The following is a 56,350-nucleotide window of genomic DNA, read 5'->3' on the forward strand; positions in this document are numbered from 1 at the left end:
ATACAAGAGGGAAATCACGATGGAAAAGAAACATATCTACCTGTTCTGCTCAGCGGGCATGTCAACCTCGCTTCTGGTTTCAAAGATGCGTGCGCAGGCTGAAAAGTATGAAGTCCCTGTGGTGATCGAAGCGTTCCCCGAGACGCTGGCGGGCGAAAAAGGTCAGACAGCCGATGTCGTTTTACTGGGACCGCAAATTGCCTATATGTTGCCCGAAATTCAACGACTGTTACCGAATAAACCGGTCGAAGTGATCGACTCGGGGCTGTACGGCAAAATTGATGGTTTAGGTGTTCTTAAAGCTGCTGTGGCAGCCATTAAAAAAGCTGCTAATTAATTTTTATTTTTCCCGTCAAAGAGTTATTTCACACACAATACGCCGTAACATGCGTTACGGCATTTAAGGGTATTTTCCTATGAGTAAAGTCATCGCTTCACTTGAAAAGGTACTCCTTCCTTTTGCTGTTAAAATAGGAAAGCAGCCTCACGTTAATGCCATCAAAAACGGCTTTATTAAATTAATGCCGTTGACGCTGGCCGGGGCCATGTTCGTTTTAATTAACAACGTTTTTCTGAGCTTTGGTGAAGGTTCCTTCTTTTATTCATTAGGAATTCGGTTAGACGCTTCTACTATTGAAACCCTTAATGGTTTTAAAGCCATCGGCGGCAACGTCTATAACGGTACGTTGGGGATTATGTCGCTGATGGCGCCTTTCTTTATTGGGATGGCACTGGCAGAAGAGCGTAAGGTGGATCCGCTGGCCGCCGGGTTATTATCCGTCGCCGCCTTTATGACCGTAACGCCATACAGCGTGGGTGAAGCCTATGCCGTCGGTGCCAACTGGCTGGGCGGGGCCAACATCATCTCCGGTATTGTTATCGGTCTGGTGGTGGCAGAGATGTTCACCTTTATTATCCGCCGCAACTGGGTTATCCGCTTGCCGGATAGCGTACCGGCTTCTGTTTCTCGTTCATTTTCCGCGTTGATTCCGGGCTTCATTATTCTCTCCATCATGGGGATTATCGCCTGGGCGCTCTCCCACTGGGGCACAAACTTCCACCAGATCATCATGGACTCTATCTCTACGCCGCTGGCGTCGATGGGTGGCGTGGTCGGTTGGGCGTATGTGATTTTCACCTCTCTGCTGTGGTTCTTTGGCGTGCATGGTTCACTGGCACTGGCCGCGCTGGACAGCGGAATTATGACCCCATGGGCACTGGAAAACGTTGCGCTTTACCAACAGTACGGCTCCGTTGACGCGGCGCTGGCAGCGGGTAAAACCTTCCATGTGTGGGCGAAGCCGATGCTTGACTCCTATATCTTCCTGGGCGGTACCGGGGCGACCTTGGGTCTGATCATCGCGGTCTTTATTGTCTCTCGCCGTGCTGACTACCGTCAGGTCGCGAAGCTGGCGCTGCCATCAGGCATCTTCCAGATTAACGAACCGATTCTGTTCGGTCTGCCAATCATCATGAACCCGGTAATGTTCATTCCGTTCATCCTGATTCAGCCGCTGCTGGCCGCTATCACCCTGACGGCGTATTACATGGGCATCATACCACCGGTCACCAACATTGCGCCGTGGACCATGCCGGCGGGTCTGGGCGCCTTCTTCAACACCAACGGCAGCGTCGCGGCCTTCCTGCTGGCGATATTCAACCTCGGAGTTGCCACCCTGCTGTACATGCCGTTCGTGGCGATTGCCAACAAAGCCGCCACCATCATTGATGAAGAAGAGAGCGAAGAGGATATTGCCCTCTCACTGAAATTTTAAGATTGACCGGCGCGGGGAAACCCGCGCCAGCCACAAGGAGCTTAAACATGTTAGGTTTGGATAGTATCGTCGCAGACGAAGCCGCCGAGAACGATCTGGAAGAAGTGGTGATGGGGCTTATCATCAACTCCGGGCAGGCCCGCAGCCTGGCCTATGGCGCACTGAAGCAGGCCAAGCAGGGGGATTTCGCCGCCGCGAAAACCATGATGGAACAGTCCCGCACGGCGCTTAACGAAGCGCATCTGGTGCAAACAAAGCTGATTGAAAGCGATCAGGGCGAAGGAAAGATGAAGGTCAGCCTGGTGCTGGTCCACGCGCAGGATCACCTGATGACCTCGATGCTGGCGCGCGAGCTGGTGGCGGAGCTCATTGAGCTTCACGAGAAGATGCAGTAAGTCAGACTGAGTAGCAGGAGGTCAGCACGATGGAAATCAAAACCGCGCTTGAACAGCAGCTGTTTAACGGCAAAAATTTTCACGTGGTTATCTACAACAAAACGGAGAGCGCCAGCGGTCTGCACCAGCATGACTACTACGAGTTCACGATTGTTCTGACCGGTCGCTACTATCAGGAGATCAACGGTAAGCGCGTCCTGCTTGAACGAGGGGATTTCGTCTTCCTGCCGATGGGGTCTTACCACCAGAGCTTTTACGAATTTGGTGCCACCCGCATTCTGAACGTGGGCGTCAGCAGACGTTTCTTCGAGAAGCACTATCTGCCGCTGGTGCCGTTCTGCTTTGTGGCCTCCCAGGTCTATCGGGTCAAAAACGAGTTCATGACCTGGATTGAAACGGTTATCGCCTCGCTTAACTTCCGCGACAATGAATTTGATGAGTTTATTGAAACGGTGACCTTCTACGTGATGAACCGGCTGCGCCACCATCGGGAAGAGCAGCAGGTAACGGATGATATTCCACAGTGGCTGCGCAGCACCGTTGAGCTGATGCACGATAAAGGCCAGTTCAGCGAAAATGCGCTGGAAAATATGGTCTCCCTGTCGGGGAAATCCCAGGAATATCTGACCCGTGCAACGCAGCGCTATTATCGTAAAACGCCCGTGCAAATTATTAATGAAATCCGCATTAATTTTGCTAAAAAACAGCTGGAAATCACCAACTATTCTGTCACCGATATTGCATACGAGTCAGGATACAGCAGTCCCAGCCTGTTTATTAAAACCTTTAAGAAATTGACGTCATTTACCCCGAACAGTTACCGGAAAAATTTAACGGTAATTAATTAACTGTCGGCGGATTACCCGCCACGAATATTGCTTTAATGGCTTGCCCAAATAGCGGGAAGAGCACGCTATACCTTGCAGGCGATTAACCTGATATGCTAAGGGAGATATTATGCAGAAGAAATTAAAAGTCGTAACCATTGGTGGCGGCAGCAGCTATACCCCGGAATTACTGGAAGGCTTTCTGAAACGTTATCATGAATTACCGGTCAGCGAATTATGGCTGGTGGACGTTGAGGAAGGTCAGGAAAAGCTGAATATTATTTTCGACCTGTGCAAGCGCATGGTGGAAAAAGCCGGCGTGCCTTTGACCGTGCATAAAACCCTGGACCGTCGTCTGGCGCTGAAAGATGCGGATTTCGTGACCACCCAGCTGCGCGTCGGCCAGCTGAAAGCGCGTGAGCTGGACGAACGTATTCCCCTGAGCCACGGCTATCTCGGGCAGGAGACCAACGGCGCGGGCGGCCTTTTTAAAGGCCTGCGTACCATCCCGGTCATTTTCGACATCGTCAATGACGTGCAGGAGATCTGCCCGAACGCGTGGGTGATTAACTTCACCAACCCGGCCGGGATGGTGACCGAGGCGGTCTATCGGCATACGAACTTCAAACGTTTTATCGGCGTCTGTAATATTCCGATCGGCATGAAGATGTTCATCCGCGACGTGCTGGAGCTGACCGACAGCGACGACCTCTCCATCGACCTGTTCGGCCTGAATCACATGGTGTTCATTAAAGACGTTATCGTGAACGGTAAATCGCGGTTTGCCGAACTGCTGGACGGCGTGGCTTCCGGTCGCCTGACGGCGGCATCGGTGAAAAACATCTTTGACCTGCCGTTCAGCGAAGGGTTGATCCGCTCGCTGAATCTGCTGCCTTGCTCGTATTTGCTTTACTACTTCAAGCAGAAAGAGATGCTGGCCATCGAAATGGGAGAGTACTATAAGGGCGGCGCGCGTGCGCAGATCGTTCAGAAGGTCGAGAAGCAGCTGTTCGATTTGTATAAAGATCCGAACCTGAACGTCAAACCGAAAGAGCTGGAGCAGCGCGGCGGGGCCTACTACTCCGATGCGGCGTGCGAAGTGATCAACGCCATCTACAACGACAAGCAGGCGGAGCACTATGTCAATGTGCCGCATCATGGCCATATCGACAATATTCCGGCTGACTGGGCCGTTGAAATGACCTGCATCCTGGGGCGCGAGGGGGCTAAACCGCATCCCCGTATCACCCACTTCGATGACAAGGTCATGGGCCTGATTCATACCATCAAAGGCTTTGAAGTGGCGGCAAGCAATGCGGCGCTAAGCGGCGAACTCAATGACGTGCTGCTGGCGTTGAACCTTAGCCCGCTGGTGCATTCCGACCGCGACGCGGAGCAGCTGGCCAGCGAGATGATCCTGGCGCATGAGAAATGGTTGCCAAACTTTGCCGCTACGATCGAGAAGCTGAAGTTCAAACAGCAATAAGAGGACGCACAATGGAAAACCTGCTGATCGTTAATGCTGATGATTTTGGCCTCTCGAAAGGCCAGAACTACGGCATTATTGAAGCCTGTCGCCGGGGTGTGGTGACCTCTACCACGGCGCTGGTTAATGGTGAGGCGGTTGAACACGCGGCGCAGCTGAGCCGCGAGGTGCCTGAGCTGGGCGTCGGCATGCATTTTGTACTGACGCTCGGGATGCCGCTTTCTCCAATGCCGGGCCTGACGCGCGACGGCCAGCTGGGCAAATGGATTTGGGAACTGGCAGAGCAGGGGGCTCTGCCGCTCGAAGAGATTGCCCGCGAGCTGGAGAGTCAGCTCAACCGCTTTGTTGATGTGTTTGGTAGGGCGCCGACGCACATCGATAGCCATCACCACGTGCATATGATCCCGGCGATTTTCCCGATTGTCGCTGATTTCGCAAAGCGCAACGGCGTCGCGATGCGCGTGGATCGGGAGGTGCGCGGATTGCCGGACTGCGCTGTCACCACCACTGAGGGGTTCAGCAGCGCGTTTTACGGAGAAGAGATCAGCGACGCGCTGTTCCTGACGGTGCTGGATGATTCCGCCGCGCGAGGGGAACGGTCGCTGGAGGTCATGGCGCATCCTGCCTTTGTCGATAACACCGTGCATAAAAGCGCCTACTGCTGGCCGCGCCTGGCGGAGCTGGATGTCCTGACGTCGCCGTCGTTGAAATACGCGATTGCCGAGCGAGGGTATCGTTTGGGGACGTTCGGGGATCTTTGAAATAAAGCCCGGTGGCGGCTTTGCCTTACCGGGCCTACAAAACCAATCGAATGTAGGCCGGGTAAGCGCAAGCGCCACCCGGCTTTTTTTACGCCGGTATCTGGTCAATCTTGCTGCTTCGCGACCAGACGCGGTGCGCGGCGAGCAAATCAAACAGCTTCGTCATAAAGGCATCGTCAACGTTATCGCCCTCGACAATGCCGTCCTCACCCTGATCGGCAACCTTCAGCTGCGCCTTAAACTGTCGCGCGTCGCCGGACAGCGCGATCGGCTTCAGGTGCTTATAGGCTTCCAGCAGATAATAGACGGCGTCGCCGTTGGTCAGCAGGCTGGCAAGATCTCCGCCCGGCACAATTACCGCATCGACTGTGAGCGATGGCGCACCGGCAAAGGTCGCCGCGACCGGCAGCACAGAACCATCGTCGGCCGTCACTTCACCCATGCGGGAATAGAGCAGTTTGGCATGCACGCCCTGGGTTTTAAGCGCCTGCATAATTCCCAGCACGTCGCTGGCGCGGGTTCTGTCGTTCAGCAGAATGGCGACCACGCGGCCTTTTATCGAGCCGCCCGGCACCGCATACAGGCTCAGAGACGGATCTTTCTTCACCCCGTTAACCTCTTTCGGCGGGGCAAGATTGCGCTGCTCGTCGGTCAGCGTAATGCCCAGGTTGTCCGCAACGCTCTGGGCTAGCTGAATATCAATATGCGCCAGCTGATCGACTACCCGCTCGCGGATGTAGCTGCGCACCACTTTGCTCAGCTCAAAGCTGAAGCCGCCGATGATGTGCTGTTGCTCAATCGGCGTCTGGCTGTTCCAGAACAGGCGAGGGTGGGCGTAATATTCGCCGAACGAGGGGCTACGCTCGCGAATTTTGTTGCCATCGATACGCTCCTGGTACGATTCGAAGCCACCGCGTTTCGGCCCGGGAGGGGTTTCACGCGGCCAGTTATCGTTGATGGAGTTCGGCTCATAGTTAGCCGGGTTGGTATCAATATCCTGACGGTGCATCCCGTCGCGCTGGAAGTTGTGGTACGGGCAGGTTGGGCGGTTAATCGGAATTTCGTGGAAGTTCGGCCCGCCGAGTCGGCTGATCTGCGTATCGGTATAGGAGAACAGGCGTCCCTGCAGGAGCGGATCGTTGGTGAAGTCCAGCCCCGGCACGATATGCCCCGGGTGGAACGCGGCCTGCTCGTTTTCGGCAAAGAAATTATCCGGGTTGCGGTTGAGCACCATTTTACCTACCAGCTGCACCGGTACCAGCTCTTCCGGGATCAGCTTCGTCGGGTCCAGAAGATCGAAATCGAACTTAAATTCGTCCTCTTCCGGGATGAGCTGCAGACCCAGCTCGTACTCCGGGAAGTCGCCCGCTTCAATGGACTCCCACAGCTCGCGGCGATGGAAGTCCGGATCGCGCCCGGTTAGCTTCTGCGCCTCGTCCCACACCAGCGAGGCTTTACCCGCCACCGGCTTCCAGTGGAAACGGACAAACGTGGCTTTCCCCTCGGCGTTGATCATCCGGAAGGTGTGGATGCCAAACCCTTCCATAGTGCGGTAGCTGCGGGGGATGCCGCGATCAGACATCGCCCACATCACGTTGTGTAAGGTTTCAGGCTGCAGGGAAACATAATCCCAGAAGGTGTCGTGCGCGCTTTGTCCCTGCGGTATGGCCCAGTGGGGCTCCGGTTTTACCGCATGGACAAAGTCAGGAAATTTATGCGCATCCTGAATGAAGAACACCGGGGTGTTGTTGCCGACCAGATCGAAAATCCCCTCTTCGGTATAAAACTTGGTGGCAAAGCCGCGGATATCCCGGACGGTATCTGCCGACCCCGCACCGCCCTGCACGGTGGAGAAACGCACAAACACCGGGGTGATTTTATCCGGGTCGGAGAGGAAATCCGCTTTGGTGATCGCTTTCAGGCTCTTGTAGGGCTGGAAGTAGCCGTGCGCAGCGGAACCGCGCGCGTGGACGATACGTTCCGGTATCCGCTCGTGGTCGAAGTGGGTAATTTTTTCCCGCAGGATAAAGTCTTCCAGCAGGGTAGGCCCGCGCGCGCCTGCGCGAAGGGAGTTCTGATCGTCAGCAATGCGTACGCCCTGATTGGTGGTGAGCGCAAAACCTTCGCCGCCTTTGCGGTGTGGCTCAAGAGATTTCAGCTTCTCGTTTCCCGTATCCGGCGATTTCATGCTTCCCGGTGCGGTAGGCTGTTCTCCCGGCGCGGAAGGGCCAGGGGAGGGGCGGTGAGAGCCGTCAGCAGGGGCGAGAGAGTCCATACCCGGTTGAGATTCTTCAGTGCCATGAATCGGTGATTGATGTGTTTTATCTTTGTTCGACATTGCGCGCTTCTCCTTTATCCATTGCTAAAAACCCTATTAAGGATAGAACAATGTCGCGACATGGTTCGCGAACTAAGAGTTTTCATATGACGTGATTAACGAAAGGAGCCCTCTCACCCACTCGGGGCGCGACGGAAGGCAGCAGGATCGGCTATCATAGAGTTTTCCTGCTTCAAGAATTTGCTTTAGTGAACCAGTCGCTTATGAAACCTCTTCGTCAACAAAACCGCCAGGTTATTAGCTATGTGCCCCGCGTTGAGCCCGCGCCGCCTGACCATGCCCTGAAAGTGGAGGGTTTTCGCGATGTCTGGCTGCTGCGGGGGAAATACGTGGCCTTTGTGCTGATCGGCGAACATTTCCGTCGCTCACCCACCTTTACGGTGCCGGAGTCAGCGCAGCGGTGGGCGATGCAGATCCGCCAGGATGAAGAGGTTGAGGAATAACAGCCATAAAAAAACCGCCATCAGGCGGTTTTTTATTTCAGACGGTGATTAACGGTGCGCCAGCTCGGCGTCGTCTTCACTTTCCAGAATCGTTTTGTCGGTCTGCTTCAGCCACTGGCTGGTCAGCGTGCCGGCGGTCATGGAGCCGCTCACGTTCAGCGCGGTACGACCCATGTCGATCAGCGGTTCAACGGAGATCAGCAGGGCGACCAGCGTCACGGGCAGACCCAGCGCAGGCAGCACAATCAGCGCGGCGAAGGTTGCGCCACCGCCAACACCCGCAACGCCTGCGGAGCTTACGGTAACAATCCCGACCAGCGTGGCGATCCAGACCGGATCAAGTGGGTTGATGCCGACTGTAGGAGCAACCATCACCGCCAGCATCGCCGGGTAAAGACCCGCACAGCCGTTCTGACCAATGGTAGCACCAAAGGAGGCAGAGAAGCTGGCGATGGATTCAGGCACGCCCAGACGACGGGTCTGCGCTTCCACGTTCAGCGGGATAGACGCGGCGCTGGAGCGGCTGGTGAAGGCAAAGGTCAGTACCGGCCAGACTTTACGGAAGTACTTCAGCGGGCTGACGCCGTTCACGCCCAGCAGGATGCCGTGCACCACGAACATAATGCCCAGGCCCAGATAAGAGGCGACAACGAAGCTGCCCAGCTTGATGATGTCCTGCAGGTTAGAGCCGGCAACCACTTTGGTCATCAGCGCCAGCACGCCGTACGGGGTCAGCTGCATCACCAGACGTACCAGCTTCATCACCCAGCTTTGCAGGGTATCAATCGCGGTCAGCACGCGTTCGCCTTTAGGCGCGTCGTCTTTCAGCAGCTTCAGCGCCGCTACGCCCAGGAACGCGGCGAAAATAACCACGCTGATGATCGAGGTTGGGCTCGCACCGGTCAGGTCAGCAAACGGGTTCTTCGGAATGAAGGAGAGCACCATCTGCGGCACGGTCAGATCAGCCACTTTACCAACGTAGTTGGTTTGAATCGCGGTCAGACGCGCCGTTTCAGCGGTACCCTGAACCAGGCCTTCTGCGGTCAGGCCAAACAGGTTGGTGACCAGCACACCCACCAGCGCGGCAATCAGCGTGGTGAACAGCAGCGTACCTATGGTCAGGAAGCTGATTTTTCCCAGCTGAGTCGCGTTATGCAGGCGGGCAACGGCGCTCAGAATAGAGGCGAACACCAGCGGCATAACGATCATCTGCAGCAGCTGGACATAGCCGTTACCGACGATGTTGAACCACTGAATGGAATCTTTAAGAACTGGATTATCGGAGCCATAAATTGCCTGTAATGCCAGACCAAATACGACACCCATGGCCAGACCAACCAGCACCTTTTTCGCCAGGCTCCACTGTTTGTGGCGCGCCTGCGCGAGAAGCAATAGCAATACAGCGAACACAACGACGTTCGCGATGAGTGGAAAATTCATCCCCGTTCTCCTGATTTATTATCGGGTCGGTTTTTACCGATCCTGTTGGCGGAAGGTTAGCAGAAGTGTGATGTAGCGCTTATATCCAAATGGAATGGGTTATGACAAATGGGATAATTTTGTTGGTTTACTGTTCAATCTGGTGATGAATAAAGCGATTAAACTGAAATTGCAGCGAATTAATCATCTGGGAAGACCAGCGGACTGCACTGTTTTCGGGCAACGTTTGCGGCATCCAGACGGCGTAAGCAAACAGCGCCATGCACAATACCCGCTCAAGCTGGTTACCTTTTTGCGGCACCAGGATGGGAAAACGGAAACGCCAGCGGCAGGGCCAAAGTAGCGGCACGCCCGCAGGCGTCAGCATATCGGCAAGGATATGGCTTAAATAGCCCAGCACCATCCCCTGGATAGCGTCAGCGGGGACGATCCAGCTTTCGGGCACTTTTAAATAGAACAGCGTCAGCAGGCCAAACACGGCCAGCAGGCTGTGCGTAAACCCCCGGTGGCCGAACGCGCGGGCGATGGGTTTAGACACCCACTTCAGGCGCTGTCCGAGGAAGGACTTGGGGTGGTCGATGTCGGGCAGCAGACAGGTCAATACGGCGGAAGGAACAATATGCCACCAGTCCCCCTGTGCCAGCACGGGGGTAAGTTCAGCGTTTTTGGCAAATACTGCGCACGCGATTGAAAAAAGCAGGTGGCCTTCCGCCGTCATGATAAAACCCACAAAGCTGTCAATTCATACAGTATAGGGTTTTTATACAGTAGGCGGAAGAGGTGACGGTGTAACTGTTTGTCACAAACCGGAGGAGGGCGTTAACCGCCCTGCAGATGATGCGCCGTGAGTTCTGCCAGTGAATTTAGCTTCACATCGGCGAGGGCAAACCGGGGATCGTGGCGGCCTTCTTCCGCAGGCACCACAATGGAGCGCATCCGCGCGGCTTTAGAGGCGACCATGCCGTTAACGGAGTCTTCCAGCGCAACGCAGTTGAGGGGATCCAGGCCGAGCTTAGCGGCGCAGTCCAGATAGACCTGCGGGTGCGGCTTGCTGTAAGGCAATTTTTCAGCGGACGCCAGCGCGTCGAAACTGTCGCGCAGTTCAAACATGACGAGCACTTTTTCCAGCATATGCAGCGGTGAAGCCGAGGCCAGTCCGACCTTCAGCCCCTGGGCTTTACACAGCGTGACGGCCTCACGTACGCCGGGCAGCAGCGGCTTGTTCTCTTCCACCAGCGAAATGGCACGGCTGATAATGCGCGCGGTTACCTCGTCTCGACCGGGACCCACCCACGGCTGTTGGGCAAACCACAGGTCAACCACCATGTCGATGCGTAGGCCCAGCGTATCGGGTAGTTCATTACGGCGGCTGATATCCACGCCCAGGCTGGCCATAACGTCCAGTTCGGCGCGATCCCACAGCGGTTCGGAATCGATCAGTAATCCATCCATGTCAAAAATTGCGGCAAGTATTTGGCGCGGTGTCGACATCACAACGTCTCCTTATCCAGGGTGTACGACAGACGATAAGTGCTAAGCACAATCTGCAATTTAGCATATTGCTTTTAAAGAGCGGGCGAAATTGATGACCAGCAGGTAGACTTAGGCACAAATAACGCGTCTTTATGAAGAGGAACTGATGACGTATCAACAAGCTGGACGCATTGCGGTCTTAAAACGTATTGCAGGCTGGGTGATTTTTATTCCTGCCGTCATTTCTACGCTGATTTCTGTACTCAAATTTATGTACGACCACAGCGAAAAACAGCCGGGTATCAATGCGGTAATGCTTGATTTTGCGCATGTTATGATTGAGATGATGCGTTTCAATACGCCATTTTTGAATGTCTTCTGGTTTAACTCACCCACCCCGGATTTTCATCAACAGCTGAATATCGGCTTTTGGGTGATATACGCCCTGATCTTTGTCGCGCTGGCACTGCAGGCCTCTGGGGCGCGAATGAGTCGTCAGACGCGCTTTTTACGCGAAGGCGTTGAGGATCAGTTGATTCTGGAGCAGGCCAAAGGCCCGGAAGGCATGAGTCGGGAGCAGATTGAATCCCGCATTGTTGTGCCGCGTCACACCATTTTCCTGCAAATTTTCCCGCTCTATATTCTTCCCGTGATTATCATTGTGGCGGGATATTTCTTCTTCTCACTGCTCGGTTTTCTGTAAGCGACACGGGTGGCTGCATAGCCACCCGTTCGCGTCTCAGGCGGCAAGCATACGCTCAAGTGCCCGCTGCGCGTTAACAAGGTGTTCTCCGCCAAAAAGAATGGCTCGGTTCATCAGGGTATAAAGCTGATACACCGGCTGGCGGTCGAGGAAACCGGGCGGCAGGGGGGAAACAGACTGGTATCCGTCATATATTTGCGGCGGCTGCTCCGGATGAAGCGGCAGCATGGCAAGATCGCACTCTCTGTCACCCCAGTAGCAGGCCGGGTCGAAGATGTAGGGACCGTTTGGACCCAGCGCGCAGTTATCGGACCATAAGTCGCCGTGAAGCAGAGACGCCTGAGGCTGGTGGGATGCCAGACGCTGCTGAACATGCTCGACGATGGCATCTATATTGCCAAACTCCAGCCCTTTCTCGGCGGCAAGTTCTAGCTGCCAGCCAATGCGCTGCTCGGCAAAAAAAGTCGACCAGCGACGCTGCCAGGCATTGGGTTGTGGCGTGGTGGAGAGGTCATTGTCAAAATCGAGCCCAAACTGCGGCTGGTCGCTCCACTGATGGAGGCGCGCTAGCTGCTGGCCAAGAATGAATGCATTATGCGCGTCCAGCGGACGGGCGGGGAGGTACTCCATCACCAGGAAACTGTAATCGCGGTCGCTACCTACGGCCAGAACCTGTGGGACCGTCACCGTTTTACTGCGCGACAACAGCTCCAGCTGATCGGCTTCGGCGGTAAATATCGGAAGCAGCTCTCGTTCATCGCATTTAACGAAAAGATCGCGCCCTGCGTAGCGTAAATGCCACGCGGCGTGGATCTCACCGCCTGGCAGTTCGTTACGCAGTTCAATTTCACCTTCACCCTGTTGCTCACGTAAAAGATGACTGATAGCCTGCCACATGTTCACTCTCCCATGTTGTCTGCCAGATCATAAAGTTAGCGCATAATTGCGGTAAAAAAATACGAACTAACGCACACCTGAGCGGTTTAAATTCATGCAGCGCACTTATTGTTCTTTTTTTCGCCAGTTTTCCCAGGTATCCACGTTAATTTCGCCAGGCTTGTCGGTCACGCTCTCCACCAGACTGGCGGCCAGCGCTTGAACCTCTTCCTGACTCAGGGCGCCGATCAGACCAAATGTCAGGGTGCCTAAATCATGAATATTGCCTTCGTCATCCGTCAGCGTGAGGAGAAAATTAGCCCGGGTAAACGCATTGTTGAGCTCATTCAGCTCGGTCAGCGATGCCTCATGAAGGTTGATGGTCACGACGTAGCGTGTGATGTCACCACTGCTCATAATTCACCTCATTGTTATCATGGAAGTTTTCTTAGCATAGTCGATAGTTTGCGTTTGGCGACTCGGTGATGACATTCCCCTCCGTAAAGACGAAGGGGAACAGGCGTTAATTTCGGGACAGGTAATCGACGATTTTTTGCGTATCGGCAAGTGAACAGAGACGCGTGCCCTGGTTGATGGTGGCGGCGCTACCCGCTGCTACGCCGTAGCGTGTCATTTCGAGCAGAGACGCGCCCTGCGCCAGTTTGAGCGTCATCGCGCCCACCATGCTGTCACCCGCGCCAACCGTGCTCTGACTCTTCATCGGCGGCGGAACAACCTGAACGGATGACGATTCATCAACTGCAAGCGCCCCCTGAGGGCCAAGGGAAACCACCACGCGCCGCGCTTTGCCGCTGCGCACCAGCTCCTGCGCGGCGGTGCGAACATCGTCAGGCTGCGTCAGTTCGCGGTTGACCAGCGCGCTTAACTCTTTCTGGTTGGGTTTGACCAGTTCAAGATTGCCCGGCACCAGTGCCGCCTGCAGGGCCTCACCGCTGCTGTCAACGATGCAGCGGATACCGCGTTGCTGTGCAGCCTGAATCAGCGCCGTCAATTTTTCCGTGCTGACGCCAGGCGGCAGGCTGCCGCTTACCACCAGCAGCGCGCCGCTTTCTATCGTCAGCACTTTCTCTTCAAGCTGACGAAACTCGTCATCGGTAAGTTTCGCGCCCGGCATGACAAAACGGTACTGTTCGCCGCTGGATCCCACGTGGACATGCAGGTTTTGCCGCGTCCAGTCTTTCACCTCGACGGTGTCTACGGCCACCTGTTCATCGGCCAGCAGTGAGACCAGGTGTTCACCGGTAGCACCACCTGCGGGAAAAATGGCCGTGGCTTTGCCGCCGAGGTGGGTAATAGCGCGCGCCACGTTGATCCCGCCGCCGCCAGGCTCAAAGACCGGGGCGCTACAGCGCAATTTACCTTCCGGGTAAATCTGCGGCGTCAGGGTAGCGGAATCAAGGGAAGGGGAGAGCGTCAGGGTGTAGATAGAAACCATCATTACCTCCTTTTAGCATGGGTTCCTTTTAGTCTGGCACCATTTGTCAGGAAGGCAATGTAAATAACAGTATGATTTTAAATATGAATACTCAATAAAAGTCAGGCCGGAGATATATAAAATAAAAAGCTTTTTGAGATCGTTCTTATTCAAAAAATGAAATAAGAAAACATTGCTATGTTATTTGCGGCTTTTTATAATTTGTTACCTTTCTCTGGACGCCTTGTCATTGATCCTCAAGAAAGATTCCGGGACCGTGTGGTCTCTTTTTTTGTTGTACGGACTCCTTAATAAAATGAAGCTTTTAAAGACAGTGCCCGCTGCACTGATGCTGGCGGGTGGCGTGTTTGCGGCTATGAACGCGACCGCCGATGATTCCGTTTTTACTGTCATGGACGATCCATCCACCGCGAAAAAACCGTTTGAAGGTAACCTGAATGCTGGGTACCTGGCACAATCCGGTAACACGAAAAGCTCTTCTCTGACGGCGGACAGTACGCTCACATGGTACGGTAATACTACCGCCTGGTCTCTGTGGGGTAATGCCAGCAACACTTCCGCTAACGACGAACGTTCTTCCGAGAAATATGCGGTAGGCGGACGTAGCCGTTACAACATGACCGACTATGACTATCTGTTTGGTCAGGGGAGCTGGTTAACCGACCGTTACAACGGTTATCGCCAGCGCGATGTCTTCACCGCCGGTTATGGTCGTCAGTTCCTGAACGGACCGGTACACAGCTTCCGTTTTGAATTCGGTCCGGGTGTGCGTTATGACGAATACACCAATGGCGATACCAAAACTCAACCGCTCGGTTACGCTTCCGGTACCTATGCCTGGCAGATGACTGACAACACCAAATTTACCCAGGGTGTTTCTGTATTTGGTGCCGACGATACGACGTTGAACTCTGAGACGGCGCTTAACGTGGCTATCAACGAACACTTTGGTCTGAAACTCGCCTACAACGTGACCTGGAACTCTTCACCACCAGAATCTGCACCGGATCATACCGACCGCAGAACCACGGTTTCACTGGGTTATAGAATGTAATAAAAGCGGGCCGATGATGATGTCGGCCCGTTTATTGTCTGTGACTTTTTGATGTCCCTTCTGATGACCTGCATTCGCCCCTAGCCCCAAATCATTGCCGCCCAACGGAGTAGCAGCATTGCGCCGCAGATGGCAATCAGAACCAGCACCATTTTCCAGTGTTTTACGGCAAATCGTTTTGTTGGCATAACCTAATCCTTGTTCGTTAATATCCACAGTCTACCAAACAGGGCCGAAATATGCCCCTTTTCAGGATCGATTGGGTTATGCCAGCGTAGGGTTTGGCTCAGAACCAGTGGAATCGTTCGGCGAGAATCAACAATAAACCTGTGGCGGAAAGGATGTTCAATATCACAACCGTTCTACTGGATACGTTCATGGTATGCACCTTTGGGTTTAAGGACCTGTTCAAGAGTAGCCCAGCATCATCGAAATGCGAGCGCAGGGGAGAAGCAACCTGCAAATTCGTGCGAAAGTGCCAGCCCATCAATCTGGCCGCAGAGGGTGCAATCTCCTTTCCGTTAGTGTTAACATTACGTCGCTTGCCGTAAATCCGAATTAATCTGAATTCGGCAGGTGAATGATGACGAACCAATTTGACGATTGTTGGTCAGATGGTGTCGTAATCTATTGTCAAATCACGATTATTTTCTTTGTATATGCTCTTATGTGTGGGGCATCACTGCAAATAAGGATATAAAATGCCTGTAATTACTCTTCCTGATGGCAGCCAACGCCATTTCGACCGTGCTGTTAGCCCAATGGATGTTGCCCTGGACATTGGTCCTGGTCTCGCGAAAGCGACTATTGCTGGCCGTGTTAACGGTGAGCTGGTGGATGCCTCCGACCTGATTGAAAACGATGCGACGCTTGCCATCATCACCGCGAAAGACGAAGAAGGTCTGGAGATCATTCGTCACTCCTGCGCGCACCTGTTAGGTCATGCCATCAAACAGCTGTGGCCAAACACCAAAATGGCGATCGGTCCGGTTATCGACAATGGTTTCTACTACGACGTTGACCTTGACCATACTCTGACTCAGGAAGATATCGACGCGCTCGAAAAACGTATGCACGAGCTCGCCGAAACGAACTATGACGTCATCAAGAAGAAAGTCAGCTGGCACGAAGCGCGTGAAACCTTCGTGAAGCGCGGCGAGAGCTATAAAGTCTCTATTCTTGACGAAAATATTTCCCATGATGACAAGCCTGGCTTGTACCATCACGAAGAATACGTCGACATGTGCCGTGGACCGCACGTGCCGAACATGCGCTTCTGTCATCACTTTAAGCTGATGAAGATCGCGGGCGCCTACTGGCGCGGTGACAGCAACAACAAGATGTTGCAGCGTATCTATGGTACCGCGTGGGCCGATAAAAAAGCCCTGAACGCGTACCTGCTGCGCCTGGAAGAGGCGGCGAAGCGTGACCATCGTAAAATCGGCAAGCAGCTTGACCTCTACCACATGCAGGAAGAAGCGCCGGGTATGGTGTTCTGGCATAACGACGGCTGGACCATCTTCCGTGAACTGGAAACGTTCGTACGCTCCAAGCTGAAAGAGTACCAGTATCAGGAAGTAAAAGGCCCGTTCATGATGGACCGTGTGCTGTGGGAAAAAACCGGCCACTGGGACAACTACAAAGATGCGATGTTCACCACCTCGTCTGAGAACCGTGAATACTGCATCAAGCCAATGAACTGCCCGGGTCACGTTCAGATCTTTAACCAGGGTCTGAAATCCTACCGCGACCTGCCGCTGCGTATGGCGGAGTTCGGTAGCTGCCACCGTAACGAACCATCAGGTGCGCTGCACGGCCTGATGCGTGTTCGTGGCTTTACTCAGGATGATGCGCATATCTTCTGTACTGAAGATCAGGTCCGTGACGAAGTTAACGCCTGTATTCGTATGGTCTACGATATGTACAGCACCTTTGGCTTCGAGAAGATCGTGGTCAAACTCTCAACGCGTCCGGAAAAACGTATCGGCAGCGATGAGACCTGGGATCGCGCAGAAGCGGATCTCGCCGTGGCGCTGGAAGAGAACGGCATTCCGTTCGAATACCAGCTGGGTGAGGGCGCATTCTACGGTCCGAAAATTGAATTTACCCTGTATGACTGCCTCGATCGCGCATGGCAGTGCGGTACTGTACAGCTGGACTTCTCCCTGCCGCAGCGTTTAAGCGCCTCTTATGTTGGCGAAGACAACGAACGTCAGGTACCAGTAATGATTCACCGTGCTATTCTCGGTTCTCTGGAGCGCTTCATCGGCATCCTGACCGAAGAGTTCGCTGGCTTCTTCCCAACCTGGCTTGCGCCAGTGCAGGTCGTGGTGATGAACATTACCGATTCTCAGGCGGATTACGTTAAAGAATTGACGCAGAAACTACAAAATGCGGGCATTCGCGTAAAAGCAGACTTGAGAAATGAGAAGATTGGCTTTAAAATCCGCGAGCACACTTTACGTCGTGTCCCGTATATGTTGGTCTGTGGTGATAAAGAGGTGGAAGCAGGCAAAGTTGCCGTTCGCACCCGCCGTGGTAAAGACCTGGGCAGCCTGGACGTAAGTGAAGTGATTGAGAAGCTGCAACAAGAGATTCGCAGCCGCAGTCTTCAACAACTGGAGGAATAAGGTATTAAAGGCGGAAAACGAGTTCAAACGGCACGTCCGAATCGTATCAATGGCGAGATTCGCGCCCAGGAAGTTCGCTTAACAGATCTTGAAGGTGAACCACTGGGGATTGTGAGTCTGAGAGAAGCGATCGAAAAAGCTGAAGAAGCTGGAGTAGATTTAGTTGAAATCAGCCCTAACGCCGAACCGCCAGTTTGTCGTATCATGGACTACGGCAAGTTCCTTTATGAAAAGAGTAAGTCTTCTAAGGAACAGAAGAAGAAGCAAAAAGTTATCCAGGTTAAGGAAATCAAATTCCGTCCTGGTACCGACGATGGCGATTATCAGGTAAAACTCCGCAGCCTGATTCGCTTTCTGGAAGATGGCGATAAGGCCAAGATCACACTGCGTTTCCGTGGTCGTGAGATGGCCCACCAACAGATTGGTATGGAAGTGCTTAACCGCGTCCGTGACGATCTGAGTGAACTGGCAGTAGTCGAATCCTTCCCTACGAAGATCGAAGGCCGCCAGATGATCATGGTGCTCGCTCCTAAGAAGAAACAGTAAGGCCTTCAAGCAGCAAAATCTGTGGAGCCTTCGGGTTTCATAGGTTTTGTTCGCCTATGTTTCGTTTATTTAACAATGCGAAGTGGAAGTTATTAAGATGCCAAAAATTAAGACCGTACGCGGTGCTGCTAAGCGCTTCAAAAAAACCGGTGGTGGTGGATTTAAGCGTAAGCACGCAAACCTGCGTCATATTCTGACCAAAAAATCTACTAAGCGTAAACGTCACCTGCGTCCAAAAGGCCTCGTTTCTAAAGGCGATCTGGGTCTGGTTATCGCGTGCCTGCCGTACGCATAAGCCGTTAACGTTTAATTTTTTACTAAGAATATAGATACAGGAGAGCACATATGGCTCGCGTAAAACGTGGTGTAATTGCACGTGCACGTCACAAGAAAATTTTGAAACAAGCTAAAGGCTACTACGGTGCGCGTTCACGCGTTTACCGCGTTGCCTTCCAGGCTGTTATCAAAGCAGGTCAGTACGCTTACCGTGACCGTCGTCAGCGTAAGCGTCAGTTCCGTCAACTGTGGATTGCGCGTATCAACGCAGCAGCACGTCAGAACGGTATTTCTTACAGCAAATTCATCAACGGCCTGAAAAAAGCCTCTGTTGAAATCGACCGTAAGATCCTGGCTGACATCGCAGTATTCGACAAAGTAGCGTTCACCGCTCTGGTCGAAAAAGCGAAAGCAGCACTGGCATAAGCCAGTTGAGAGAGGGGGCCTGGCTCCCTCTTTTCATATAACCCTGTAAGAAGATTGACATTTACCCGTGCAGGCTTTTCAATAAGGTCTTAACAGTTTTTACCAGACAAGGTAACGCAAGCATGAATGCTGCTATTTTCCGCTTCTTCTTTTACTTTAGCACCTGACTTCAGGAGGCTAGCGCGTGAAAGATGAAACGAAAAACAGCGCCAGATAAGCCTCCCGATGGAGGCTTTTTTTGTGCCTGAATTTGAGAGAATAACTCCACCAAATCGGTGTCTGCACCGACATAATGAGGAAAATCATGTCACATCTCGCAGAGCTGGTTGCCAGTGCAACAGCCGCCATTAATCAGGCCTCAGATGTTGCCGCGTTAGACAATGTCCGCGTCGAATATCTTGGGAAGAAAGGGCACCTGACCCTTCAGATGACAACCCTGCGTGAGCTGCCGCCAGAAGAACGTCCGGCAGCGGGAGCGGTGATTAACGAAGCCAAGGAGCAGGTACAGCAGGCGCTTAACGCACGTAAAGCCGAGCTGGAAAGCGCTGTGCTGAATGCGCGTCTGGCCGCAGAGACGATCGACGTCTCTCTGCCGGGGCGCCGCATCGAGAACGGCGGTCTGCACCCGGTTACCCGCACCATCGATCGCATTGAAAGTTTCTTCGGTGAGCTCGGCTTTACCGTGGCGACTGGCCCGGAAATCGAAGATGATTACCACAACTTCGACGCCCTGAACATTCCTGGCCATCATCCGGCACGCGCTGACCACGACACTTTCTGGTTCGACGCTACGCGTCTGCTGCGTACTCAGACCTCCGGCGTTCAGATCCGTACCATGAAGGAGCAGAAGCCGCCGATCCGTATTATCGCGCCGGGCCGCGTCTATCGTAACGACTACGATCAGACCCACACCCCAATGTTCCACCAGATGGAAGGCCTGATTGTTGATAAAAACATCAGCTTCACCAACCTGAAGGGCACGCTGCACGATTTCCTGAACAACTTCTTTGAGGAAGATCTGCAGGTTCGTTTCCGTCCGTCCTACTTCCCGTTCACCGAACCGTCTGCGGAAGTTGACGTGATGGGTAAAAACGGCAAATGGCTGGAAGTGCTGGGCTGCGGCATGGTGCATCCAAACGTGCTGCGCAACGTAGGTATCGATCCGGAAGTTTACTCCGGCTTTGCCTTCGGTATGGGCATGGAGCGTCTGACCATGCTGCGCTACGGCGTGACCGATTTACGTGCATTCTTCGAAAACGATCTGCGTTTCCTCAAACAGTTTAAATAAGGGCAGGACAGAACAATGAAATTCAGTGAACTGTGGTTACGCGAGTGGGTGAACACTACGCTGGACAGCGATGCGCTTTCTAACCAGATCACCATGGCGGGCCTGGAAGTGGACGGCGTTGAGCCGGTTTCCGGTGCCTTCAACGGCGTGGTCGTCGGCGAAGTGGTAGAGTGCGGCCAGCACCCTAACGCGGACAAACTGCGCGTGACAAAAGTGAACGTGGGCGGAGATCGTCTGCTGGATATCGTCTGCGGTGCGCCAAACTGCCGTCAGGGCCTGAAGGTGGCCGTGGCGACCGTCGGTGCGGTACTGCCGGGCGATTTCAAAATTAAAGCGGCTAAGCTACGCGGCGAGCCGTCTGAAGGCATGCTGTGCTCCTTCTCCGAGCTGGGTATCTCCGACGACCACAACGGCATCATTGAGCTGCCGCTGGATGCGCCAGTCGGCACCGATATCCGTGAATACCTGAAGCTTGACGACAACACTATTGAAATCAGCGTCACGCCAAACCGTGCCGACTGCTTAGGTATCATCGGCGTGGCGCGCGACGTGGCCGTGCTTAACCAGACTGAACTGAACGCGCCGGAGATCGCGCCGGTTCAAGCGACCATCAGTGACGTGCTGCCTATTCAGGTTGACGCTGCGGATGCCTGCCCGCGCTACCTCGGTCGCGTGGTGAAAGGCATCAACGTGAAAGCGCCAACTCCGCTGTGGATGAAAGAGAAGCTGCGCCGCTGCGGTATTCGCTCTATCGACGCCGTGGTCGACGTGACCAACTACGTCCTGCTGGAGCTGGGCCAGCCAATGCACGCGTTCGATAAAGATCGTATCGACGGCGGCATCGTTGTGCGCATGGCGAAAGAGGGCGAAACCCTGGTTCTGCTGGACGGCAGCGAAGCGAAACTTAACGCCGACACTTTGGTGATTGCTGACCACAGCAAAGCGCTGGCAATGGGCGGTATTTTCGGAGGCGAGCATTCAGGCGTCAACGACGAGACGCAAAACGTGCTGCTGGAATGTGCGTTCTTCAGCCCGCTCTCCATCACCGGTCGCGCACGCCGTCACGGCCTGCATACCGATGCCTCTCACCGCTACGAGCGCGGCGTTGACCCGGCGCTGCAGTATAAAGCGATGGAACGTGCGACCCGCCTGCTGATCGACATCTGCGGCGGTGAAGCGGGCCCGGTTATCGACGTCACCAACGAAGCGACGCTGCCGAAGCGTGCGACCATCACCCTGCGCCGCAGCAAGCTGGATCGTCTTATTGGTCACCACGTTGCCGATGCGCAGGTGACCGATATCCTGAAGCGTCTGGGCTGTGAAGTAACCGAAGGCCAGGACGAATGGAAAGCCGTTGCGCCGTCATGGCGTTTCGATATGGAAATTGAAGAAGATCTGGTGGAAGAAGTGGCCCGTGTTTATGGCTACAACAACATCCCAGACGAGCCTGTGCAGGCAGGTCTGGTGATGGGCACTCACCGTGAAGCCGACCTGTCCCTGAAGCGTGTGAAAACCATGCTGAACGACAAAGGCTACCAGGAAGTGATCACCTACAGCTTTGTTGATCCAAAACTGCAGCAGCTGATCCATCCGGGCCAGGAAGCGCTGATCCTGCCAAGCCCAATCTCCAGCGAAATGTCCGCGATGCGTCTGTCCCTGTGGACGGGTCTGCTGGGTACTATCGTTTATAACCAGAATCGTCAGCAAAACCGCGTGCGCATTTTCGAAAGCGGTTTGCGCTTTGTACCGGATAATCAGGCAAATTTAGGCATCCGTCAGGATCTCATGCTGGCTGGCGCCATCAGCGGTAACCGCTATGAAGAGCACTGGGACCTGGCAAAAGGGACGGTTGATTTCTACGATATGAAGGGCGATCTGGAAGCGATTCTGGATCTGACCGGTAAATTATCTGAAATTGAATTCCGCGCAGAAGCCATCCCGGCCCTGCATCCGGGCCAGAGCGCTGCCATCTATTTAGACGGCAAACGCGTTGGTTTTATTGGGGTTGTTCACCCTGAGCTGGAGCGTAAACTGGACCTGAACGGCCGTACCATCGTGTTCGAGCTGGAATGGAACCCGGTGGCTGACCGCGTGATTCCTCAGGCTCAGGACGTCTCCCGCTTCCCGGCAAACCGCCGTGATATCGCGGTTGTGGTCGCGGAAAATGTGCCCGCAGCAGATATTTTGGCCGAATGTAAGAAAGTTGGCGTAAATCAGGTAGTTGGCGTAAACTTATTTGACGTGTACCGCGGCAAGGGCGTAGCAGAAGGTTTCAAGAGCCTCGCTATTAGCCTTATCCTTCAGGATACCAGCCGTACACTCGAAGAAGAGGAGATTGCCGCTACCGTCGCCAAATGTGTAGAGGCATTAAAAGAGCGATTCCAGGCATCATTGAGGGATTGAACCTATGGCGCTTACAAAAGCTGAAATGTCAGAATATCTGTTTGATAAGCTTGGGCTTAGCAAACGGGATGCCAAAGAGCTGGTAGAGCTGTTTTTCGAAGAGATCCGTCGTGCTCTGGAAAATGGTGAGCAGGTAAAACTCTCCGGTTTTGGCAATTTTGATTTGCGAGACAAAAACCAACGTCCGGGCCGCAACCCGAAGACGGGGGAAGATATTCCCATTACAGCCCGCCGCGTGGTGACCTTCAGACCCGGCCAGAAGTTAAAAAGCCGTGTCGAAAACGCAACGCCTAAAGCAGAGTAATATGAACTAACTAAAAAGGCCGCCCACGCGGCCTTTTTTCTTTGCGCTCTTCGGCAAACCCGCCGTAAAATCAATTACATCTCACGCTACTAAAACCGTACACATGCTTGATTATGCCCATTACCAGCACCGTTCCGATCGGCGTCACCTGCTTTTGCTGGTGCTGTTGCTCATTGCCTCCGTGGGCGTGAGCCTCTGCGCGGGCGACAGATGGATTGGGCCTGAAAGCTGGTGGGGGCCTGACGGGCAGCTCTTCGTCTGGCAAATTCGCCTGCCGCGCACCGTCGCGGTGGTTCTGGTCGGTGCCGCGCTGGCGCTATGCGGCACCATAATGCAGGCGTTGTTTGATAACCCTCTGGCGGAGCCGGGGCTGCTCGGCGTGTCGAACGGAGCGGGCGTAGGCCTGATTGCGGCGGTAATGCTGGGCGGAGGAGAACTCTCGGGATGGCGTATTAGCCTGAGCGCTATTCTCGGCGCACTGCTGATCACAGCGATCCTTCTTCGTTTCGCCAGACGGCACTTATCGACCAGCCGTCTGCTGCTTGCCGGCGTGGCGCTGGGGATCATCTGTAGCGCGTTGATGACCTGGGCGGTCTACTTCTCAACATCCTTTGACCTGCGACAGCTCATGTACTGGATGATGGGCGGTTTTGGCGGCGTTGACTGGCACCAGGGCTGGCTGATGGCGCTGCTGGTACCGGTCATCGTGTGGGCTGCCCTGCAGGCGCAGCCGCTGAATATGCTCGCGCTGGGTGAAACCTCTGCCCGCCAGCTCGGTATGCCGATTGGATTCTGGCGCAATGTGCTGGTAATAGCTATTGGCTGGCTGGTCGGCGTCAGCGTGGCTCTGGCGGGCGCGATCGGTTTTATCGGGCTGGTGATCCCACACATGCTGCGTCTGTGTGGCCTCACGGACCACAGAACCCTGCTTCCAGCCTCGGCGGTTGCCGGGGCCGTCACGCTGCTGGTGGCCGACGTCATCGCCCGGCTTGCCCTGACGGCCGCAGAGCTGCCCATTGGCGTGGTGACCGCCACGCTGGGCGCGCCGGTATTTATCTGGCTACTATTAAAAGCTGGACGTTAAATCGACAACCTGAGGAAATGCTATGCAGTCAGATATCCTGAATACTGAAGTGACCACCATTGATGGCGATAAAACCACGCTGGAACGCTACAAAGGCAACGTGCTGCTTATCGTCAACGTGGCATCCAAATGTGGCCTGACGCCGCAGTACGAGCAGCTGGAAAATATTCAGAAGGCCTGGGAGAAAGACGGTTTTACCGTGCTGGGCTTCCCGTGCAACCAGTTCCTGGGCCAGGAGCCGGGCAGCGAAGAAGAGATTAAAACCTTCTGCAGCACCACCTATGGCGTGACGTTCCCGATGTTCAGCAAAATCGATGTCAATGGCGAAGACCGCCATCCGCTGTATGCGAAGCTGATCGCTGCCGCGCCGAAGGCCGTTGCGCCTGAAGGGAGCGGTTTTTATGAACGCATGGCCAGCAAAGGCCGCGCGCCGCTTTACCCGGACGATATCCTGTGGAATTTTGAAAAATTCCTGATTGGTCGCGGTGGCCAGGTCGTTCAGCGTTTTTCGCCCGATATGACCCCAGAAGATCCGATCGTCATGGAATCGATCAAGCTGGCGCTGGCGAAATAATGTCTTTGCTGATGCAGCTCATGGACGTTGCCGAGAGGGGACGTCTTGAGCCGATGACCGGCGCCGTCAATGCGGGAGAAATCCTGCATCTTGTCGGGCCGAACGGCGCAGGAAAGAGCACGCTGCTGGCCCGGATGGCAGGCATGACTGACGGAGAAGGGCAGATAACGCTGCTTGAGCATACGCTCGCCGACTGGTCACCGGTCTCGCTGGCGCATAGGCGCAGTTACCTCGTGCAGCAGCAGGTGCCGCCCTTTGCGATGCCGGTCTGGCATTATCTGATGCTGCATTTGCACGACAAACAACATACGGCACTGCTGACTGACGTGGCCGCGGCCCTCGGGCTGGAAGATAAACTGTCCCGGCACGCCAGCCAGCTTTCCGGCGGAGAGTGGCAGCGGGTGCGACTGGCGGCTGTCATCCTTCAGATCCACCCGGCAGGCAATCCTCACGGGCGGATGCTGCTTCTCGATGAACCCATGAGCGGTCTGGATGTGGCACAGCAGGCAGCACTGGATACGCTTTTAAGCGCCCTGAGCCGACAAGGCATCGCCGTGGTGATGAGCAGTCATGACCTCAATCACACGCTGCGTCATGCCCACCGGGTGTGGCTACTGTCGCAGGGAAAGATGGTCGCCAGCGGTACGCGGGATCAGGTGCTTACGCCGCCCCATCTTGCCCGCGCATACAACATGTCGTTCCGCAGGCTGGATATAGAGGGACATAAGATGCTGATTTCTACCGGGCAAACGTAACCGTTTCTTGCCTCTTAGCACAATTGCACGCTAAATTACGAAAAGAATAAAAAAAGCAGAGGATTCGTCTGAAAATGCGATTCTGGTTTATCCTGATGGCCGCACTCTTTCTTGCGGGATGCAGTAGCCATCGTGCGCCGCCGCCTAACCCACGGCTTTCAGATTCGATCACCGTCATTGCCAGCCTCAACGACCAGCTGAGCAACTGGCGCGGTACGCCTTATCGCTACGGTGGCATGAGCCGCGGCGGCGTAGATTGCTCCGGCTTCGTTCTGATGACGTTTCGCGACAAGTTTGATTTACAGCTTCCTCGCGAAACGCGCAAGCAGGCCGAAATTGGTACTGAAATTGATAAAGACGATCTACTGCCCGGGGACCTGGTTTTCTTCAAAACCGGCTCGGGTGAAAGTGGTCTGCACGTGGGCATTTATGATACAGACAATCAGTTCATTCACGCCTCGACCAGCCGCGGCGTGATGCGTTCTTCTCTTGATAATGTTTACTGGCGTAAAAATTTCTGGCAGGCACGACGTATATAGTCTTTGTCAGAAACTTCTCTTATGGCGGCATGGTAACTAATAAATCATGCCGTTTTTTCTCAAATAAGATGCTTAAAGTTAAATTTATCTAAAATTATCGAATCCTGCATGTGTCTGTTTTATCTAAAACTGGCTATTATTTTGCAACCAGGATAAAATTATTTTAGATTCAGGGATAAATCTGAAAATAAATACGGAACTAATGAAATTAATCTTATTAAAATCAAGACAGTGGAATTGTGTCGGCAATTGCTCCAGGATGTCCTCTCTCATCTGTAATGCGGAGCGAGTGCAATGATTATTACGCTAGATAATGCTTACCAGTCTGAACTGCTGCTTCTGCCCGCCCGTAATAGCGCAGGGGAGCTTAAAGGTTTAGAGGTTCTGGTTAACTTTACTGGCGTCGGCAGCGATGTGAGGATCCCCACTGAACTCGTTATCCCTCGGCTTTCAGCAGCTGAAGAGTTAGTGCTTTTTAACGAAAAACTGCAATTGCTTGATACTTGTAAACTGTTTTTTATTCAGCATCAGTTAATTGCATGGATCAATATTACACCTGCAATAGTTGAATTTTTATTAAGTAATGGAAACGCTGTTTCAATTCTTGAGCGTTATCCGTTTCTTGAGTTTACTGTTAATGAGAATTATCCAGGTTTAAATAACGGCAAGGACGATCTGCAGCTGGCGAGAATGGCAATCCATTTCCCGTTGGTGCTGGCAAACTTTGGCGCAGGCGCCGCCTCGCTCAAAGCTGTCTATGATGGATTATTTAAACGGGTTTTTCTCGATAAAGGATTCATCCAGCAGCGCGCACCGGAGCTCTCTTTTGAGCCTTTTATGCGCGCCATCCTCTGGCAAATCACACCGCATTGCCAGTCAGTGATCGTCTCGGGCATTGACGATCACAGCCTGTTGCAACGCGTGTTGTCCTTCAATTTTGGCGCCATGCAGGGCGCACTTTGGCCAGCCGTCTCTGCCGAGCACGTTACAACGCTGGTTCAGCAGCGATAACCCTTGCTTTCGCCCGTGTTTAACTCCGGGTAAACCCTCTACACTAAAAGCAGGAGGACCTATGACCCTGTCTTTTACTGCTCAATGGCATGACGAGTTGCCCGGCTTTTACACCGCACTCAAACCAACACCGTTACAAAAGTCACGCCTTATCTGGCATAACGATTTGCTGGCAGAAGAACTGGCCATTCCGCCTGAGCTGTTTCAGCGTTCAGAGGGCGCTGGCGTCTGGGGAGGCGAAACGTTACTCGCCGGAATGCAACCACTGGCCCAGGTTTATAGCGGACATCAGTTTGGCGTCTGGGCGGGTCAACTGGGCGACGGCAGGGGGATCCTGCTCGGTGAACAACGGCTTCCCAACGGGGAGACGGTTGACTGGCACCTGAAAGGCGCGGGCCTGACGCCCTATTCGCGAATGGGCGACGGGCGTGCGGTTCTGCGTTCAACGATCCGCGAATGCCTGGGCTCCGAAGCGATGCATGCCCTGGGGATCCCCACCACCCGCGCGCTGTCGATCGTTACCAGCGATACGCCGGTTGTGCGCGAAACCGTGGAAAAGGGCGCAATGCTGATGCGTATCGCGCAAAGCCATCTGCGCTTCGGTCATTTTGAGCACTTTTACTATCGTCGCGAGCCGGAAAAGGTGCGCCAGCTGGCAGACTTTGCCATTCGCCACCACTGGGCGCATCTGATGGACGAGGCGGATAAATACGTGCTCTGGTTCAGGGATGTGGTGGCCCGTACCGCAACCCTGATTGCCCGCTGGCAAACGGTAGGCTTTGCCCATGGCGTGATGAATACGGACAACATGTCGCTTCTCGGGTTGACCTTCGACTACGGCCCGTTTGGTTTCCTGGATGATTATCAGCCGGGGTATATCTGCAACCACTCCGACTATCAGGGGCGCTACAGCTTTGACAATCAGCCCGCGGTGGGCCTGTGGAACCTGCAGCGGCTTGCGCAAACCCTGTCGCCGTTTATCGACGTTGATGCCCTGAATGATGCGCTCGACAGCTATCAGGACATATTACTGCGGGAATATGGCACGCTGATGCGCAACAAGCTGGGGCTGGTGACGCAGGAGAGGGGCGATAACGACATCCTCAATGGCCTGTTTGCCCTGATGGCGCGCGAGGGCAGCGATTATACGCGTACCTTCCGGATGCTGGGGCAGACGGAGCAGCACAGCGCCACCTCGCCGCTGCGCGATGAGTTTATTGACAGACAGGCGTTTGACGACTGGTTTGCATCGTACCGCGCGCGGCTGCAGCAGGAAGAGGTAGATGATGCGACTCGCCAGACGCAGATGAACGCCACGAACCCCGCAATGGTGTTGCGCAACTGGCTGGCGCAGCGGGCGATTGAGCAGGCGGAGCAGGGCGAGTACGACGAGTTACACCGTCTGCACGTGGCGCTGCGCACGCCGTTTGCCGATCGGGATGATGATTACGTCAGCCGCCCGCCTGACTGGGGCAAGCGGCTGGAGGTCAGTTGCTCAAGCTAGAGATTTTTTGCCGGGAGGCGGCTTTGCCTTACCCGGCCTGAACATCACTGCGCGACCCAGCCGCCATCCATATTCCACGCTGCGCCGCGAACGTTAACGGCGCTGTCGCTGCACAAAAACAGCGCCAGTTCGCCCAGCTGCTCCGGGGTAACAAACTCGCCCGAAGGCTGTTTCTCCGCCAGAAGCTGTTCCCGAGCCTGCTCCGGCGGAATGCCGTCGGCGATACGCTCGTCGATTTGCTGTTGCACCAGCGGCGTCAGTACCCAGCCGGGACAGATCGTATTGGCGGTAATGCCGGTGCGGGCGGTTTCCAGCGCCAGCGATTTCGTAAAGCCCACCACGCCGTGCTTGGCGGCCACGTAGGCCGACTTCTCTTTTGACGCGACCAGCCCGTGAACGGAGGCGATATTAATGATGCGCCCCCAGTTTTTCTCGCGCATGGCAGGGAGCGCCAGCCGGCTGGTGTGAAACACCGACGAGAGGTTAATGGCGATAATGTCGTTCCATTTTTCTACCGGAAACGCGTCAACCGGCGCCACGTGCTGTATGCCCGCGTTGTTAACAAGAATGTCCACGCCGCCAAACTGCGATTCGGCATAGCGCATCATGGCTTCAATTTGCAGCACGTCACGCAGGTCCGCATCGTGATAGCCCGGCTTTTTGCCCAGGTGCGCAATAGCTTCTCTTGCTGATTCGCTATCGCCGAAACCGTTGAGGATAAGCTGCGCCCCGGCCTTCGCCAGTACGCGGGCGATCCCAAGGCCAATACCGCTGGTCGAGCCGGTGACCAGGGCGGTTTTACCGTTCAGATTCATCTTTCTCTCCTTATACAATGCCGGTCAGATAGAACACGGCAATGACAAAAAGCACTGCCAGACTTTTAATGATGGTGATAGCGAAAATGCCGCCGTAGGCCTGGCGATGGCTCAGGCCAGTGATAGCCAGCAGGGTAATCACCGCGCCGTTATGGGGCAGCGTATCCATACCGCCGCTCGCCATTGAAGCCACGCGGTGCAGCACCTCAAGCGGGATATTGGCGGCGTGGGCGGCGGCGACAAACGTGTCGGACATAGCGGCGAGCGCAATACTCATCCCCCCGGACGCCGAGCCGGTGATCCCCGCAAGCACCGTCACGCTGATGGCCTCATTCAGCAGCGGATTCGGAATAGCCGCCAGCGCGTGGGATAACACCAGAAAACCGGGCAGGGCGGCGATAACCGCGCCGAAACCATACTCCGAGGCGGTATTCATCGCCGCAAGAATGGCGCCGCTTACCGCGGTCCGGCTGCCTTCAGCCAGACGCCCCCGGATGTTGCGAAAGCCAAAAATCAGCACCAGCAAGATACCGGAGATCAGTGCCACTTCCACGGCCCAGATGGCGGTGATCTTGCCCACCTCGGTCACGATCGGTTTCGCCAGACCGGGCAGGGTCAGCTCGTGAGTCGTGCCGTACCAGCCGGGGATCCAGCGGGTAAACAGCAGGTTCAGTATGCCCACCACCAGCAGCGGGGCGATGGCAATCAGCGGGTGAGGGAGGTTAATGTTGTCCGGCGTTTCCGGTTCATTTTTCAGATCCGTGCCGTAACCTTCTTTGTTATTGAACGCCTTACGCCGCTGGCGCTCCAGCCAGAGCAGGCCAAAGACGATAATAAACAGAGATCCGATAAGCCCCAGCCACGGCGCGGCCCAGGCGTTGGTACCAAAGAAGCTGGTGGGGATAATGTTCTGGATCTGCGGCGTGCCCGGCAGGGCATCCATGGTAAACGAGAAGGCCCCGAGCGCCACGGTGGCCGGGATCAGCCGTTTAGGGATGCCGCTCTGGCGGAACAGTTCCGCGGCAAACGGGTAAACCGCAAACGCCACCACGAACAGCGACACGCCGCCGTAGGTTAACAGCGCGCACACCAGAACAATCACCGGGATGGCGTGGCGACGGCCCAGGATCTGAATCGCGGCGGCGACGATGGAGCGCGAGAAGCCGGAAAGCTCAATCAGTTTGCCAAACACCGCCCCCAGCAGGAACACCGGGAAGTAGAGCTTGACGAAGCCCACCATCTTTTCCATGAACAGGCCGGTAAAGGTCGGGCCGACGGCGCCCGGGTCGGTCAGCAGTACGGCACCGAGCGCCGCAATCGGCGCAAACAAAATCACGCTATATCCGCGATAGGCCGCCAGCATCAGCAGCCCCAGCGCCGCCAGGGCAATTAACACGCTCATTACGACTCCTCACTTTAATTATTATTCGGGTACTAACGAGATGCTTAACGTTCAACGGTGAGGGCGATGCCTTGCCCGCCGCCTACGCACAGGGTGACGAGTCCTTTTTTAACGTCACGGCGCTGCATTTCGTGCAGCAGCGTCACGAGGATGCGGCAGCCGGAGGCGCCAATCGGATGGCCCAGGGCGATAGCGCCACCGTTAACGTTCACCTTTCGCTCATCCCAGCCAAGCTGCTTACCCACCGCCAGCGCCTGCGCGGCAAAGGCTTCATTGGCTTCAATGAGGTCCACGTCATCGAGCGTCCAGCCCGCTCGTGCCAGCGCGGTCTGGCAGGCGCTGACCGGACCGATGCCCATCACCGACGGATCAACGCCCGTCACGGCGTAACTCACGATGCGGCCCAGGATCGGCAGTCCGCTCGCCCGTGCGTTTTCGCCGCTCATCAGCAGCACCGCAGCTGCACCGTCGTTGAGCGTGGAGGCATTTCCGGCCGTGACCGTGCCTTCCTCCTGCAAAAAGGCGGGGCGCAGCTGCGCAAGCTGCTCGGCGGTGGTGCCTGGCCGGGGCTGCTCGTCACGGCTGACAATAAGCGGAGGCTTTTTACCCTGTTTCACCGTCACCGGCGCAATCTCCGGGTCAAAACGACCCGCTTCGGCGGCGGAAGCCGCCTTCTGCTGCGACCGGGCAGCGAAGGCGTCCTGCTCTTCGCGGGAAACGCCAAACTGCCGGGCGACGTTTTCAGCGGTGATCCCCATGTGGTAATCGTTGAACGCATCCCACAGGCCGTCCGTAATCATGCTGTCCTGCAGGCCCGTATGGCCAAAACGCAGCCCTGAACGCGCGCCGTCCAGTAGATAGGGGGCGTTGCTCATGCTCTCCTGACCGCCTGCGATAATCGCGTCCGCATCGCCGCATCGGATCGCCTGCGCGGCGAGCTGCACCGTTTTCAAGCCCGCGCCGCACACCAGGTTGACCGTAGTCGCCGGCGTGCTGAAGGGCAATCCGGCGGCGATGGCCGTCTGGCGCGCAGGGTTTTGCCCGCATCCCGCCGTCAGCACCTGGCCGAAAATCACCTCGTCTATCGTCTCTGCTGGAAGACCGCTGCTTTCAAGCAGACGACGCACCGCGACGGCTCCCAGCTCGGCCGCAGAGAGGGGCGCGAGCGATCCGCGAAAACTGCCAATGGGGGTTCGCGTTGCCCCGACAATCATGACCTCTTTCATGGTGAGTCCTCAGCTAAAGCGCATCTCGCGAACGTCGTCCGCCACAATCATTTTCCCGGCCGTTTTCGCCGCGATTTCATCGATACTGACGCCGGGGGCGTATTCCCGCAGGATGAACGCGCCGTCCGCGATCTCGAGCAGCGCGAGGTCGGTTAAGACCCGGCGGATACAGCCCGCCCCCGTGAGCGGCAGCGTGCAGCGCGACAGCAGCTTTGACTCACCGCTTTTCGACGCGTGGGTCATCACCACAATGATGTTCTGCGCTCCGGCGACGAGATCCATCGCGCCGCCCATACCCTTCACCATCTTTCCGGGGATCATCCACGAGGCGATATTGCCTTCGACATCCACCTCAAACGCGCCCAGCACCGTCAGGTCAACATGGCCGCCGCGGATCATGGCAAACGACTGGGCCGAGTCGAAAATGGCCGCGCCCATCCGTGCGGTCACGGTCTGTTTACCGGCGTTGATCATGTCCGCATCAAGGCTCTGTTCGTCAGGAAACGCGCCCATCCCCAGCAGTCCGTTTTCCGACTGAAGCATCACGTCCATTCCTTCCGGAATGTAGTTCGCCACCAGGGTAGGAATACCGATCCCCAGGTTGACGTAATATCCGTCCCGCAGCTCGCGGGCGACGCGCATGGCCATCTGTTCACGGGTTAACATCGTCACACTCCTTCCGCGCGCAGGGTGCGCTGTTCAATGCGTTTTTCAAACTGGCCGACAATCAGCCTGTCGACGTAAATGCCCGGGGTATGAATGGCCGACGGGGGCAGCTCGCCCGGGGGAACAATCTCTTCCACCTCGACGACCGTTATCCGGCCCGCCGTTGCCATCAGCGGATTAAAATTTTGCGCAGTATGCCGGTAGACGACGTTGCCGTACCAGTCCGCTTTCCAGCCCTTGATCAGCGCGAAATCCCCGGTAATGGCCTCTTCGAGGATGTAGTGCTTACCGGCAAACTGGCGCACGTCTTTGCCGGTAGCCACGGGCGTGCCGTAGCCGGTGGCCGTGTAAAATGCCGGGATACCCGCACCGCCCGCGCGCACCTTTTCCGCCAGCGTGCCCTGAGGCGTGAGTTCAATCTCCAGTTCGCCGCTCAGCACCTGCTGCTCGAACAGCGCGTTTTCGCCGACGTAAGAAGCCACCACCTTACGCACCTGCCGCGTCTCAAGCAGAAGCCCAAGACCGAAGCCGTCCACGCCGCAGTTGTTTGATACCACCGTCAGATCTTTCACCTGACGGCGTCTGACCTCTGCTATCAGGTTCTCCGGAATACCGCACAGGCCGAAGCCGCCCGCCAGCAAAGTCATTCCGTCCGTCAGCCCATCCAGCGCCTGCGCATAGCTGTCGACGCGCTTATCCAGTCCCGCCATCGTCATTCCTCCTCTTAACCGTGGCGGTATCATTAGGGGCGGCAACTCATTTGTTAATTTTGAATTTGTGACCCACTCATTTGGTTTTTTTATTAATTTCCTGTTAACTAAATTTTTTCAATTAGTTAACAAGGTGAAAAATGAGAATGAGTGTCAAACAGTTACGCGCATTTTTAGCGGTAGCTCACACTCTCAATTTCGCGCACGCCAGCGAACGGCTGAATCTTTCCCAGCCGGCCCTGAGCCTGACGATTAAAGCGCTGGAGGACGCGCTCGGCGGACCGCTGCTGCAGCGGAGCACGCGCAAGGTCGCGCTGACGCAGGAGGGCGAGACGTTTTTGCCGATGGCGCGCCAGCTGCTTGCCGACTGGGATAACGTCGAAGAGGCGATGCACCAGTGCTTTACCCTGCAGCGCGGTAAAATTTCGGTTGCGGCCATGCCGTCGTTTGCCGCGAATGTCCTGCCCGAGGTGCTAAAAGCGTTTCGCGATCGTCATGCCGGGATTAACGTCACCGTGCATGACGTTATCAACGAGCAGGTGATAGAGATGGTGCGGGAAGGGCGCGTGGAGATGGGCATCGCCTTTGAGCCCGCGCCCACGCACAACCTGCTGTTTACCCCGCTGGGTCTCGACCGCTTTGTTGCCATTGTGCCGAAAGATTCCCCGCTGGCAGGCAAAAAGCGCCTGACATGGGAAGCGCTGCTGACGCTGGATTTCATCACCCTGCAGCGCCCCTCAGCGGTACGTCTGATGATGGAGGAGGAGCTGGCGCGAAGCGGCAGAAAGCTGGACGTCGCGCTGGAGAGCCATCAGCTGGTTACGGTCGGGCGAATGGTCGCGAGCGGGCTGGGCGGCAGCGCCGTCCCGGCGCTCTGCGAAGCCCAGATGACGGCGCTGGGCGCGGTCTGTATTCCGCTGGATAACCCGCCGATTGAAAAGTGCATTGGGGCGATCCATCCCGGGCACACGCAGCTCTCAAAAGCGGCGCATGCCCTGCTGGAAACGCTGAAGGATTTTTATCAACCGGGTCAGGCGGTGTGACCCGGCTGACCCGCATGCTTCAGAAGCGGGTATCTACTGCTGCAGCCAGCTTTTCCAGCAGCAGCTCGCTGTCTTCCCAGCTCAGGCACGGGTCGGTGATCGACTGGCCGTAAACCATCTGCTGTCCGGCAACGATTTTCTGCGTGCCTTCCTTGATGAAGCTTTCCGCCATAATCCCGGCAACGGCGGTCGAGCCGCTGCGGATCTGCTGGCAGATCTCATCGCAGACGTCCAGCTGGCGGCGATGCTGCTTCTGGCAGTTGCCGTGGCTGAAATCCACTACCAGATGTTCCGGCAGGTCGAATTCGGCCAGCGTTTCACAGGCTGCCGCAATATCTTGTGCATGGTAATTGGGTTTCTTCCCGCCGCGCATAATGATGTGCCCGTAAGGGTTACCGCTGGTCTGGTAGATGGTCATATGACCGCTTTTATCCGGCGACAGGAACATATGGCTGGCACGGGCAGCGCGGATGGCATCAACCGCAATACGGGTGTTGCCATCGGTCCCGTTTTTAAAGCCGACCGGGCAGGAGAGGGCGGAGGCCATCTCGCGGTGGATTTGGCTTTCGGTGGTGCGTGCGCCAATTGCGCCCCAGCTGATCAGATCGGCGATAAACTGCCCGGTCACCATATCGAGAAACTCGGTCGCCGTCGGCACGCCCAGCTCGTTGACCTGCAAAAGCAGCTTCCGCGCCAGCTCGATGCCGTGGTTCACGCGATAGCTGCCGTTGAGGTCAGGATCGGAGATCAGCCCTTTCCAGCCCACCACGGTCCGCGGTTTTTCAAAGTAGGTGCGCATAACAATCTCAAGGCGGTGCTGATACTTATCCCGCAGGCCCTGAAGCCGTTTTGCATAATCCATCGCGGCATCCAGGTCGTGGATGGAGCAGGGACCAATCACCACCAGAAGACGCTTGTCTTCACCATTGAGGATTTTTTCAATGCGGCGGCGGGAGGCCGTCACGTGTTCCGCAACGGCAGCGGAAACAGGATGCCGCTGGGCCAGTTCAGCCGGCGTAACCAGGCTGTCAATGCGCGCAGTGCGGAGTTCATCGGTTTTATTCATGGAATGTCTCAGAAAATTTTTGCTTCATCGGCAGACTACCGGGAAGTGATGGGCATCACCTTAAACCAATCCCTGCTGATTTCAAGTTCGGGGCGACACCGCCCCGTGGTTGCCGATGATGATACCTGAATCTGAGTTAATGTACTAGCATATTAGTACATGCGGCGGTTTAGCCCCATGATGTCGAGAATTTTGGTGGCAATTTCTTCCACCGAATAGTTGGTGCTGTTCAGCCATGGGATCTGATTTTTGCGGTACAGGGCTTCCACTTCGGAGACCTCCATCCGGCACTGGCGCATGGAGGCGTAGCGGCTGTTCTCGCGGCGCTCTTCGCGGATAGCGGCAAGGCGCTCCGGATTAATGGTCAGCCCGAACAGCTTGTGCTGCAGCGGCTTGAGGGCAGCGGGCAGCACCAGGTTATCCATATCGTCAGCGATAAACGGGTAGTTGGCGGCGCGAATGCCGAACTGCATCGCCAGGTAGAGGCTGGTCGGCGTTTTGCCGCAGCGCGACACGCCAAGCAGGATCACCTGCGCCTGGTCGAGATTGCGCAGCGAGATACCGTCGTCGTGCGCGAGGGTGTAATCGATGGCGGCAATACGCGCGTCGTACTTGGTCAGGTTGCCGGGGTTCAGCCCGTGGGTACGGTGGGCGATAGGGGTCGGGTCGAGCTTCAGCTCGCTTTGCAGCGGAGCCACCAGCGCCTGCACAATATCCTGGCAGAAGCCTTCGCTCTGCAGAATGATGGAGCGAATCTCGGGGATCACGATGGAGTAGAACACCAGCGGGCGGACGCCGGTCTGCTGGTAAATGGCGTCGATCTGGTCCTTCACCGCTTTGGCGCGGCTCTCATTTTCGACAAACGGCAGCGTAATGCTGTTGATCGATACGGGAAACTGCGACATCACCGCGTGGCCCAGCACCTCGGCGGTGATCGCCGTACCATCAGAAATATAAAAAACGTGACGATCGACAGCACTATCCATTTTACCCACCCTGAATATCAGACGTAATTGTCTGAAAGCATAAATTAAAAAAGTAATTTACACAGCAAAGAACTTATCCTAATTATGAGTGAAACACTGTTTTTGATTTTCCTGAAAAGTGGATTTCATTTTTCAAATAGCGACTTTATTTTTGGGGTTTCTGGCTGAATATAGAGGAATCATCGGGTTAATCGTTGATGGGAAAGTATCCGAAAAGTTGAAATTTTAAATTGCTTACACGATTCACCGTTTTTTTAGCGGAAATAAATATGCCAGTATAAAAACGTAGTCAGGTGTTACTTACTCCGATCAAATATCACAAAAGGATTGTTTCGATGTCCAACAATGGCTCGTCACCGCTGGTGCTTTGGTATAACCAACTCGGCATGAATGATGTAGACAGAGTTGGGGGCAAAAATGCCTCCCTGGGTGAAATGATTACAAACCTCTCGGGTATGGGTGTCTCCGTACCGAACGGGTTTGCCACCACCGCCGATGCCTTTAACCTGTTTTTAGACCAGAGCGGTGTTAACCAGCGCATTTACGACCTGCTGGATAAAACGGATATTGATGACGTCACCGAGCTTGCCAAAGCCGGGGCGCAGATCCGCCAGTGGATCATCGACACACCTTTCCAGCCGGAACTGGAAAAAGCCATTCACGACGCGTACAACCAGCTCTCCGCTGACGATGCGCAGGCCTCCTTTGCCGTACGTTCCTCTGCGACCGCGGAAGATATGCCGGACGCCTCGTTTGCCGGACAGCAGGAAACCTTCCTGAACGTCCAGGGTTACGATGCGGTGCTGGTGGCGGTGAAGCACGTGTTTGCTTCCCTGTTCAACGACCGTGCCATCTCCTATCGCGTGCATCAGGGCTACGACCATCGCGGCGTGGCGCTCTCCGCTGGCGTACAGCGCATGGTGCGCTCGGACGTGGGTTCATCCGGCGTGATGTTCTCCATAGATACTGAATCCGGCTTCGACCAGGTGGTGTTTATCACCTCTGCGTGGGGTCTGGGTGAGATGGTTGTGCAGGGTGCGGTTAACCCTGACGAATTCTATGTTCATAAGCCTACGCTGGCCGCTGGCCGTCCGGCGGTGGTGCGCCGCACCATGGGTTCAAAGAAAATCCGCATGATCTATGCCCCGACGCAGGAGCATGGCAAGCAGGTTAAAATTGAAGACGTACCGCAGGAACAGCGCGACCGCTTCTCCCTGACCGACGCTGAAGTTCAGGAGCTGGCGAAGCAGGCGGTGCAGATCGAAAAACACTACGGCCGTCCGATGGACATCGAATGGGCGAAAGACGGTAACACCGGCAAGCTGTTTATCGTGCAGGCGCGTCCGGAAACCGTCCGCTCTCGCGGTCAGGTGATGGAGCGTTATACGCTGCACGCCCAGGGCAAAATCGTGGCGGAAGGCCGTGCTATCGGTCACCGCATCGGTGCCGGTCCGGTTAAAGTGATCCACGACATCAGCGAGATGAACCGTATTGAGCCCGGCGACGTGCTGGTGACCGACATGACCGACCCGGACTGGGAACCGATCATGAAGAAAGCGGCGGCTATCGTCACCAACCGCGGCGGTCGTACCTGCCACGCGGCGATCATTGCCCGCGAGCTGGGTATTCCTGCGGTTGTCGGCTGCGGTGATGCCACCGAGCGCATGAAGGACGGCCAGAACGTGACCGTTTCCTGTGCCGAAGGCGATACCGGCTATGTGTATGCCGATATCCTCGACTTCAGCGTGAAGAGCTCCAGCGTGGACACCATGCCGGATCTGCCGCTGAAGATCATGATGAACGTCGGTAACCCGGACCGCGCGTTCGACTTCGCCTGCCTGCCGAACGAAGGCGTAGGCCTGGCGCGCCTGGAATTTATCATCAACCGTATGATCGGCGTTCACCCGCGTGCGCTGCTTGAGTTTGACGACCAGGATCCAAAGCTGCAGAACGAAATCCGCGAGATGATGAAAGGCTACGACTCGCCGAAAGAGTTCTACGTCGGCCGTCTGACCGAAGGGATCGCGACGCTCGGCGCCGCTTTCTATCCGAAACGCGTGATTGTGCGTCTGTCTGACTTTAAGTCTAACGAATACGCCAACCTGGTAGGCGGCGAGCGCTACGAGCCGGAAGAAGAGAACCCGATGCTGGGCTTCCGCGGGGCCGGACGCTACGTGTCCGACAGCTTCCGCGACTGTTTCGCGCTGGAGTGCGAGGCGGTGAAGCGCGTGCGCAACGACATGGGGCTGACCAACGTCGAAATCATGATCCCGTTTGTGCGTACCGTCGATCAGGCGAAAGCCGTTGTTGACGAGCTGGCGCGTCAGGGTCTGAAGCGCGGCGAGAACGGGCTGAAGATCATCATGATGTGCGAAATCCCGTCCAACGCCCTGTTGGCCGAGCAGTTCCTGGAACATTTCGACGGCTTCTCTATCGGCTCGAACGACATGACGCAGCTGACGCTGGGTCTGGACCGTGACTCCGGCGTGGTCTCCGAGCTGTTCGATGAGCGTAACGAGGCGGTGAAGGCGCTGCTTTCTATGTCCATTCGCGCGGCGAAGAAGCAGGGCAAATACGTCGGGATTTGCGGTCAGGGTCCATCCGACCATGAAGACTTTGCCGCCTGGCTGATGGAAGAGGGGATCGATAGCCTGTCCCTGAACCCGGATACGGTGGTGCAAACCTGGCTGAGCCTGGCGGAACTGAACAAGTAACGCCACGCTGACCCGAAAAGGCGAGGATATTATTCCTCGCCTTTTTTATTTCATTTGTTATTTGCTCCCCATCACAAATAAAGTAAAAAACTAAATATCATAATTTGCCTGTTAATTTAGACAATTGTTAGCGCGCAACGCGTTGCTAATACTTGAGCCTTACTGCGCATTTCCCTTCAGGTGATGCGCAACTGGTTGAAATACGTTTTAACCTGATAAAAAGGCAAATAACAATGACACTTTCCTCTGTATTGCGTACCAAAGATAAAATAGGTTATGGCTTAGGTGATATGGCCAGCGCACTGGTCTGGCAAACGGCAACCTTATTTCTCGCTTATTTCTATACGGACGTTTTTGGGCTTCCCGCCGCAATTATGGGCACCATGTTTTTAGTGGTGCGCGTGGTCGATGCATTTGTCGACCCGTGCATTGGCGCGCTGGTTGACCGCACACAGACGCGTCACGGACGTTTCCGTCCCTGGCTGCTGTGGTTCGCCATCCCGTTTGGCGTAAGCTGCCTTATCACTTTTTATGTACCGGACGTGGGGCCGACGGCGAAAATCGTCTATGCCTGCGTGACCTACGCAATTTTAAGCCTGATTTACTCCGCGATTAACGTGCCTTACTGCGCCATGCCCGGCGCGCTGACGCTGGATCCGCGCGAGCGTCACTCCCTGCAGTCGTGGCGTTTTGGCCTGTCGTTTATCGGCGGGTTGATTGTGACGGTTATTGCCCTGCCGCTGGTCTCATTGTTAGGCCAGGGCAACGTGCAGAAAGGCTATTTCTATGCCATGAGTCTGATGGGCCTGCTGGGAATCGTTCTGTTCTTCTGCTGTTTCCTGATGACCCGCGAGCGCTATTCGCCGCGCAATGATACCTCCGGCTCGATGCTCACCGATTTAAAACTGCTGGCCGGGAACAGCCAGTGGCGCATTGTTTTCCTGTTTAATATTTTGCTGTTAACGGCGGTGGTGACGCGCGGTTCCGCCACGATGTATTACGTGAACTATGTGCTGTTGCGCCCGGATCTGGTTTTTGCCTTTATTGTTTCCGGCATGGTGGCCTCCTTAAGCGGCGCATTATTATCTGAACGGCTGCTGGGAAAATTTGACCGCGTGCGCGCCTATCAGTGGACGATAATTTCCTTCGTGATTTTTGGTGCGCTGATTTTCTTCCTGCCGCCTTCGCAGGTGTGGCTGATCTTTGGCCTCAACATCGTCTTTAGCTTTATTCAAAACCTCACCACGCCGCTGCAGTGGACCATGTTCTCCGATGTGGTCGACTACGAGGAGCATCGCAGCGGCCGTCGTCTGGACGGGCTGGTCTTCTCCACCGCGCTGTTTGCCATCAAATTCGGCCTGGCGCTGGGCGGCGCGGTGGTCGGCTGGGTGCTTGGCATGGTGGATTACGCCCCGGGACAGGCAACCCAGGCGCCAGGCGTTCTCTCGACCATCAACGCGCTGTTCACCCTCATCCCTTGCGCGCTGTTCCTCTGCATGGTCGCGCTGCTGGCCATCTACAAGCTTAACAGCCGGCTGGTGGATTCCATCGCCCGTGAGCTGGCCAGCAAACGTGAAGTCAGACCCGAAGCGGGGCAGCTCAGCCCGGCAACCCCTTCCGCACTACAGGAGTAAAACATGACAGATATCTATAAGGACGCGGGACGTCCCGTGCACGAGCGCGTCGCCGATTTACTGGCGCGTATGACCCCGGAAGAGAAGTTCGCCCAGATGCATGCCTACTGGCTGATCCTCGATGAAAACGGCAACCACCGCGAACGCAGCGACCTCAGCGATGAATTCGCCGGCGTGAGCGAGCAGGCAGCGCTGAGTGAACGGCTAAAGCTGGGCGTCGGGCAGATCACCCGTCCGCTCGGTACCCATATCGTTGACGCGAAAACCGGCGTGCGCGCCGCGAACCGCCTGCAGCGCATGATGGTGGAGGAGACGCGTCTCGGCATTCCGGCCTTGTTCCATGAAGAGTGCCTGGTGGGGCTGCTGTGCAAAGACGCTACGCTGTTCCCGTCGTCGCTTAACTACGGCTCCACCTGGGACCCTGAACTGGTACAGCGTGCGGCAGAGCAGATCGGTAAAGAGGCGCGGTCCGTCGGCTGTCAGCAGGGGCTGGCGCCGGTGCTGGACGTTTCCCGCGACGTGCGCTGGGGGCGAACCGAAGAGACCTTCGGGGAAGATCCCTGGCTGGTGGGGGTGATGGCAACCGCCTGGGTGAAAGGATTGCAGGGCGATAATCGCGACCTGCTGGCGACGCTCAAGCACTACGTGGGCCACTCGTTCAGCGAAGGGGCGCGCAACCACGCGCCGGTACACCTGGGGTTCAGCGAGCTGAATGACACCTTCCTGCTGCCGTTTGAAATGGCGGTGAAGCTGGCCAATGCCGGGTCGGTGATGCCCGCCTATCACGATATCGACAATCAGCCGGGGCACAGCGACAGCTTCCTGCTGACTACCGTCCTGCGCGAACAGTGGGGATTCGACGGGATTATTGTCGCGGACTACGGCGGCATCAGCCTGCTGCACCAGCATCACGGGATTTCCCACGATGCGGCGGAATCCGCCGCGCTGGCGTACAACGCGGGGCTGGACGTTGAGCTGCCGAAAGACGACTGCGCGCGGCATCTGGCAGACGCCGTTGAGCGCGGGCTGATCTCTATGGCGAAAGTGGATGAGATCGTGGCGCGCGTGCTGACGGAAAAATTCCGTCTGGGGCTGTTTGAAAACCCGTACGCGGATGAGAACGGTATCGATCTGCAAAACGACATGACCCGCCAGGTCGCGCGGGAGGTGGCGACGAAATCGCTCACGCTGCTGGAAAATAACGGTATTTTACCGCTCGGCGGTAAGCCCCGCGTGGCGGTGGTGGGGCCGACGGCAGACGATCCGCTGGCGTTACTCAGCGGCTACAGCTTCCCGGTGCATCTGATCATCAGCGATATGGTTGAAGAGACCTCGCAGGTGACGACCCCGCGCGCGGCCCTGGAACACTACCTCGGCGCGTCGCAGGTCCGTTACGCCAAAGGGTGTCACATTATCGAGAAACGGATGGCGGGTGCGCCGGTCTTCCCGGGCGACAGCGGCGGCAAACCGATGCAGCAGTCGCCGGTCTCGCAAAGTACCGCCCTGATCCCCGAGGCCGTGAACGCCGCCCAGGAGAGTGACGTGGTGGTGGCTTGCGTGGGCGATCTTGCCGGGCTGTTCCAGAGCGGCACCGTGGGGGAAGGTTCCGATACCGATTCCCTGAACCTCCCTGGCGTGCAGCAACAGCTGCTGGAAGCGCTGGTGGCGACGGGCAAACCGGTGATCGTCGTGATGACCGGCGGGCGCCCGTACAACCTTCAGGGGCTGGAGGATAAGGTCGCGGCGCTGCTGGTGGCGTGGGCGCCGGGGCAGGAAGGGGGCTGGGCGATTGCGGACGTGCTAACGGGACGCGCAGAGCCGCAGGGGCGTCTGGTGGTGAGCGTGCCGAAAAGCGCCGGGGCCATGCCGTATTACTACAATCACAAGCTCAAAAGCGGCGGCACGCCGTTTGCGTTCCACTTCGGTTCACGTTATCCGTTTGGCTTCGGCCTCGGCTGGACGACCTTTAGATGGGGCGCAGCCCGCCTCGCCGAAAGCAGCGTGCCGGTTGACGGCGAGGTGACGCTGAGCGTAGATATCGCCAATACCGGGGAACGCAGCGGCAGCGAGGTGGTGCAGGTTTACGTCAGGGATAAGGTCGCCACCCAGGTACGGCCGCTTCAGGAGCTGAAGGCGTTCCAGCGCGTCACGCTCTCGCCGGGCGAATCCGCCACGCTCAGCTTTACGCTACCGGTTGAGATGTTCAACTTTACCCGCCGGGACGGGAAGCGCATCGTTGAGCCGGGCGAGTTTGAACTGCAGGTTGGCGCATCGTCGGCGGATATCCGCGAGGCGGTGACGGTCAATGTGTCCGGGGAAACGCGGGTGCTGCCAGCGGAGTGGCGGATGCTCAGTGCCTGTGAGATTAAGCGCGCGTAGTCAGGATAAAAAAAAGCCCATCGTGGGAGATGGGCAAAGACTACACACAGCAATTCGTTGTTTCACTCAGGGGATTTCCATGCTTATAAATCAAGGTGTTGATTTATAACCGTGTGCTAATAGTAGGCATGTCATCTTTGAGCGTCGATCGGATTCGTCTCAATAGTTAAAGAGACGTAAAGATTTCTTGAGGTTAAGAGCAGAATGAGTGCATGAATAGCGGGTCTGACCAGTGTGCAACGAATAAATACTTTAGCAGCGTTAAAGTATTGTGAGGGGGAATGTAGGCCGGGTGCGCGTTAGCGCCACCCGGCATAAAACTTAATGCGTGTTTTTCTCTTCCAGCTCTTCCAGTTCGCTCAGGATCACGTCCGGGTCGGTTCCCGGCGGCGGAATTTCATGCACCCAGGCGGAGAACAGACGCCATGTGACGGCGAGCAGCACCGGGCCAATAAACAGGCCGATCATGCCAAAGGCAATCAGTCCGCCAATGACTCCGGAGAGGATCAGGATCAGCGGCAGGTCTGCACCCATGCGGATGAGGATCGGACGAATGACGTTATCCATGGTGCCGACCACGCAGCTCCAGACCAGCAGCACCGTTCCCCACGTGGTGTCACCCGTCCAGTAGAGCCAGATAATACTAGGGACCAGCACCAGCAGCGGTCCCAGTTGCGCAAGACAGGTCATCAGCATGACAACGGTGAACACGGTGGCGTACGGTACGCCGGAAATCGCCAGACCGATACCGCCCAGCACCGCCTGCACCAGCGCGGTCACCACCACGCCCAGCGCAACCGCGCGCACGGCCTGCGCAGCCAGCAGTACCGCAGCGTCACCGCGTTTGCCCGCCAGGCGGGTGGCGAAGTGACGAACGCCTAATGCCACCTGCTCGCCGCGCCAGTAGAGCAGGGCGCTGAAGAGCAGCATCAGGGTACAGTGCATCATAAAGCGGCCGATATGCGCCGCCTGACCCACAAACCAGGTGGTGGTAGTGCCAATATACGGGCGGACTTTTGCCATCAGCGCGCTGCCGCCCATCTCCAGCAGGCTATGCCAGCCGCTGTAGAGCTTGGCGCCCACCACCGGAATGCTGTTCAGCCAGGCGAGATCCGGCAGCGTCAGGTCACCGCTGCTAATGGCGCGAATAACGGGGCCGCTGGAATCCACCAGGCTATTGACCAGCAGAGCAATCGGAATAATAAACAGCAGGAACAGCAGGAGCGTCATGACCAGCACGGCTAACCCGCGGCGGCCGAACAGCAGCTTCTGCAAGCGCAGCAGCAAAGGCCACGTGGCAACGACAACGGTCGCAGCCCACGCGAAGCCGAGAATAAAGGGTTGAACAATCCACAGACACGCAATAATCATGAGGGCCAGAAACAGCACCGACAGCAAAATTTGCGCAACATCCCTGGGCTGGCGAAGATTGACCATAAATGAAACTTTCCTTAAAAGAACGCCAGTACAACTGGCGGGAACGGAAAACCGCGTCTCTTTAATCATTAATGATCTCAGCGGTTTTTGACAGGCGGATTTTGCCTGTAATTCAGCAGAGATTATAAGAAAAAAATGTGATAAAACTTTTAAGATACACGCAAACGATTTCATACAACTCTAATTAGGGTCGACAGTCATGATCCCACAGATTTCTCAGGCACCTGGCGTCGTTCAGCTGGTGCTTAATTTTTTGCAAGCACTGGAGCAACAGGGTTTTACAGGTGATACCGCCACGAACTATGCCGACAGGCTGACGATGGCGACCGATAACAGTATTTACCAGCTTCTTCCCGATGCGGTGGTTTTCCCTCGTTCCACGGCCGACGTCGCGCTTATCGCCCGGCTGGCAACGCAGGAGCGCTTTGCCTCGCTGGTCTTTACGCCGCGCGGCGGCGGCACCGGGACCAACGGTCAGGCGCTGAACCAGGGCATCATTGTTGATATGTCGCGCTATATGAACCGTATCATTGAAATAAACCCGGAAGAGGGGTGGGTGCGGGTCGAAGCGGGCGTTATCAAAGATCAGCTTAACCAGTACCTCAAGCCTTACGGTTACTTTTTTGCCCCGGAGCTTTCCACCAGTAACCGCGCGACCCTCGGCGGGATGATCAACACGGATGCCTCCGGTCAGGGCTCGCTGGTCTACGGCAAAACCTCCGATCACGTGCTGGGTGTGCGTGCCGTTCTGCTGGGCGGCGATATTCTCGATACGCAGCCGATGCCGGTCGAACTGGCGGAAACGCTGGGCAAAGATAACACCGCCAGCGGACGCATCTATCGTACCGTGCTGGAGCGCTGCCGCGACAACCGCCAGCTTATTCTCGATAAGTTCCCCAAACTGAACCGCTTCCTGACCGGGTACGACCTGCGTCACGTCTTTAACGACGACCTGACCCAGTTCGATTTAACCCGCGTGCTGACCGGTTCCGAAGGGACGCTGGCGTTTATCACCGAGGCGCGGCTGGATATCACCCGCCTGCCGAAGGTGCGTCGGCTGGTGAACGTCAAATATGACTCCTTCGACTCTGCGCTGCGCAATGCGCCGTTTATGGTGCAAGCTAAAGCGCTCTCGGTGGAAACGGTCGACTCCAAAGTGCTCAACCTGGCCCGGGAGGATATTGTCTGGCACTCCGTCAGCGATCTCATTACCGACGTGCCGGATAAAGAGATGCTCGGCCTCAATATCGTGGAATTTGCCGGCGACGACGCGGAGCTGATTGAGCGCCAGGTCACCACGCTCTGCCAGCGGCTGGATGAGCTGATTGCGCAGGGCGAAGGCGGCGTGATCGGCTGGCAGCTCTGTAACGATCTGGCCGGTATTGAGCGTATCTATGCGATGCGTAAAAAAGCCGTGGGCCTGCTCGGCAATGCGAAAGGGGCGGCGAAGCCGATTCCCTTTGCCGAAGATACCTGCGTGCCGCCTGAGCATCTGGCGGATTATATCGTCGAGTTTCGCGCCCTGCTGGACAGCCACGGCCTGAGCTATGGCATGTTCGGCCACGTCGACGCCGGGGTACTGCACGTGCGTCCGGCGCTGGATATGTGCGACCCGCAGCAGGAGATCCTGATGAAGCAGATCTCCGACGACGTGGTGGCCTTAACCGCTAAATACGGCGGCCTGCTGTGGGGTGAGCACGGGAAAGGGTTCCGCGCGGAATACAGCCCGGCATTCTTCGGCGAACAGCTCTACGCGGAGCTGCGCAAGGTGAAGGCGGCGTTTGACCCGCATAACCGCCTCAACCCGGGAAAAATCTGCCCGCCTGAAGGCGTGGACGCGCCAATGCTGCAGGTGGATGCCGTTAAGCGCGGCACGTACGACAGACAGATCCCGATTGCGGTGCGCTCCTCCTGGCGCGGCGCGATGGAGTGTAACGGCAACGGACTGTGCTTTAACTTTGATGTGAAAAGCCCGATGTGTCCGTCGATGAAAATCACCAGCGACCGCATCCACTCGCCGAAAGGGCGGGCGACGCTGGTGCGGGAATGGCTGCGTCTGCTGGCCGATCGCGGGGTCGATCCGCTCAGGCTGGAGCAGCAGCTCCCGGAAAAACGGGCCAGCCTGCGCTCGCTGATTGAGCGCACCCGCAACAGCTGGCATGCCAATAAGGGCGAGTATGATTTCTCACATGAGGTGAAAGAGGCGATGTCCGGCTGTCTGGCCTGTAAAGCCTGCTCCACCCAGTGCCCGATTAAAATCGACGTGCCGGAATTCCGCTCGCGCTTCCTGCAGCTGTATCATACCCGCTACCTCCGCCCGGTGCGCGACCATCTGGTGGCAACGGTAGAAAGCTACGCGCCGCTGATGGCGCGCGCGCCGAAGACCTTTAACTTCTTTATCAACCAGCCGCTGGTGCGCAAGCTCTCCGAAAAACATATCGGTATGATCGATCTGCCGCTGCTGTCGGTGCCGTCTCTGCAGCGCCAGCTCGTCGATCACCGCTCGGCGAACATGACCCTGGAGCAGCTGGAGGCACTCACGCCTGAGCAAAAAGCGAAGATGGTGCTGGTGGTGCAGGATCCGTTTACCAGCTACTACGATGCGCAGGTGGTCGCGGATTTCATCCGCCTGTCGGAAAAGCTAGGGTATCAGCCGGTGGTTCTGCCGTTCTCACCCAACGGCAAGGCGCAGCACATCAAGGGCTTCCTGACGCGCTTTGCAAAGACCGCGCAGAAAACGGCTGACTTCTTAAACCGCGTGGCGCAACTCGGGATACCGATGGTCGGCGTCGATCCGGCGCTGGTGCTTTGCTATCGCGATGAATATAAGCAGACGCTCGGCGACAAGCGCGGTGATTTCAACGTGATGCTGGTGCACGAGTGGCTGCCGGTGGCGCTGGAAAATAAGGCGGTTCAGGATGTCAGCGGGGAACCATGGTATCTGTTCGGACACTGCACGGAAGTCACCGCGCTGCCGGGCTCGCCCGCGCAGTGGGCGTCCGTCTTTGCCCGGTTCGGCGCGAAGCTGGAGAGCGTCAGCGTAGGCTGCTGTGGAATGGCCGGCACCTACGGACACGAAGTGAAAAATCACGCCAACTCGCTCGGCATCTATGAGCTGTCCTGGCATCAGGCGATGCAGCGTTTACCGCGAAACCGCTGTCTGGCGACGGGCTACTCCTGTCGTAGCCAGGTGAAGCGAGTAGAAGGTAACGGCGTACGTCACCCATTGCAGGCTTTACTGGAGATAATTGGATGATCTGGAAACGTGCCGTGACGCTGCAGGCGCTGAACGCCATGGGCGAGGGGAATATGGTGGGGCTGCTGGATATCCAGTTCATCCGCATTGGCGACGATGAGATTGAAGCCACCATGCCCGTCGATAGTCGCACCCATCAGCCGTTTGGTTTATTGCACGGCGGAGCGTCCGTCGTGCTGGCCGAAACGCTGGGCTCGGTGGCGGGCTATCTCTGTACCGAAGGGGAGCAGAAGGTTGTCGGACTCGAGGTGAATGCTAACCATATCCGTTCGGTGCGCAGCGGGCGCGTGCGCGGTGTATGCCGCGCGCTGCACGCCGGTAGCCGCCATCAGGTGTGGCAGATAGATATTCTCGATGAGCAGGATCGCCTGTGCTGCTCGTCGCGGCTGACCACGGCGGTTGTGTAAAGTTTTCAGATGTTTTGCCTTTGGTCAAAAACTAGCCAGATGGTTGTGATATACTGGTCAGGTTTTGTACATAAGCGAGGACATCATGGATACTGAAATAACCCCAACGCAGCTGGCAATTGAATATTTACGTCGCGATAAGAGCAACCTGTCTCCGGCGCAGTACCTGAAAAAGCTGAAACAGCTTGAGCTGGAATTTACAGATTTGCTGGCGCTCTCTTCGAATGAACTAAAAGAAGAGATCTATTTTGCCTGGCGGTTGGGCGTTCACGTCCATTGAGTACATGAGAATAAAAGGGCCGCGAGTGCGGCCTTTTTTGTGTCTGAAATTCAGTATCGGGCAACTCGTTGTTATAGGACGGCTACAGTGTCCGGGTCAGATCATTTTCTGCCCGGCCATCACCAGCCGGTGAGATTAAAATCTTTCAGGCAATTTCCCCATATTGATTAGCACACCTCTTTCAACTTCGATATAACCCCCTTCTTTTAAAGCTGAAAGAATACGCATGACGCCGCTACGGGACAGGTGGGTTTTATCCCGGATATACCTTTCTGCAGTAATGTTCTGCCTGAATGATTCTTCTTCGTTTGAGAGTGCATAAAGCTGGGCGCGGACAATATTGTATGCGGAAGGTCCGGTTATATCTTCGTAGCTATGAAATAGCTTACCTGCAAGGCCCATCAGGTGATAAGCCAGCGGCTCCCATAACTCATGATGCTTGATAATGTCATAAACAGTATCCATTTTAAGGGTTACGATCTCACAGTGATTAAAGGTTTTGATGTAACCGAACATCTGAGCGTAATGCAGATTACTGAGACCGAGCAAAGCGGGCGCCTTAACCGTTGCCATGGCTAAATCGTCGTTGCTGCGGTGAATCATGACGCGCCCGTTGAGGAGGATATAACAGAGGCGTTCGTCGCCAGCTACATAATTTAATCGACGGCGGGGGAGCACTTTCTTCAGATTTGCACCCTGTTTTAGATAATCGATCAGCAGTTGTGTGGATGAAGAACAATCGAATATTAACGTCTGGGACATCTCATCAGCCATGTGCACGCCTATCCATTAAACCTGTCAATAGTGATGCGGTTCAGTATAGCGTGGATCCTGCTGAGTCTGTTTCAAGCAGCCCTGCTGCTAAGTATTTCAGCGGCACGGCGGATATGCAGGATGTCACGGCATGAAAAAACAAAGTATTTCGAAATGCTGGAGATAGTGAGAGATGCGTTAACTATTACCGGGTACGCATAGCGCACCCGGCATTTTCCTCAGACGTTCGCCGCACTCATCAACCGAGACTTCATGGACTGATATGCAGACGCTGCATAGTCCTCCGCCCAACGCTGATCCTCTATCGCCTCCAGCTGCACCGCGCAGTACTTCGTTTCCGGCGTTTTGGAGATGGGATCGAGGTTATCCTGTGTCAGCTCGTTGCAGGCGCCAATCCACCACTGATAGGTCATGTAAACGGCTCCGGTGTTGATACGCTCGCTGATGCTGGCGCGGGTAATCACTTTGCCGCGGCGTGAACGTACCCAGACCAGCTGCCCGTCAGTAATGCCCAGCTTTTCTGCATCGGCAGGGTTCATTTGCACCCGGCCCGGCTCGTCGGCCAGGCTTTGCAGCGCGGCGCAGTTCCCGGTCATGGAGCGACAGGAATAATGTCCCACCTCGCGTACCGTACACAGCACCAGCGGGAAATCTGCATCCGGGGTTTCAGCCGGCGCGCGCCACGGTGCGGCAAAGAGTTGCCCTTTACCGCTCGGGGTGTCGAACTGATTGTCTTTGTACAGGTACGGCGTGCCGGGGTGATCCAGCGTCGGGCACGGCCACTGCACGTGGCCCATCTCGCCCATTTTTTCATACGTCACGCCGTAGAAAAGCGGGCACAGCTCGCGCATCTCATCCCAGATCTGCTGGTTGGAGTCATAATGCATCGGGTAGCCCATCTCGGTGGCGAGCAGGCTGATGATTTCCCAGTCGCGCTTCACGTTGCCGCTGGCCTCGATGGCTTTGCCAAAACGCTGGAAGCCGCGATCGGCACAGGTAAAGACGCCGCCGTGCTCACCCCAGGATGTGGCCGGGAGCAGAACGTCCGCCACCTCTGCCGTTTTGGTCATAAAGATGTCCTGAACCACAACAAAGTCGAGCGCCTCAAAACCGCTGCGCACCAGGCCGAGATCGGCTTCGGTCTGAAGCGGATCCTCCCCCATGATGTAGTAGGCCTTTACCTTGCCTTCCAGCGCCAGGTGGGGCACCTCGGTAATGCGCGTCCCGACCCGATCGTCCATTTTGTTGACGTCAATCCCCCAGGCATCGGCGAACTTCTGCCTGACCGCAGGATCGGTAACGTCCTGATAGCCGGGGAACATATTCGGCAGAACGCCCATGTCGCAGGCGCCCTGGACGTTGTTTTGACCGCGTACCGGCCCGACGCCGACGGCAGGGCGGCCGAGGTTGCCGGTCAGCAGCGCCAGGCTGGAAAGCCCTTTGACCACATCAACGGCCTGACCAAACTGGGTCACGCCCATCCCCCACATCACGGTAGCGGAAGGGGCCGCCGCGAAGGTCCGCATCGCCTGGCGGACGTCACGGGCGGGGATGCCGGTGATATGTTCGACCTTCTCCGGCGCATAGTCTTTTACCGTTTGTCGGTAGGCCTCAAGCCCTTCCGTAAAGCGCGCCACGTAGCTTTTGTCATACAGCTCCTCTTCCAGCAACACATAGCCAAAGGCGTTAACCAGCGCCATGTTGCTGCCGTTTTTCAGCTGCAGATGTTGGTCGGCAATGCGTGCCGTTTCAATGCGCCGCGGATCGCAGACGATAATTTTTGCGCCGTTCTCACGGGCTTTCAGCACGCGGCGCGCAACGATAGGGTGGGAGTCCGCGCAGTTATAGCCAAACACCAGCAGGCATTTTGAGTTTTCAATATCATTGATTGAGTTGCTCATTGCGCCATTGCCGAGCGTTTCCTGTAAACCGGCGACGGACGGGCCATGACAGACGCGCGCACAGCAGTCCACATTGTTGGTGTTCAGCACCGCGCGGGCAAATTTCTGCATCACGTAGTTGGTTTCATTGCCGGTGCCGCGAGAGGAACCGGTGGTCATGATCGACCGCGGCCCGTGCTGCGCTTTAATACTGCTGAGCCTGTGGGCGGTGTAGCGGATCGCCTCTTCCCAGGTAACGGGGGTGAATGCTTCGCCTTTGCGGTAGCGGATCATGGGCTGGGTGAGGCGAGGGGTGAGCAGACGGGTATCGTTGAGGAAGTCCCAGCCGTAAAAGCCTTTCAGACATAGGGTGCCCTGGTTTGTGACGCCCTCTGCCGCTTCGGCACGGATGATACGGTTATTTTCAACGACAAGGTTCAATTTACAGCCTGCACCGCAGTACGGGCAGACGCTGGCGATCTTTTTCATCAATAACAGACCTGTTAAGAAATGAAGCAAAGTTGACTGGAAAACCCAGTCCCGTATGCAGAGGTAAGCAGGAAGCGTGCCAGGTTGTCTTTGCGTGTATTATAGGGAGTTATACGGGGAGGGCACGTGTCATCGTCAAGCTGTTCGTCAGTTTTGACGATGACACGTCAGGAGGCGCGGCGAGCTGGAACTTAGAGATCGTCCATCGTGTAACCCACCACGATTTCCAGCGTCTTGCGAATCACATCCGCCTGAACCACGTCGTGAGTGGCTTCCAGCGTCTGAATGAGCCAGAGGATGATCGCCTTATTAGACAGATGCCCCTCGGAGGCCAGAACACAGCGTACTGCAGTAGAAAAAACAGCGGACTCTTCAGCAAAACGATCGCCTGCGTGACGGAAGTATTCCGACAGCGCACTGTCTAAAAAAGCAGAGTGGTATTCGGGTTGAAGCTGAATATTTTGTCTCATTTGTTCTCACCGTAGCTGTAAAATTGCAGTCAATGTATTTTTTTGGGGTCGGACGGTTTTCCACTTCCAAATAACGGCACTACATTGTCTCTGTTATCGTTGAGAGGTCCCTCTCTTTTCGTTCGTCCTTGCGCGGTTCTGCGACGTGTAAAGGCGATGCTGTTTGAGCCAATTTCGGCAATCACCGCCTCAAGTGTCTCCCGCCGCCGGGGATCCTTTTCATGTTCTTTCATGCTCCGCAGACGCTGCAGCAAGCCTTCGGTTGTCACTGGCCCCCGCTCTTTCAGAAGAGAAAGAACGGCTTCACCGATAAGCGTGTCAATCAGTCGGTCTGCGTCACTGCTATTCATAACCTTACCGTTCGAAGAGCAGACCAAGCAGCATGTGGTAATGCTCTTCCTCTTCTGGCCCATCGGCTCTTTCGAGACGGCTGAGCAGTTTGGTACAGAGCGATTTGCGATTGAGGTTTCGCCCGTCGCTGAGGATTTCGACAACTACCTGGCCCAGCGTCTCTTGTTGAGTAGGTAGGGCGGCCTTTTCGAAGTACTGTGCGATCGCTGCTGCGGAATCTGTGGCGTAACCTTTCTGCTGCATGTTTCGCTCCTGTAAAATTTTGTAATCACTAACGTTACAATTAAGGTATACACAATTCCTAAATCTGTACATATGAAATGTACAAATTTTTAATATTTTTATGATATATTTTATAAAATTCTTTATTTTCAGTGAGTTGGCTGACTGGCATGAACCGATAATGTTACAGGATATATTGTACAAAAAGGTCTGACACTGGTAAGTTGTACAGCGCAGAAAAATGTTTCATTAACTGCCGTAAATGATTGAGATGTAAATTATTTGTCAGGCAATGAATGTGCTATAAATGATACTTATCCACCTTTTTTGTGGCCAAAACCCTAACCCCAGGAATCGCATGCTCACAACCATCATTTACCGCAGCCATATCTGCGAGGACGTTCCAGTGAAAGCGCTGGAAGCCATGGTCGCTGCAGCAAATAGTAAAAACCGGCAATCCAACGTCACGGGGATCCTGCTGTTTAACGGCACTCATTTTTTTCAGCTGCTTGAAGGGCCAGTGGAACACGTCTCTGCTATCTATGAGCAGATCTGCAACGATCCGCGCCACCATAACGTGGTGGAGCTGATGCGCGATCACGGACCTGTCCGGCGTTTTGGCAACGTGGGCATGGAGCTTTTTGATTTGCGCAACTTCGACAGGGACGAAGTGCTGCAGCAGGTGCTCAACAGGGGGACGACACGCTATCAGCTGACGTATAACGACCGCCCGCTGCAGTTTTTCCGCACCTTTGTCGAGGCCACGGAAAAAGCGAACTATTTTGAACTGCCGCCTGCGGATTCCTGGGAGTTCGTTCGCGAGGAAACGCGTTTGTCTGCACAGCCCGAGGTGGTCGCGAAAGGGGCGGATTGCAGCTTTGCGTTCCAGCCGATAGTCGATCCGTTTATGCAGCAGGTCGTCTCCTGGGAGGCGCTTCTCCGCACGCCTGACGGCGGCGCTCCGGGAGATTACTTTGCCAATCTGCCGCGTGACGAGGTGTACGCCTCTGATCTACACAGCAAGCAGGTGGCGCTGTCCATGGCCAGCGCGCTGGGGCTCCAGGACCAGACGTTATCCCTCAACCTGCGGCCCATGACGCTGGTCAACATTCCCAACGCCGTGGATTTCCTGCTCACCGCGATTGAAGCCAATGGGTTTGTACCCGAGCAAATTGTGGTGGAGTTCACCGAGAGCGAAGCCATTTCCCGTTTTGATGACTTCACGGACTCGGTCAGGCAGTTAAAAAGCGCGGGTATCAGCGTGACGATCGATCACTTTGGCGCCGGTTTTGCCGGGCTACAGCTGCTAGCGCAGTTCCAGCCGGACAGAATTAAGATTAATCGCGATCTGGTGGCGAACGTGCATAAAAGTGGTCCCCGACAGGCCATTATTCAGGCGATTATCAAATGCTGTTCCTCGCTTGAGATCCAGTTCTGCGCGGTAGGAGTAGAGAAGGCTGAAGAGTGGATGTGGCTGGAGTCCGCGGGTATTTCCCAGTTCCAGGGACATCTTTTTGCCAGCCCGCGACACGGCGGTATTCCGGCTATAGCGTGGCCGGAGAAAAAATTCGAGTTCTGATAAAGCTGTACACAATCGGACAGAGTTAGCTGTACGAACGGCAAATTTTATACAACAATGTATTAACAGGTGAACGGAGGAGCAGCCCGTTCACCCGTTCAAAATGCGGTCTTAGTTATACAAATGGTGTGTACAATCTGATAAGGTTGGTGCAGTTAGGTATGGAAGTTCTGAGCGTGAGGGAGTTAATGGCCTATTACAGTATCGGCGAAGTGGCCGAACGATGCGGTATCAACCCCGTTACGCTGCGTGCCTGGCAGCGCCGTTATGGATTGTTGAAGCCGCAGCGCAGCGAAGGGGGCCATCGTCAGTTTGACGATGAAGATATCCTGCGTATTGAAGAGATCAAACGCCTGATGAAAAGCGGCGTCTCGGTCGGAAAAGTTAAAGCCTTGCTGGAAAACAAAGAAGTATTGACTCAGGGCAACTGGGTCTCGTACCAGGAAGAGATGATGACCGTTCTGCGCTATGCCAGCCCGGCAAAGCTGCGCGCCAAAATCGGCGAATTCCGCCGCGATCACGCGATAGATGCGTTGATTGACAATATTCTCTCTCCCGTCCGGCAGCGCATGAATCAGGATCAAAACACCGTGCGTCACATGGCGAGCCTGTTTGACGGCGTCCTGATCGAATTCGCGATAGCAAGCCTGGCGGAATCCCGCAAAAAAGCCGGTAAAGACGCGCTTCTTATTGGCTGGGAATGCGATGACCGCACCCACCTGTGGCTGGAAGCCGCGCGCTTATCGCAGAAGGGCTGGCACATAGACGTCCTGGCGGAACCTATTGATTCGCCGCGTCCTGAACTTTTCCCGGGGCAAAAAATCTTCGTCTGGACGGGGAAATCCCCAACGCCTCGCCAGCAGGAACAGCTCGACCACTGGCGTGAACAGGGGTTTGCTGTCTCATTTCATCACTGAGTGTAAGAGGCCTTGAGGGCCTTTTTTGTTTTTATCACTTTCTGCGCAAAAGCTATCTCAAAAATAGGCATTTCCGATGCATATTTTACTTTTCTCCTCTGCGTTATAAACGCTGCGATGAAATGCATTATTAATCAATGCATTGAACAAATACATCCATCCTGACTGCATCCTCTCACAGGGTCTATGCTTAATAAAAGTAGGCAAAAAGGGCGGTTAAGCCGAATGCCCCTGCTGACAGAGGGTTGAAGTGATAATCGTTATCACTAACATGGTGTTATGCCCTGATGGCTTATCAGATGAGGTGGACCTATGGAACTGCATTCAGAAACCTTTAATCCTGCCGATTTCGCCTGGCGCGGGTTAACGCTCACGCCGGCGGCGGCGGCACATATTCACGAGCTGGTGGCGAAAAAGCCCGAGATCCTCGGCGTGCGTTTGGGTGTCAAACAGACAGGTTGCGCAGGTTTCGGCTACGTGCTCGATACCGTCACCGAACCCGAAAAAGATGACCTGGTGTTCGAGACTGACGGTGCGAAATTGTATGTGGCGCTGCAGGCAATGCCGTTTATTGACGGCACCGAAGTGGACTACGTCCGCGAGGGCTTAAACCAGTTATTCAAATTTCATAACCCGAAAGCCCAGAACGAATGCGGCTGCGGCGAAAGCTTTGGGGTATAGGCGGTACTATGTCTCGTAATACTGAAGCAACGAGTGAAGTAAATACCTGGAGCGGTGGGCACCTCAACTATAAAGAGGGGTTCTTCACCCAGCTGCAGACCGATGAGCTGGCAAAAGGCATTAACGAAGATGTCGTGCGGGCGATCTCGGCGAAACGTAACGAGCCCGAGTGGATGCTGGAGTTTCGTCTGAGCGCATTCCGCGCCTGGCTGGAGATGGAAGAGCCGCACTGGCTGAAAGCGCATTATGACAAGCTGAACTATCAGGACTATAGCTACTACTCCGCGCCCTCATGCGGTAGCTGCGACGACACCTGCGCCTCACAGCCCGGCGCGGTGCAGCAAACCGGCGCGGAAAACAGCTTCCTCAGCAAAGAGGTTGAAGAAGCCTTTAACCAGCTGGGCGTGCCCGTGCGTGAGGGGAAAGAGGTGGCGGTGGACGCCATTTTCGACTCCGTCTCGGTGGCAACCACCTACCGCGAGAAGCTGGCAGAGCAGGGGATCATTTTCTGCTCCTTTGGCGAAGCGATTCACGATCATCCGGAACTGGTGAAAAAGTACATCGGGACCGTGGTGCCCTCTAACGACAACTTCTTTGCG

56 protein-coding genes, 1 other RNA gene and 1 other annotated feature (1 of these 58 only partly in view) are annotated in these 56,350 nt (G+C 55.7%); of the genes, 34 read left to right on the forward strand and 23 right to left on the reverse strand.

Annotation, left to right across the window (positions count from 1 at the left end; translation table 11 throughout):
* Nucleotides 1-19 precede the first annotated feature (19 nt).
* From chbB to chbG, 6 genes are all read left to right on the forward strand, one after another.
* Nucleotides 20-337 (forward strand): PTS N,N'-diacetylchitobiose transporter subunit IIB, encoded by a 318-nt coding sequence (gene chbB / locus PUP35_RS08660; RefSeq protein ID WP_008500676.1) that lies wholly within the window; start codon nt 20-22, stop codon nt 335-337.
* A 79-nt stretch (nt 338-416) separates the two neighbouring features.
* Nucleotides 417-1,775 carry a PTS N,N'-diacetylchitobiose transporter subunit IIC gene (gene chbC / locus PUP35_RS08665; protein ID WP_032657878.1) on the forward strand — a complete coding sequence of 453 codons (1,359 nt, stop codon included), beginning with the start codon at nt 417-419 and terminating at the stop codon, nt 1,773-1,775.
* Between the two features lie 47 nt (nt 1,776-1,822).
* Complete coding sequence (gene chbA, locus PUP35_RS08670; protein WP_274242768.1) at nt 1,823-2,170, forward strand: PTS N,N'-diacetylchitobiose transporter subunit IIA; 348 nt, start codon at nt 1,823-1,825, stop codon at nt 2,168-2,170.
* A gap of 29 nt (nt 2,171-2,199) precedes the next feature.
* Nucleotides 2,200-3,018 (forward strand): transcriptional regulator ChbR, encoded by an 819-nt coding sequence (gene chbR / locus PUP35_RS08675; protein ID WP_029740446.1) that lies wholly within the window; start codon nt 2,200-2,202, stop codon nt 3,016-3,018.
* A gap of 109 nt (nt 3,019-3,127) precedes the next feature.
* Entirely contained in the window at nt 3,128-4,483 is a 1,356-nt protein-coding gene (locus PUP35_RS08680) for a 6-phospho-beta-glucosidase (protein ID WP_274242771.1), read from the forward strand.
* Nucleotides 4,484-4,494: 11 nt separating this feature from the next.
* Nucleotides 4,495-5,244, forward strand: coding sequence for a chitin disaccharide deacetylase (gene chbG / locus PUP35_RS08685; RefSeq protein WP_274242773.1), 750 nt, complete (start codon nt 4,495-4,497; stop codon nt 5,242-5,244).
* Between the two features lie 88 nt (nt 5,245-5,332).
* Here chbG and katE read toward each other — a convergent pair whose 3' ends face one another.
* Nucleotides 5,333-7,582: a catalase HPII gene (katE, locus tag PUP35_RS08690; protein WP_274242776.1), complete on the reverse strand. Its 2,250-nt coding sequence runs from the start codon at nt 7,580-7,582 to the stop codon at nt 5,333-5,335.
* Nucleotides 7,583-7,785: 203 nt separating this feature from the next.
* Between katE and cedA the strand changes: the two genes are divergently transcribed.
* Nucleotides 7,786-8,025, forward strand: coding sequence for a cell division activator CedA (gene cedA / locus PUP35_RS08695; protein ID WP_024909438.1), 240 nt, complete (start codon nt 7,786-7,788; stop codon nt 8,023-8,025).
* Nucleotides 8,026-8,073: 48 nt separating this feature from the next.
* Here cedA and PUP35_RS08700 read toward each other — a convergent pair whose 3' ends face one another.
* The 3 genes from PUP35_RS08700 to hxpB all read right to left on the reverse strand — a co-directional run bounded on the left by PUP35_RS08700 (nt 8,074) and on the right by hxpB (nt 10,956).
* The gene (locus PUP35_RS08700) at nt 8,074-9,465 is read right to left on the reverse strand and encodes an L-cystine transporter (RefSeq protein ID WP_111965608.1); all 1,392 of its coding nucleotides are present in this window, start codon (nt 9,463-9,465) and stop codon (nt 8,074-8,076) included.
* A gap of 127 nt (nt 9,466-9,592) precedes the next feature.
* Nucleotides 9,593-10,183 carry a metal-dependent hydrolase gene (locus PUP35_RS08705; RefSeq protein WP_115874823.1) on the reverse strand — a complete coding sequence of 197 codons (591 nt, stop codon included), beginning with the start codon at nt 10,181-10,183 and terminating at the stop codon, nt 9,593-9,595.
* Nucleotides 10,184-10,284: 101 nt separating this feature from the next.
* Nucleotides 10,285-10,956 (reverse strand): hexitol phosphatase HxpB, encoded by a 672-nt coding sequence (gene hxpB / locus PUP35_RS08710; RefSeq protein WP_115874824.1) that lies wholly within the window; start codon nt 10,954-10,956, stop codon nt 10,285-10,287.
* A gap of 148 nt (nt 10,957-11,104) precedes the next feature.
* Here hxpB and PUP35_RS08715 point away from each other — a divergent pair, with 148 nt between their 5' ends.
* Nucleotides 11,105-11,641: a YniB family protein gene (locus PUP35_RS08715; RefSeq protein ID WP_023311291.1), complete on the forward strand. Its 537-nt coding sequence runs from the start codon at nt 11,105-11,107 to the stop codon at nt 11,639-11,641.
* 36 nt (nt 11,642-11,677) lie between these two features.
* On the opposite strand, the gene PUP35_RS08720 is transcribed toward PUP35_RS08715, so the two are convergent.
* From PUP35_RS08720 to pfkB, 3 genes are all read right to left on the reverse strand, one after another.
* Complete coding sequence (locus PUP35_RS08720) at nt 11,678-12,538, reverse strand: fructosamine kinase family protein (protein WP_274242782.1); 861 nt, start codon at nt 12,536-12,538, stop codon at nt 11,678-11,680.
* Between the two features lie 105 nt (nt 12,539-12,643).
* Complete coding sequence (ghoS, locus tag PUP35_RS08725) at nt 12,644-12,934, reverse strand: type V toxin-antitoxin system endoribonuclease antitoxin GhoS (protein WP_115874825.1); 291 nt, start codon at nt 12,932-12,934, stop codon at nt 12,644-12,646.
* A 106-nt stretch (nt 12,935-13,040) separates the two neighbouring features.
* A complete protein-coding gene (gene pfkB / locus PUP35_RS08730) occupies nt 13,041-13,973 on the reverse strand; it encodes a 6-phosphofructokinase II (protein WP_274243247.1) in 933 nt (310 codons plus the stop codon).
* A gap of 295 nt (nt 13,974-14,268) precedes the next feature.
* Between pfkB and PUP35_RS08735 the strand changes: the two genes are divergently transcribed.
* Nucleotides 14,269-15,027, forward strand: coding sequence for a DUF481 domain-containing protein (locus tag PUP35_RS08735; RefSeq protein WP_111965612.1), 759 nt, complete (start codon nt 14,269-14,271; stop codon nt 15,025-15,027).
* A gap of 80 nt (nt 15,028-15,107) precedes the next feature.
* On the opposite strand, the gene yniD is transcribed toward PUP35_RS08735, so the two are convergent.
* Both yniD and yncL read right to left on the reverse strand, forming a co-directional pair.
* Nucleotides 15,108-15,215 carry a small membrane protein YniD gene (gene yniD / locus PUP35_RS08740; RefSeq protein WP_008500658.1) on the reverse strand — a complete coding sequence of 36 codons (108 nt, stop codon included), beginning with the start codon at nt 15,213-15,215 and terminating at the stop codon, nt 15,108-15,110.
* 98 nt (nt 15,216-15,313) lie between these two features.
* Nucleotides 15,314-15,514, reverse strand: a complete 201-nt coding sequence (gene yncL / locus PUP35_RS21940) for a stress response membrane protein YncL (protein ID WP_320717749.1) — start codon at nt 15,512-15,514, stop codon at nt 15,314-15,316.
* A gap of 214 nt (nt 15,515-15,728) precedes the next feature.
* Here yncL and thrS point away from each other — a divergent pair, with 214 nt between their 5' ends.
* The 14 genes from thrS (at nt 15,729) to selO (ending at nt 28,367) form a co-directional block, all read left to right on the forward strand.
* Nucleotides 15,729-17,657 carry a threonine--tRNA ligase gene (gene thrS, locus PUP35_RS08750; protein WP_008500657.1) on the forward strand — a complete coding sequence of 643 codons (1,929 nt, stop codon included), beginning with the start codon at nt 15,729-15,731 and terminating at the stop codon, nt 17,655-17,657.
* Nucleotides 17,658-17,660: 3 nt separating this feature from the next.
* Entirely contained in the window at nt 17,661-18,203 is a 543-nt protein-coding gene (gene infC, locus PUP35_RS08755; RefSeq protein WP_014069901.1) for a translation initiation factor IF-3, read from the forward strand.
* Between the two features lie 97 nt (nt 18,204-18,300).
* Nucleotides 18,301-18,498 (forward strand): 50S ribosomal protein L35, encoded by a 198-nt coding sequence (gene rpmI, locus PUP35_RS08760; RefSeq protein WP_003030583.1) that lies wholly within the window; start codon nt 18,301-18,303, stop codon nt 18,496-18,498.
* Nucleotides 18,499-18,548: 50 nt separating this feature from the next.
* Nucleotides 18,549-18,905, forward strand: a complete 357-nt coding sequence (rplT, locus tag PUP35_RS08765; protein ID WP_000124850.1) for a 50S ribosomal protein L20 — start codon at nt 18,549-18,551, stop codon at nt 18,903-18,905.
* A gap of 117 nt (nt 18,906-19,022) precedes the next feature.
* Nucleotides 19,023-19,147 (forward strand) — a sequence feature (Phe leader region).
* Nucleotides 19,028-19,072, forward strand: a complete 45-nt coding sequence (gene pheM, locus PUP35_RS08770; RefSeq protein ID WP_001386830.1) for a pheST operon leader peptide PheM — start codon at nt 19,028-19,030, stop codon at nt 19,070-19,072. Its footprint overlaps the feature before it by 45 nt.
* A 62-nt stretch (nt 19,148-19,209) precedes the next feature.
* Complete coding sequence (gene pheS, locus PUP35_RS08775; protein ID WP_274242804.1) at nt 19,210-20,193, forward strand: phenylalanine--tRNA ligase subunit alpha; 984 nt, start codon at nt 19,210-19,212, stop codon at nt 20,191-20,193.
* 15 nt (nt 20,194-20,208) lie between these two features.
* Complete coding sequence (gene pheT / locus PUP35_RS08780; RefSeq protein ID WP_274242806.1) at nt 20,209-22,596, forward strand: phenylalanine--tRNA ligase subunit beta; 2,388 nt, start codon at nt 20,209-20,211, stop codon at nt 22,594-22,596.
* A 4-nt stretch (nt 22,597-22,600) separates the two neighbouring features.
* Nucleotides 22,601-22,900, forward strand: a complete 300-nt coding sequence (ihfA, locus tag PUP35_RS08785) for an integration host factor subunit alpha (protein ID WP_003857805.1) — start codon at nt 22,601-22,603, stop codon at nt 22,898-22,900.
* 103 nt (nt 22,901-23,003) lie between these two features.
* Nucleotides 23,004-23,984, forward strand: coding sequence for a vitamin B12 ABC transporter permease BtuC (gene btuC, locus PUP35_RS08790; protein WP_115874828.1), 981 nt, complete (start codon nt 23,004-23,006; stop codon nt 23,982-23,984).
* 22 nt (nt 23,985-24,006) lie between these two features.
* Nucleotides 24,007-24,558, forward strand: a complete 552-nt coding sequence (locus PUP35_RS08795) for a glutathione peroxidase (protein ID WP_274242810.1) — start codon at nt 24,007-24,009, stop codon at nt 24,556-24,558.
* The gene (gene btuD, locus PUP35_RS08800; RefSeq protein WP_127730480.1) at nt 24,558-25,313 is read left to right on the forward strand and encodes a vitamin B12 ABC transporter ATP-binding protein BtuD; all 756 of its coding nucleotides are present in this window, start codon (nt 24,558-24,560) and stop codon (nt 25,311-25,313) included. Before PUP35_RS08795 ends, btuD begins: the two co-directional genes overlap by 1 nt.
* Nucleotides 25,314-25,387: 74 nt before the next feature.
* Nucleotides 25,388-25,852 carry a C40 family peptidase gene (locus PUP35_RS08805; RefSeq protein WP_111965616.1) on the forward strand — a complete coding sequence of 155 codons (465 nt, stop codon included), beginning with the start codon at nt 25,388-25,390 and terminating at the stop codon, nt 25,850-25,852.
* Nucleotides 25,853-26,146: 294 nt separating this feature from the next.
* Nucleotides 26,147-26,863: an EAL domain-containing protein gene (locus tag PUP35_RS08810; RefSeq protein WP_274242815.1), complete on the forward strand. Its 717-nt coding sequence runs from the start codon at nt 26,147-26,149 to the stop codon at nt 26,861-26,863.
* Nucleotides 26,864-26,924: 61 nt separating this feature from the next.
* Entirely contained in the window at nt 26,925-28,367 is a 1,443-nt protein-coding gene (selO, locus tag PUP35_RS08815) for a protein adenylyltransferase SelO (protein WP_274242817.1), read from the forward strand.
* A gap of 44 nt (nt 28,368-28,411) precedes the next feature.
* Here the strand turns inward: selO and PUP35_RS08820 are convergent, their stop codons facing one another.
* The 5 genes from PUP35_RS08820 to PUP35_RS08840 are packed head-to-tail and all read right to left on the reverse strand — an operon-like array spanning nt 28,412 to nt 33,186.
* Complete coding sequence (locus PUP35_RS08820; RefSeq protein ID WP_274242819.1) at nt 28,412-29,182, reverse strand: 3-hydroxybutyrate dehydrogenase; 771 nt, start codon at nt 29,180-29,182, stop codon at nt 28,412-28,414.
* A 10-nt stretch (nt 29,183-29,192) separates the two neighbouring features.
* Nucleotides 29,193-30,584 (reverse strand): GntP family permease, encoded by a 1,392-nt coding sequence (locus PUP35_RS08825; protein ID WP_274242821.1) that lies wholly within the window; start codon nt 30,582-30,584, stop codon nt 29,193-29,195.
* A gap of 44 nt (nt 30,585-30,628) precedes the next feature.
* Complete coding sequence (locus PUP35_RS08830; RefSeq protein ID WP_274242823.1) at nt 30,629-31,810, reverse strand: acetyl-CoA C-acetyltransferase; 1,182 nt, start codon at nt 31,808-31,810, stop codon at nt 30,629-30,631.
* 9 nt (nt 31,811-31,819) lie between these two features.
* Entirely contained in the window at nt 31,820-32,476 is a 657-nt protein-coding gene (locus PUP35_RS08835) for a CoA transferase subunit B (protein WP_274242825.1), read from the reverse strand.
* A gap of 2 nt (nt 32,477-32,478) precedes the next feature.
* Nucleotides 32,479-33,186 carry a CoA transferase subunit A gene (locus PUP35_RS08840; protein WP_115874835.1) on the reverse strand — a complete coding sequence of 236 codons (708 nt, stop codon included), beginning with the start codon at nt 33,184-33,186 and terminating at the stop codon, nt 32,479-32,481.
* A gap of 140 nt (nt 33,187-33,326) precedes the next feature.
* Between PUP35_RS08840 and PUP35_RS08845 the strand changes: the two genes are divergently transcribed.
* Nucleotides 33,327-34,229: a LysR family transcriptional regulator gene (locus PUP35_RS08845; RefSeq protein WP_164850621.1), complete on the forward strand. Its 903-nt coding sequence runs from the start codon at nt 33,327-33,329 to the stop codon at nt 34,227-34,229.
* A gap of 19 nt (nt 34,230-34,248) precedes the next feature.
* Here the strand turns inward: PUP35_RS08845 and aroH are convergent, their stop codons facing one another.
* Nucleotides 34,249-35,295 carry a 3-deoxy-7-phosphoheptulonate synthase AroH gene (gene aroH, locus PUP35_RS08850; protein ID WP_008500645.1) on the reverse strand — a complete coding sequence of 349 codons (1,047 nt, stop codon included), beginning with the start codon at nt 35,293-35,295 and terminating at the stop codon, nt 34,249-34,251.
* Nucleotides 35,296-35,447: 152 nt separating this feature from the next.
* Nucleotides 35,448-36,281: a posphoenolpyruvate synthetase regulatory kinase/phosphorylase PpsR gene (ppsR, locus tag PUP35_RS08855; RefSeq protein WP_023311315.1), complete on the reverse strand. Its 834-nt coding sequence runs from the start codon at nt 36,279-36,281 to the stop codon at nt 35,448-35,450.
* A 335-nt stretch (nt 36,282-36,616) separates the two neighbouring features.
* Here ppsR and ppsA point away from each other — a divergent pair, with 335 nt between their 5' ends.
* From ppsA to PUP35_RS08870, 3 genes are all read left to right on the forward strand, one after another.
* The gene (gene ppsA / locus PUP35_RS08860; protein ID WP_023311316.1) at nt 36,617-38,995 is read left to right on the forward strand and encodes a phosphoenolpyruvate synthase; all 2,379 of its coding nucleotides are present in this window, start codon (nt 36,617-36,619) and stop codon (nt 38,993-38,995) included.
* Nucleotides 38,996-39,228: 233 nt separating this feature from the next.
* Nucleotides 39,229-40,629 carry an MFS transporter gene (locus PUP35_RS08865; RefSeq protein ID WP_048977420.1) on the forward strand — a complete coding sequence of 467 codons (1,401 nt, stop codon included), beginning with the start codon at nt 39,229-39,231 and terminating at the stop codon, nt 40,627-40,629.
* A 3-nt stretch (nt 40,630-40,632) separates the two neighbouring features.
* On the forward strand, nt 40,633-43,008 hold the full coding sequence (locus PUP35_RS08870; protein WP_274242835.1) for a glycoside hydrolase family 3 N-terminal domain-containing protein: 2,376 nt from the start codon (nt 40,633-40,635) through the stop codon (nt 43,006-43,008).
* 5 nt (nt 43,009-43,013) lie between these two features.
* On the opposite strand, the gene rprA is transcribed toward PUP35_RS08870, so the two are convergent.
* Together rprA and ydiK are read right to left on the reverse strand one after the other, a co-directional pair.
* Nucleotides 43,014-43,121, reverse strand: an RNA gene (rprA, locus tag PUP35_RS08875) — antisense sRNA RprA.
* A gap of 208 nt (nt 43,122-43,329) precedes the next feature.
* On the reverse strand, nt 43,330-44,445 hold the full coding sequence (gene ydiK / locus PUP35_RS08880) for an AI-2E family transporter YdiK (protein WP_045910283.1): 1,116 nt from the start codon (nt 44,443-44,445) through the stop codon (nt 43,330-43,332).
* Between the two features lie 199 nt (nt 44,446-44,644).
* On the opposite strand from ydiK, the gene ydiJ reads away from it, so the two are divergent.
* The 3 genes from ydiJ (at nt 44,645) to PUP35_RS08895 (ending at nt 48,388) form a co-directional block, all read left to right on the forward strand.
* Entirely contained in the window at nt 44,645-47,701 is a 3,057-nt protein-coding gene (ydiJ, locus tag PUP35_RS08885; RefSeq protein ID WP_274242840.1) for a D-2-hydroxyglutarate dehydrogenase YdiJ, read from the forward strand.
* Nucleotides 47,698-48,108: a 1,4-dihydroxy-2-naphthoyl-CoA hydrolase gene (gene menI / locus PUP35_RS08890; RefSeq protein WP_023311321.1), complete on the forward strand. Its 411-nt coding sequence runs from the start codon at nt 47,698-47,700 to the stop codon at nt 48,106-48,108. The genes ydiJ and menI overlap by 4 nt, the downstream gene beginning before the upstream one ends.
* 85 nt (nt 48,109-48,193) lie before the next feature.
* The gene (locus PUP35_RS08895) at nt 48,194-48,388 is read left to right on the forward strand and encodes a YdiH family protein (protein WP_003857766.1); all 195 of its coding nucleotides are present in this window, start codon (nt 48,194-48,196) and stop codon (nt 48,386-48,388) included.
* A 135-nt stretch (nt 48,389-48,523) separates the two neighbouring features.
* Here PUP35_RS08895 and PUP35_RS08900 read toward each other — a convergent pair whose 3' ends face one another.
* The 5 genes from PUP35_RS08900 to ycgZ form a co-directional block, all read right to left on the reverse strand.
* Nucleotides 48,524-49,162, reverse strand: a complete 639-nt coding sequence (locus PUP35_RS08900) for a winged helix-turn-helix transcriptional regulator (RefSeq protein WP_274242845.1) — start codon at nt 49,160-49,162, stop codon at nt 48,524-48,526.
* A gap of 218 nt (nt 49,163-49,380) precedes the next feature.
* Complete coding sequence (gene fdhF, locus PUP35_RS08905) at nt 49,381-51,531, reverse strand: formate dehydrogenase subunit alpha (protein WP_127730498.1); 2,151 nt, start codon at nt 51,529-51,531, stop codon at nt 49,381-49,383.
* 191 nt (nt 51,532-51,722) lie between these two features.
* Entirely contained in the window at nt 51,723-52,001 is a 279-nt protein-coding gene (locus tag PUP35_RS08910; protein WP_023311323.1) for a biofilm/acid-resistance regulator YmgB/AriR, read from the reverse strand.
* 29 nt (nt 52,002-52,030) lie between these two features.
* A complete protein-coding gene (locus tag PUP35_RS08915; RefSeq protein WP_271367724.1) occupies nt 52,031-52,351 on the reverse strand; it encodes a hypothetical protein in 321 nt (106 codons plus the stop codon).
* A 4-nt stretch (nt 52,352-52,355) separates the two neighbouring features.
* Nucleotides 52,356-52,595, reverse strand: coding sequence for a regulatory protein YcgZ (gene ycgZ, locus PUP35_RS08920; RefSeq protein ID WP_029739771.1), 240 nt, complete (start codon nt 52,593-52,595; stop codon nt 52,356-52,358).
* A gap of 337 nt (nt 52,596-52,932) precedes the next feature.
* On the opposite strand from ycgZ, the gene PUP35_RS08925 reads away from it, so the two are divergent.
* The 4 genes from PUP35_RS08925 to sufB all read left to right on the forward strand — a co-directional run.
* Complete coding sequence (locus tag PUP35_RS08925) at nt 52,933-54,153, forward strand: diguanylate phosphodiesterase (protein ID WP_274242851.1); 1,221 nt, start codon at nt 52,933-52,935, stop codon at nt 54,151-54,153.
* A gap of 188 nt (nt 54,154-54,341) precedes the next feature.
* Complete coding sequence (locus PUP35_RS08930; RefSeq protein ID WP_115874844.1) at nt 54,342-55,070, forward strand: MerR family transcriptional regulator; 729 nt, start codon at nt 54,342-54,344, stop codon at nt 55,068-55,070.
* Nucleotides 55,071-55,382: 312 nt separating this feature from the next.
* Complete coding sequence (sufA, locus tag PUP35_RS08935) at nt 55,383-55,751, forward strand: Fe-S cluster assembly scaffold SufA (protein ID WP_008500631.1); 369 nt, start codon at nt 55,383-55,385, stop codon at nt 55,749-55,751.
* Between the two features lie 8 nt (nt 55,752-55,759).
* Nucleotides 55,760-56,350, forward strand: the 5' portion of a protein-coding gene (gene sufB / locus PUP35_RS08940) for a Fe-S cluster assembly protein SufB (protein ID WP_111965634.1). The gene runs 900 nt beyond the window's last position; only the first 591 of its 1,491 coding nucleotides appear in the window; the start codon lies at nt 55,760-55,762; its stop codon lies beyond the right edge, outside the window.

This window comes from Enterobacter sp. S-33, from assembly GCF_028735835.1.
GTDB classification, from domain to species: domain Bacteria; phylum Pseudomonadota; class Gammaproteobacteria; order Enterobacterales; family Enterobacteriaceae; genus Enterobacter; species Enterobacter vonholyi.

Bases quoted from the DNA above. Each gene is read 5' to 3' on its own strand.
- menI (WP_023311321.1), top strand. From the start codon at position 47,698: ATGATCTGGAAACGTGCCGTGACGCTGCAGGCGCTGAACGCCATGGGC.
- rpmI (WP_003030583.1), top strand. From the start codon at position 18,301: ATGCCAAAAATTAAGACCGTACGCGGTGCTGCTAAGCGCTTCAAAAAA.
- PUP35_RS08895 (WP_003857766.1), top strand. From the start codon at position 48,194: ATGGATACTGAAATAACCCCAACGCAGCTGGCAATTGAATATTTACGT.
- ppsR (WP_023311315.1), bottom strand. From the start codon at position 36,281: ATGGATAGTGCTGTCGATCGTCACGTTTTTTATATTTCTGATGGTACG.
- ydiJ (WP_274242840.1), top strand. From the start codon at position 44,645: ATGATCCCACAGATTTCTCAGGCACCTGGCGTCGTTCAGCTGGTGCTT.
- yniD (WP_008500658.1), bottom strand. From the start codon at position 15,215: ATGCCAACAAAACGATTTGCCGTAAAACACTGGAAAATGGTGCTGGTT.
- PUP35_RS08700 (WP_111965608.1), bottom strand. From the start codon at position 9,465: ATGAATTTTCCACTCATCGCGAACGTCGTTGTGTTCGCTGTATTGCTA.
- PUP35_RS08810 (WP_274242815.1), top strand. From the start codon at position 26,147: ATGATTATTACGCTAGATAATGCTTACCAGTCTGAACTGCTGCTTCTG.
- btuD (WP_127730480.1), top strand. From the start codon at position 24,558: ATGTCTTTGCTGATGCAGCTCATGGACGTTGCCGAGAGGGGACGTCTT.
- selO (WP_274242817.1), top strand. From the start codon at position 26,925: ATGACCCTGTCTTTTACTGCTCAATGGCATGACGAGTTGCCCGGCTTT.
- ghoS (WP_115874825.1), bottom strand. From the start codon at position 12,934: ATGAGCAGTGGTGACATCACACGCTACGTCGTGACCATCAACCTTCAT.
- rplT (WP_000124850.1), top strand. From the start codon at position 18,549: ATGGCTCGCGTAAAACGTGGTGTAATTGCACGTGCACGTCACAAGAAA.
- chbR (WP_029740446.1), top strand. From the start codon at position 2,200: ATGGAAATCAAAACCGCGCTTGAACAGCAGCTGTTTAACGGCAAAAAT.
- pfkB (WP_274243247.1), bottom strand. From the start codon at position 13,973: ATGGTTTCTATCTACACCCTGACGCTCTCCCCTTCCCTTGATTCCGCT.
- ihfA (WP_003857805.1), top strand. From the start codon at position 22,601: ATGGCGCTTACAAAAGCTGAAATGTCAGAATATCTGTTTGATAAGCTT.
- PUP35_RS08845 (WP_164850621.1), top strand. From the start codon at position 33,327: ATGAGAATGAGTGTCAAACAGTTACGCGCATTTTTAGCGGTAGCTCAC.
- katE (WP_274242776.1), bottom strand. From the start codon at position 7,582: ATGTCGAACAAAGATAAAACACATCAATCACCGATTCATGGCACTGAA.
- PUP35_RS08825 (WP_274242821.1), bottom strand. From the start codon at position 30,584: ATGAGCGTGTTAATTGCCCTGGCGGCGCTGGGGCTGCTGATGCTGGCG.
- chbC (WP_032657878.1), top strand. From the start codon at position 417: ATGAGTAAAGTCATCGCTTCACTTGAAAAGGTACTCCTTCCTTTTGCT.
- PUP35_RS08795 (WP_274242810.1), top strand. From the start codon at position 24,007: ATGCAGTCAGATATCCTGAATACTGAAGTGACCACCATTGATGGCGAT.
- PUP35_RS08680 (WP_274242771.1), top strand. From the start codon at position 3,128: ATGCAGAAGAAATTAAAAGTCGTAACCATTGGTGGCGGCAGCAGCTAT.
- PUP35_RS08735 (WP_111965612.1), top strand. From the start codon at position 14,269: ATGAAGCTTTTAAAGACAGTGCCCGCTGCACTGATGCTGGCGGGTGGC.
- fdhF (WP_127730498.1), bottom strand. From the start codon at position 51,531: ATGAAAAAGATCGCCAGCGTCTGCCCGTACTGCGGTGCAGGCTGTAAA.
- cedA (WP_024909438.1), top strand. From the start codon at position 7,786: ATGAAACCTCTTCGTCAACAAAACCGCCAGGTTATTAGCTATGTGCCC.
- ydiK (WP_045910283.1), bottom strand. From the start codon at position 44,445: ATGGTCAATCTTCGCCAGCCCAGGGATGTTGCGCAAATTTTGCTGTCG.
- PUP35_RS08715 (WP_023311291.1), top strand. From the start codon at position 11,105: ATGACGTATCAACAAGCTGGACGCATTGCGGTCTTAAAACGTATTGCA.
- ycgZ (WP_029739771.1), bottom strand. From the start codon at position 52,595: ATGCAGCAGAAAGGTTACGCCACAGATTCCGCAGCAGCGATCGCACAG.
- pheT (WP_274242806.1), top strand. From the start codon at position 20,209: ATGAAATTCAGTGAACTGTGGTTACGCGAGTGGGTGAACACTACGCTG.
- PUP35_RS08865 (WP_048977420.1), top strand. From the start codon at position 39,229: ATGACACTTTCCTCTGTATTGCGTACCAAAGATAAAATAGGTTATGGC.
- PUP35_RS08925 (WP_274242851.1), top strand. From the start codon at position 52,933: ATGCTCACAACCATCATTTACCGCAGCCATATCTGCGAGGACGTTCCA.
- hxpB (WP_115874824.1), bottom strand. From the start codon at position 10,956: ATGTCGACACCGCGCCAAATACTTGCCGCAATTTTTGACATGGATGGA.
- PUP35_RS08805 (WP_111965616.1), top strand. From the start codon at position 25,388: ATGCGATTCTGGTTTATCCTGATGGCCGCACTCTTTCTTGCGGGATGC.
- PUP35_RS08910 (WP_023311323.1), bottom strand. From the start codon at position 52,001: ATGAGACAAAATATTCAGCTTCAACCCGAATACCACTCTGCTTTTTTA.
- PUP35_RS08720 (WP_274242782.1), bottom strand. From the start codon at position 12,538: ATGTGGCAGGCTATCAGTCATCTTTTACGTGAGCAACAGGGTGAAGGT.
- sufA (WP_008500631.1), top strand. From the start codon at position 55,383: ATGGAACTGCATTCAGAAACCTTTAATCCTGCCGATTTCGCCTGGCGC.
- PUP35_RS08835 (WP_274242825.1), bottom strand. From the start codon at position 32,476: ATGTTAACCCGTGAACAGATGGCCATGCGCGTCGCCCGCGAGCTGCGG.
- PUP35_RS08915 (WP_271367724.1), bottom strand. From the start codon at position 52,351: ATGAATAGCAGTGACGCAGACCGACTGATTGACACGCTTATCGGTGAA.
- btuC (WP_115874828.1), top strand. From the start codon at position 23,004: ATGCTTGATTATGCCCATTACCAGCACCGTTCCGATCGGCGTCACCTG.
- PUP35_RS08900 (WP_274242845.1), bottom strand. From the start codon at position 49,162: ATGGCTGATGAGATGTCCCAGACGTTAATATTCGATTGTTCTTCATCC.
- thrS (WP_008500657.1), top strand. From the start codon at position 15,729: ATGCCTGTAATTACTCTTCCTGATGGCAGCCAACGCCATTTCGACCGT.
- PUP35_RS08930 (WP_115874844.1), top strand. From the start codon at position 54,342: ATGGCCTATTACAGTATCGGCGAAGTGGCCGAACGATGCGGTATCAAC.
- yncL (WP_320717749.1), bottom strand. From the start codon at position 15,514: ATGGGCTGGCACTTTCGCACGAATTTGCAGGTTGCTTCTCCCCTGCGC.
- aroH (WP_008500645.1), bottom strand. From the start codon at position 35,295: ATGAATAAAACCGATGAACTCCGCACTGCGCGCATTGACAGCCTGGTT.
- chbA (WP_274242768.1), top strand. From the start codon at position 1,823: ATGTTAGGTTTGGATAGTATCGTCGCAGACGAAGCCGCCGAGAACGAT.
- ppsA (WP_023311316.1), top strand. From the start codon at position 36,617: ATGTCCAACAATGGCTCGTCACCGCTGGTGCTTTGGTATAACCAACTC.
- PUP35_RS08830 (WP_274242823.1), bottom strand. From the start codon at position 31,810: ATGAAAGAGGTCATGATTGTCGGGGCAACGCGAACCCCCATTGGCAGT.
- chbB (WP_008500676.1), top strand. From the start codon at position 20: ATGGAAAAGAAACATATCTACCTGTTCTGCTCAGCGGGCATGTCAACC.
- chbG (WP_274242773.1), top strand. From the start codon at position 4,495: ATGGAAAACCTGCTGATCGTTAATGCTGATGATTTTGGCCTCTCGAAA.
- PUP35_RS08870 (WP_274242835.1), top strand. From the start codon at position 40,633: ATGACAGATATCTATAAGGACGCGGGACGTCCCGTGCACGAGCGCGTC.
- PUP35_RS08840 (WP_115874835.1), bottom strand. From the start codon at position 33,186: ATGGCGGGACTGGATAAGCGCGTCGACAGCTATGCGCAGGCGCTGGAT.
- pheS (WP_274242804.1), top strand. From the start codon at position 19,210: ATGTCACATCTCGCAGAGCTGGTTGCCAGTGCAACAGCCGCCATTAAT.
- PUP35_RS08820 (WP_274242819.1), bottom strand. From the start codon at position 29,182: ATGAATCTGAACGGTAAAACCGCCCTGGTCACCGGCTCGACCAGCGGT.
- PUP35_RS08705 (WP_115874823.1), bottom strand. From the start codon at position 10,183: ATGACGGCGGAAGGCCACCTGCTTTTTTCAATCGCGTGCGCAGTATTT.